Origin of the sequence: Luteococcus sanguinis (genome assembly GCF_039527675.1) — a bacterium.
Taxonomy (GTDB): domain Bacteria; phylum Actinomycetota; class Actinomycetes; order Propionibacteriales; family Propionibacteriaceae; genus Luteococcus; species Luteococcus sanguinis.
Map to the genome: position 1 here is coordinate 69458 of NZ_BAAAKI010000024.1, position 50521 is coordinate 119978.

The following is a 50521-nucleotide window of genomic DNA, read 5'->3' on the forward strand; positions in this document are numbered from 1 at the left end:
CACTACGGCCACCTGCACCGCGACGCCTATCCGCGCTGGGCCGAGGGCAATGCCAACTCCACGGACGGGATCCGCAGCGACCTCACCCGGCTGTTCAACACGCTCGTCCCCGCCGCGGCGGTGCCCACCCAGCTGTACCGGCAGGCACGGACCGCCTTTGTGGACGCGCTCGACTACGGCCTCGCCTCCGACGTCGACGGGACGCTCGACCGCTTCTACGCCATGCACCGGAACCGGGCGCACTTCGGCATGGTCCGCTACGGCGTCGCAACGGGCAACACCATCCTGTGCCCGCTGGCCCAACCGGAGTTCCTCTGGGCCAACGGGTTGCTCTCCCGCGAGGACCAGGAGACCGGTCGGCTGCTGTTCGCCCTTCTGGAACAGGGCGATCCCGACCTCAATGCGCTGCCCTTCGAGGCGCATTCCTGGCCCGAAGAGTGGGTTGCCCGGTCGAAGGGCCGCGCCGAGGTCTGGACCGATGAGCTGCGCGAGAGCGGGCTGGCCTCGTGGCGGGAGAAGGACGCGCAGAACCGTGCCGTGCCGGCTGATCAGCGTCCAGCGGTGATCGGGACGGAGACCTTCGATGCGCTGGATGAGTCGCGGCGCGCCATCGCCGAGCGGATGGACGAACTGCTCACCCACCCTGCCACGACGGAGGCGGCCCGCCAGTTGGCGAGCACGATCGCCGCCACCCAGGAGAACTCACGTGCTTCAACCATCTCGATGGCCGCGCGCGTCGCCAGCCTCACCGACGCGTTGGGCACGGTTGAACATCCCGTCGTGCGCCGGTCGCTCGCCTTCGATTCTGCGGGGTTGCGCAAGGGCACCGTCCCGACCGCGCCGGTGGTGCGCGAGCGGATCGTCGTCCCCACGGCTGCCGAGGTCGTGGCCGCGCTGCCCCGGCCGGTGCAGAAGGTGGGCTACCTGGCCAACGTGCGCTCCGCTGACACCCGTCGCGCGGTCGCCCAGGCCCGGGATGCAAAGTCGCTGCGCAAGGCGCTGGTGGGGGATCGTCCGCTGCCCAGGCATGCCGCCGAGACCGACGAACAGCCCGACTACGCCGAGATCCATCGCCGTTCCACCGTCGGCGACCTGAACCTTGAGGTGCGCGTCGAGGACGGACGCCTGCACGCCCTCGCGAGCACCGACGGCCCGGTGGAGTACGCCTACTACGTCTTCCATGGCGATGAACGGGTCGAGACCCGGTGGTACGAGACGGACGCCGAACTCGTCTACCCGGCGGAGGGGGCCCTCGAACCGGGGACGTGGAAGGTCCGGGTGCACGCACGCCGGCCGGGGATCACCACCGGGGGCAAGGTGATGAACTCCGAGCCCCTGATCGTCGACTGACCAGTGCGGGTGGTCGACTGACTAGTGCTCGATGGCCCCGGCGATCCGGTCGCGGAGCTCGATGAACTCGGGCAGGGACCGCATCTCGGGGCCGAGCTGGTGCCCAGCGTGCGCCGAGAGCTCGATCGGCTGGTCCAGGACGACGTGCCCGGGCCGCGCGCCCATCACCACCACCCGGTCGCCGAGGAAGACCGCCTCCTCCACCGAGTGCGTGATGAAGAAGATCGTCTTGGCGGTGCGGCGCTGCAGCTGCAAGAGGTCGGCCTGCAGGCGCTCCCGGGTCAGCGCGTCCAGGGCGCCGAAGGGCTCGTCCATCAGGATCACCTCGGGGTCGGTGGTCAGCACGCGGGCGATCTGCGCCCGCTGCTGCATGCCTCCCGAGAGCTCGTAGGGCTTGGAGTTCGCGAACTCACCCAGCCCCACCTGCTCCAGCTGATGCTGGGCCTGGTCGAGGCGTTCGCGCTTGCCGACGCCCTGGAGCCGCAGCCCGAAGGCGGCGTTCTCGGCCACGGTGAACCAGGGGTACAGGTTCGGGTGCTGGAAGACGACGCCGCGGTGCGCCGAGGGTCCGGTGACGTGTTCGCCGGCGACCCGTACCTCGCCGGAGGTGGGCTTGATGAAACCGGCGATCTGCTTCAACAGCGTCGTCTTGCCGCAGCCCGAGGGTCCGACGACACACACGAACTGGCCGCGCGGGATGTCGAGACTGGTCTCGGCGAGCGCGTGGACGACGTCCCCCGAGTCGGTGATGTAGCGGTGCTCGACGCGGTCGATCTCGATCAGGGGATGGTCAACAGCGTGCTGATCGGCACCGACGGCAGTGCTCACGGTGCTCACGACAGCTCCTTGATGTAGGTGGAGTTGGGGACGTCCGCGTAGTGCGCCTCCGTGCCGACGGCCGTGATCGTCCCCTGGTTCTTGAGGAAGGTCGCGGTGTCCAGCAGGACGTCCGGGAGCTTGCCCCCGTAGTACTCTGCGCCGAGCTGGTCGCTAGCCGTCAGGTAGGTGTAGCCCGGGAACTGGGCCTCGGCCTCCTCGGCCGTGATGCCCAGCTGGACGGCGAGGGCCGCGGCCGCCTCGTCAGGCTCGTCGTTCATGATCTTGGCCGCCTGGGCTTGGAGCTTGGTCCACATCGTCATGAAGGCGGCGTTCCCGGTGGCGAACTCGCGCGTCGCGGCCTCGAGGTCGAAGGTGGGCGCACCGGCCTCGGCCGTGTCGGCGCTGGACATGATGACGTGGCCACCATCTCCCAGCAGCGAGGTGAGGGTCGGGTCCCAGACCCAGGCCGCGTCGATCTCGTCGCGCTGCCAGGCACCGAGCATCGCGTCGGGTGCGAGGTTCACCAGCTTGACCTTGCTGGTCAGCTCCGCCTGGCGCAACGCTTCCATCAGGGAGAAGTGCGCGGTGGAGCCGAACGGTGTCGCGACGGTCTTGCCGCTCAGACCGGCCAGGTCGGTGACCGAGCTCTCACGGACCACCAGCGACTCGGCCTTGCCGATCACGTCGTGCAACCAGACGATCTGCAGGTCGAGGTCCAGCGGCGCCGAGACCCCCTTCACGGTGGGGGACGACCCGACCTGGGCGATGTCGATGGACCGGGCGCCGAAGGCCTGCAGCACGTCGCCGCCGGAGCTCATCTTCGCCCAGTGAATCGTGGCATTCGGCAGGCAGGAGGCCAGCCAGTTCTTGTCCTTGACGACCAGGTCACCATTGGCCACCGGCTGCCAGGCGATCCGGGCGGTGGTGGTGACCGAGGTGTCAGGCTCGACGGGGCAGCCCGACGCACTGGCTGCGTCCGGGTGCACGGTGCGGTCGGGGTCGATCAGGCCGCCGGCGACGACGAGCGCGACGGCGAGCAGCAGGCCGAGGACGGCGACGATGGGCCGCAGCGGGCGTCGGGTGGAGGTGACCATGTCAGGCCTTCCCGCTCCATGGCACGAGCACCTCGCCCAGGCGCGTGATCCCCGCGTCCAGGGCGACGGCGACCAGGCCGATCGTGATGACGCAGGCGACGGTGAGCGCCGTCTGCAGCTGCGTGCCGGAGATGTAGGCAAGACCACCGATGCCGGGAATGCCGTTGTTCAGCTCGGCGGCCACGACCGTGGTCCAGGCGAAACCGATCGCCAGCCGGACACCCTGCACGATGGACGCCAGTGAGCTGGGCAGGATCACGTATCGCAGCACCTGCATAGGGGTTGCGCCCATCGACTGGGCAGCCTGGATCCGGTCGGTGCCTGCCGAGGCCACGCCCTGCATCGTGGCGATCACGATCGGCGGGAAGGCGGCGAGGAAGAGCAGCCAGATCTTCGCGGCGCCGCCGATGCCCACCCAGACGATGATCAGGCCGACGTAGCCGAGCGGGGGGAGCGCGCGCAGGAAGTTGAGATAGGGCGCGAGGGCGGTGCGGACCGGCTCGACCATGCCCATCAGGAAGCCGACGGCCAACCCGGCGACCAACGCCAGGGCGACGCCGACGCCGATCCGGTTCAGGGAGACCAGCAGGTGTTCCCACAGGTAGTAGTTCTGCTCGCCGCACTGGGTGCGTCCACTGCCGATGTCGGTGCAGCTGTTGGCGTCCACGAAGGCTCGCCAGACGGCGGGTGGGGAGGGCAGGTACTGGGCGCTGACCGCGCCGCTGACCGAGACCGCCCACCACAGGGCGATCAGGGCGACGAAGGTGGCGAACTGGATGCCCAGGTCGCGCACGTGCTTCTGCCGACGGGCGCTGCGGCGGGTGGCCAGCAGTTCGTCAGTGCGGGCCTCGGCCTGCCCGCCCGGGTCTCGCTCTGCGACGGCGGTGTTCGTTATGGGTTCGCTCACGCGGTGTCCTTGGGAGTGGGAACGGCGTCCTGAGGCATCCATGCCTAGCACTTCCGATGGGTTTGGGTCGAGTGTCTCAATTGGCTCGGAAGAGGTCCGGGGCGACGCTCTGGACGTCGTCGTCGAGCACCACCTGGGCCAGATGGTCGTAGGACGTCTCGCCCTGGTTGACGATGATTCCGAGCGCGCCATGGCCGATGGCGAGGGGGAACAGCCCGGCCACGGGCTGAACGGCCAGGGTCGTCCCCAGGGCCACCACGGCATCGCAGTTCTCGGCCGCGTCCAGCGCGGCCTCGATCACGCTGCCGACCAGCGACTCACCGAAGAGGATGGAGTCGGCACGCACGATGCCGCCGTCGTCGGGGCAGCGCGGGTCGGCGACGCCAGCGCGCAGCTGATCGAGTGCCATGCCGATCGGCCAGTGCTTCCAGCAGGTCTCGCAGTGGCAGGTGCGCGCAGAGCCGTGCACCTCGAGGACGTTCGTGCTGCCCGCCAGCTGGTGCAGGCCGTCGGTGTTCTGGGTGACGATTCCAGCGACCCGCCCGGCCTGCTCGAAGGCGGCGATGGCATGGTGCGCTGCGGTCGGCTGCGCGTTCCAGACGCCGGAGTTGAGGCGCCGCTGCCAGGCCTTCTGCCGGATCTCGGGGTAGTCAAGGAAGTACTCGAGGGTGGAGCCCAGTTCGGCCTGCGGGTCGCGCGTCCACAACCCGTCCGGGCCGCGGAAGTCGGAGATGCCGGCCGCGGTGGAGATGCCGGCGCCACTGAGCACCAGCACGCGGTCGCGGCCGCGCAGCAGTTCGGACAGGTTGGCTGGGTTCGCGTTCATCAGCTCTCCAGGAAGGCCTTGACCAGGGGTGCGGCGGTCTTGGACCCCGACTCGCCCTCGTTCACCATCACGGCGATGGCGTAGCTGTCGTTCCACGCGATCATCCACGCGTGGGTCTTGGGCGGGGATGCGGTGCCGAACTCGGCCGTGCCCGTCTTGGCGCCCGTCACCAGGCCGGACAGCACCCGTCCCGACCCGTCGGTCACCACGGAGTGCATCAGCGAGCGCAGCTGCTTGCCCTCCTCGGCGGTCAGCTTGGCCGTCGCCGTCGGCTTCTTGGTGCTGACCAGCCACGGGATGGTGGTCGTCCCCCGGGCCACCGAGGCGGCCACCCCGGCCATCGCCATTGGGGAAGCCTCTACCTCGCCCTGGCCGATCATGTTCGCCGCTCGGGTGGTCTTGGCGGTGCTCGCGGGCACGGAGCCGAAGAAGGAGGGGTAGCCGGCGTCCTGGTCGACGCCCAACCCGAGGCTGGCAGCTGCGGACGCGAGGTCGCCGGTGCCGAGCTTGGCCCATTGCGAGATGAAGGCGGTGTTGCAGGATTTCGCCAGCGCGGTGCGCAGCGGGACATTCCCCGTCGCCGAGGAGGGGAAGTCGGCGTAGTTCTTGAAGGTGCGCCCGTCGACGGTGACGGTGGTCGTGCACGGCACGGTCGATTCCGGCGTGAGGCCCTTGCGCAAGAGCGCCAGGCTGGTGACCACCTTGAAGGTGGAACCCGGTGCGAAACGGCCGTAGGTGGCGTAGGGGTTCGCACCGGCTGCGGACGAGTTCGCCGCCGCCACCAGGGCGCCGGTCTTAACGTCCACCACCGCCATGGAGGCGATGCCGGCGGCTTTGGCGAGCGCCCGCTCGGCCTTGGTCTGCAGGGTGAGGTCGAGGCTGGTCTGCAGGTCGGTTCCCGGCTTCGCGGCCGATTGGTAGACGGTCTTCACCGTGCTGCCGGGGGCCGCCGTGGTGCTGGGGCTCGCGTCCCCTGCTCCGGACGGCGACGCGCTGGCACCAGCCGGGGTCGCCGTTGCCTGGGTGCCCGTGGAACGAACCACCACGTCGACCGTGTGCCCGGGCGTGCCGCGCAACTGGGCCTCGTAGCGCTGCTGCAAGCCGGAGGTGCCGACGTAGTCCTCGGCCGCCAGGTCACCCTTGGCGGCGGTCAGTTGTTCGGTGGTCGGTTGGCCGCTCGTGCCCAGCACCCCCAGGGCAAAGGTGGAACTGGGCGCCAGTGGCATCTCGACCTCCTGCACCCGCCCGCCCGCGCTGGTGGCCGCCGCCGGTACGGCTCCCTGCCGCAGCGTGATCGCCGACACGAAGGCCTTCGCGCCAGCGGCCAGCACCTTCTTGACATAGGCATTCGCGTCCACGCCGACGGCCTTCGCCACCCCGCGCGCCGTCGACTCCCACTTCGCCTGCGCCAGGTTGGCCTTGTCGACGCCGACCCGGTAGGCGGTGCGCACCTCCACCAGCGCCTTGCCGTTCGCGCCAAGGATGGACGCCCGCCGCGGGGCCTCGCGGGTGTGGCGCAGCCTGGTCGTCCCGTCGAGGTCGGACTCGACGATCGCCGGCGCCCACTCCACCTTCCACGCCCCGTCGACGTGGCGCAGGTTCGCGGTCGTCGTCCACGTCCACGTGCCCGACCCGAGCGCCATCGACTGTTCCAGCGGGACGCTCGCCTGCTCGTCGGAGTAGCTCACCTGCCCCGCCGTGACGGTGGGCAGCAGTCCGTCCATCCCAGACATCAGCAGCGTCAGCTCGGTGTCGGCGACGGCCGCGTCGGTGGTCATTGGGACGCTGCGCACGTCCCCTTTCTGGAGGCCCGCGACGAGTTGGGTGACCACGGAGTCGGCGGCGGGCAGGTTCTTCGGCGGCTCGCTGGTGCCCTGGCTGGTGCATCCTGTTGTCAGCAACAGGACGCAGAGCAGGGCCACTACAGCGGGACGAGTTGGGCGCCGCACGTCGGACTCCTTTGGTCGTGGTGCATCCGAGCCTAGTCACCCGGTCTGACAGAAATTGGTCCCGGAACAGATGAGGCGTTCGGTGCGTTGGGGTGTTTGAATGTTCAACCACATACCGGCCCGGAATCGGCCAGGAGGACGACCATGCAGATCGGCATCTTCACCGTCGGCGACGTGACGCTCGACCCCACGGCTGGTCGGGCGCCCAGCGAGCACCAGCGCATCAGGGACACCGTCGCGATCGCCCAGAAGGCCGAGGAGGTCGGTCTGGATGTCTTCGCCACCGGTGAGCACCACAACCCGCCCTTCGTGGCGCCGGCCAACCCGCCGATCCTGATGGCCAGCATCGCCGCACAGACCGAGCGGATCATCCTGTCGACGTCCACCACCTTGATCACCACCAATGACCCGGTGCGCCTGGCCGAGGACTATGCCTACGTCCAGCACCTGGCCGACGGCCGTGTCGACCTGATGCTCGGCCGCGGCAACACCGGCCCCGTCTACCCCTGGTTCGGCAAGGACATCCGCCAGGGGATCTCGCTCGCGCTGGAGAACTATGCGCTGCTGCGCCGGCTGTGGCGTGAGACCGATGTCGACTGGCAGGGCAAGTTCCGCACTCCGCTGCAGGGTTTCACCTCCACGCCGCGTCCGATGGACGAGGTGCCGCCGTTCGTGTGGCACGGCTCCATCCGCTCGCCCGAGATCGCGGAGCAGGCGGCCTACTACGGCGACGGCTTCTTCCACAACAACATCTTCTGGACCATGGACCACACCAAGCAGATGGTGGAGCTCTACCGCAACCGCTTCGAGCACTACGGCCACGGCCGCGCCGACCAGGCGATCGTCGGGCTCGGTGGGCAGTTCTTCATGCGCAAGAACTCCCAGGACGCGGTGGAGGAGTTCCGCCCCTACTTCGACAATGCGCCGGTCTACGGCCACGGGCCCTCGCTGGAGGAGTTCACCTCGGCGACGCCGCTCACCGTCGGCTCGCCGCAGCAGGTGCTCGAGCGGACGCTGTCGTTCACCGCCGAGGTGGGGCACTACCAGCGCCAGCTCTTCCTGCTCGACCACGCCGGGCTGCCGACCAAGACCGTGCTGGAGCAGTTGGACCTGTTGGGTGAGATCCTTCCGGACCTGCGCAAGGGCTTCGCTGAAGGACGACCGGACGACATCCCCGAGGCACCCACCCACGCCTCCTTGGTCGCGGCGCGCGGCGAGGCGGCGGTGGTGGCTGACCAGCACGAGCTGGTGCCGGACACGATGACGGGTACCAGCGACCGCTCCTGAGGGCTCAGGCGCCCAGCCGCTGCCAGGCGTCGGTGCGGGCGCGGACGACCAGGGTCAACGCCCGCGCCACCAGGTAACCGCCGTAGGCGACCCACAGCCATACGACTCCGTGGCGTCCGGCGTCGACGGCCCAGGCCATCGGCAGCAACGCGGCCGTGGCGACGAACCCGGCCGCGGCAAGGTACTTCGCGTCCCCGGCGCCGATCAGTACCCCGTCCAGGACGAAGACGATGCCGCCGATCGGGGTGATCAGGGCCAGGGCGAGCAAGAGCTGGTGCAACAGGTGCTGCACTGCCGGGTCGGGGGTGAAGACCGGTGCGATCAGCGTGCGCAGGGCCACCAGCAGCAGGGCCAGCACGATGCCGCCTCCGGCACCCCACCAACACAGGGTGAGGGTGATCCGGCGCGCGCGGGCGTCCCGTCCGGCGCCAAGCTCGTGCCCCACCAGCGCCTGCGCGGCAATGGCGAGCGCGTCCAGGGCGAGGCAGATGAAGGCCCACAAGGAGTTGGTGACCTGGTGGCCGGCCAGCCCGATGGCGCCGGTGCGGGCGGCGACGGTCATCGTCGCAAACAGACCGAGCTGCAGCCACAGGGATCGCAGCACCAGCCACCCACCCTGCCGGGCAGCGGACAGCACGCCGCCCGGGTTGAAGCCGAGCGGCGCACCGGCCGCTCGCGCGCCACGCAGCACGACCGTCGACAAGGCCACCGCACCGCCTGCCTGCGAGACCAGCGTGCCGATCGCCGAGCCGGTCAGGCCCAGACCCATCGGGTAGATGAGCACCCAGTTGAGGGCGACGTTGACGAGGTTGACGGCGATCGCGACCACCAGTGGGGTCCGGGTGTCCTGCAGGCCACGCAGGACGCCGGTCGAGGCCAGGCTGACCAGCAGGAAGGGCAGCCCGAGGCAGGCGATCCGCAGGTAGCCGACGGCCATCTCGTGCACCAGTGGGCTTGCGCCATAGAGGCCAACGAGGGGCGGTGCGACCAGTTCGATCGCCACGACGAGAATGAGCCCGAGCCCCAGGCCCAGCACCATCCCGTCGATGCCACCAGCCAGCGCGCGCTCCCGGTGGCCAGAGCCGAGCAGGCGGGCGACCACGCTTGTCGTCCCGTAGGCCAGGAAGACGCACAGCCCCAGCACGATGGTGACGACCTGGCCGGCGATGCCGAGCGCTCCGAGTTCGGCAGTGCCCAGGTGTCCGACGAAGGCCGAGTCGGCCATCAACAGCAGGGGTTCGCTGACCAAGGTCGCGAAGGCGGGGATGGCGAGTGCGGCAATCTGACGCCCAAGCCCCGTGCCTGCAACGGTCCCCGAAGCTGTCGAGGGGCTCAGGTCGGCACTCACCCGCCCAACGCTAGGACCCAGTGGTGGAATAGCGAACAGTAGTTAAAGGTTCAACCAAGTATGAAGATCGTTGGCCTGTCTGCCGGACTCTCGCAGCCCTCCTCGTCCCGACTCCTGCTGGACCGTCTGGTCGCCGCCACCGGCGCCGAGGAGGTGCAGGTGGTCGAGCTGCGCGAGCTGGGGCACGATCTGGTGAACCATCTGGTGACACGAGTCGCGAGCCCTGCGCTGCAGCAGGCGATGGAGGCCGTGGCGGAGGCCGACGCACTGGTGGTCGTGACTCCGGTGTTCAACGGCTCCTACGCGGGGCTGTTCAAGATGTTCTTCGAGGTGCTGGACGAGGGCACCCTGCGCGGCAAGCCGTTGCTGATGGCGGCGACGGGCGGCACCGCCCGGCACTCGCTGGCCATCGACCAGACGATGCTGCCGCTGTTCTTCTACTTGAAGGCGGCCATCGTGCCGACCGCGGTGTTCGCGGCGACCGACGACTGGGGCGACGACTCCGGGCTGGCGCGCCGCGTCGAGCAGGCCGCCAGTGAGCTCGTCCAGATGGTCTCGGGCGAGGGACGGGTGCAGCGCCCGGCCCGCAAGCCCGCCGACGACTTCACCCTCGAGCACGACTTCGAGACCATGATGAGCCGCCTGTGAATCAGGAGTTCTCGGCCACGTAGCTGGAGGCGGCCATGGCGATGACGATGGCGACGGCGAGGGTGACGAGCAGGACGCTGAGCATGTTGGTGATCATGTCTGCAAGGGTGCCCGGGGGCACTGACAGTTCTCGTCCGCCTGCGGTGTTCTGTTCATCTCCACCCACGGTGTGAGGTGGCTGGCGCCGATCATCCTGTGGGCGCTGATCAGCGGCTGGTATTGGCCAGTTCGACGACGTGTGCCGGGGTGATGCCGCGGAAGTCCGGGATGCGGGGGGCCCGGTCGTCGAAGTGGTCCATGGGCCCGACGACCACGACGCGTGCGCCGGCCGCCAGCCCCGAGCGAACCCCGGCCGGGGAGTCCTCCAGCACGATGCAGGTGGTGGGATCGACGCCCACACCTTCGGCGGCCCGTCGGTAGGGCTCGGGGTCCGGCTTGCCGTGGGAGACGTCCTCACCGAAGACGCACACCTGGGGCGCCTGGATGCCGGCCAGTTCCAGCCGGATCCTGGCCAGGGTCCCGGTCGCCGAAGTCACCAGCGCCCACTGTCCTGGGTTCAGCGCCGCCACGAAGGCCGCCGCTCCGGGGATCTCGACGATGCCCTGGCGGGCCCCCTCCTCCTGGTCGAGGATGTAGCGGAACTCCTGCTGGGCCAGGGGTTCGTCGTCCAGGTAGTGACGCAGGGTCTCGATGGCGGGGACTCCGATGCAGCGCTCGAGCACCTCGGCACGGTCCAGCCCGTGGCGCTCGGCGAACTCACCCCAGACCCACTCGACCACGCGATGCGAGTCGACGAGCGTGCTGTCCATGTCGATCAGGAAATGGGTGGCCTCGAGTGCATCCTGCGTCATGCCCACGAGGCTAGTGCCCCCGGACGGGGTGGATTTCCAGCCGTAGTCGGCAGTTTCGCCACCCAGTCCGAGCGGGATCTTGCCCCAGGGCGTGCTTCCGCAACCATTCGTCACAAGATCCAGCTCGCGTGTCCGTCGGCCTGGTAGCGCGGTTCCCCGTCCAGGGCGACGACGAAGGCGCCCTTGCGCAACGAGCGCTCGAAGCCCACTTTGGCCGCGACTCGCTTCCGCACGCCCGGAACCACCGACTGGCCCTCGTTGCTGATCCAGTGGCACTGGCCGTCGGCTACGCGGGCCAGCATCGCGGCCTCGAAGCCGGCCCGGTCGTCGGCTTCGAGGTAGGCGAGCACGGCGGTGTGGTGGACAACGGGCAGCATCCCATCCGGCACCTTGGCCAGCAGCGCGTCGAGGGTCTGGGGGTCGCGCAGGTCTCCTTGGACAACCTCGACGGGGAAGGGTCCGGCGTTGTCGCGCTGGGCGATCGCGATGGCGTGGTCGAGGCGTTCCAGGCGGTGGTGCTGGCCGGGCCAGACGAGCGTCCGCAGCCAGTCCGCGTCGGCGGTGGGGTCGAGCGGGGAGAGGTCGCAGCCGGTCCGGAAACCGAACTCGGGCAGCGCATCGGGCACGGGCAGGGACGACTTGACCACCACCTCCAGTTCCGCGCCATCACCGAAGGCGGACAGCTCACGCCCCTCCCGGTCGACATAGCGGTAGCGCCAGGCAGCAGGGTGCAGGCACAGGCCCGCAGACGCGCCCACCTCGATCACGGCGAGCGGGCGGCGGCGGCTTTTCCACAGCTCAGCCCACAGGGGCATCAGGACGGCGCAGCGCGCGGCCTCGTTGGTCTGGGTGGAGCGGACGAGTGCCTCCGCGCGCACGTCATCCCAGTGCTGGACGAGGTGTTCCCGGGCCGGTTGCCACGGCCCGACCGGGGCGCCCATCAGTCGGGCGCTGGCGAAGATGATGTTGGGTTGCCGCTTGTCAGGAGGCAGTTCGGAGATGAGTTGGACGAGTTCTGCGTCGCTGGCGACGCCCTCGGCCCAGCGCTGGTAGACCTCGGAGTGGTTCTTGGCCTCGACCGCGGCGAAGCGAGCGTATCGTTCGGCGACGTCGTCGGTGCTGGCCTGCTCCATGGCGCGAGGCTAGGTGGTCGGGGGTCGGTGGACAACCACGTGGAGCGTCACATCCAATGCAGGCGGGACGCACAGGAAACTCACTGGTTCGGCCGATTCAGTTGGGACATGACCAAGAACACGAATCGCAGCAACGCTCTCCGTCGTACCGTCGCCGGCCTGGCCGCCGCGACCACCATCGCGTTCGGAGGCATCGGGACCCTGTCGGCCGCGGATGCCCAGGCGGCCGGGGTGAAGGCCTCGTCCACCTACGTCGTGCAGAGCTCGTCCAGCACGGACACCACCGAAACGGCGGCCAATCCGCGCCGGGGACGCGTCTGAGTTCTCCACAACCACGCGTTGTCCACAGTTTTCCACAGCGTCTGTGGAAAGGTGGACAACACCGAAACGGACCACCATCGCAATTGGACTGGCAACGTTCAAAGTGTCTTTGACTACTGCGTTGACGGTTTACTACGGCTCGTCGTAGGAGCTCCTCGGTGTTGGCTCGTTCACGTGGGGACGGGCTTTCCACAGGCAGTTGTCCACAATTAAGTCCCGACACGCCGACGATGTGTGGACGCCGAACCCCGGAGCGCTGTTCATATCCCGTCCACCCACCCGTACACCGACACGCCACCTGACTAGGTAGTTGTGCACAGAAGGCGGGGTTTTCCACAGGAAGGCTGTGGACGGGCGGAAGGTGCGCCCGCAAGATCATGCTGCTGGCTGCCAGAAGTGGGGCGCGCGCCACGACCATGAAGTCGAGACAGTGACCCAAGCAACCAGTGGTTGTGGACGACCCTCCAAAGACGACGCTGAATATCCCGGGATCCACGTGAGGGCAACGATTGAGCGAAATGGGCAAGTGATGCCCCCGAAGCCTGGGATCCGGGCGTTGTCCACAGGCTGGAAAAGGTCACTGGGAAGTGACCCTCTGGCTGCTTATCGTTCCCCGCATGCCTGCACCAACGGTGGCACAGCCCACCATCGCGACCCTTCGACCCCGCCGCAGCCCCCGGCTCGTGGCGGCCGGGGTGCTGCTCGCGGCCCTGGGCGGGCTCGGCGGCGTGATGGCCTATCAGCAGGCCAGCCACTCCAATCAGGTGGTCGTCGTGGCCCACAGCGTGCCGCGGGGAGAGGTCGTTCAGTCCACCGACCTGTCCGTGGTCACCATCGGGCCAGCACCGGGCGTGCGCACCATCCCCGGCGATCAGTTGACCCAGCTCGTGGGCAAGCAGGCGCTCGTCGACCTGCCTGCTGGGTCCCTGGTGGGCACCGGTGCGATAGGTACAGCCACCTTGGAGGCAGGGCAGGTGCAGCTGGGTCTCAAGTTGCAGGCAGGACGCGTGCCCGTGCAGTCGCTGCCCGCGGGTACCGCCGTCCAACTGGTGCAGGTCTCCACTGACAAGCAGAACACCAAGGGTTTGGTCGTCGACGCGGTGGTCGTGACCGCGCCGCGCACCTCCACCGACGGCTCCAGCAGCCTGCTCGACGTCGCAGTGCCCGAGAGCGTGTCGGCCGAAGTGGCAGACCTCGCCGCTCGTGACCTGATCGTCCTGGTCCGGAAGGCATCCTGATGGCACTGGTCACCTGCTGCTCCGCGTCTGGATCCCCCGGGGTCACCACCGGCACGCTTGGTCTTGCGTTGAACTGGCCCCGGGACGTGCTCCTGGTCGACGCCGACCGGGACCCGGCACAGGCGATCGCCGCCGGATTCCTCAGCGGAGTTGAGCTCGGCGGGCGCGGTCTGGCCCATGTCGCCCTGGCGCACCGGGACCGGCGTCCCCTCGTGGACGAGGTGTGGCACCAGACCTTGCCCCTGTCGGAGGGCACTCCGAGCCGCCGTTTCCTGCCCGGGTTCGCGAGCGCCGGCGCTGCACACTCCTTCGATGCCTCCTGGGGAAGCGCCGCCAGTGCGCTGCGTGACCTCGGACGGGCGGGTACGGACGTGATCGTCGACGCTGGCCGTATCGGGCGTGGGCTACCCGCGGGGCTCGTGGGGGAGTCGGATGTCGCCCTGGTCTTCGTCCGCAGTGACCTGCGCGCGCTGGCCGCGTTGCGGATCGCGCTCCCGGTCGTCTCCGCGCAAGCCACCTCGGCCCAGCTCGGCCTGGTGCTCGTCGGTCCTGGTCGTCCCTACTCGGCGCGCGAGGTGGAGGCCCAGTTCGGGGTGTCGGTGTGGGGTGAGCTCCCCTTCGAGCCGCGCCAGGCAGCCGTCCTCAGCGACGGGCAGGCGACGCCGCGCGGATTCGCGGGTGGTGCCCTCGTCCGCGGGCTGCGGCGCACTGCCGGACGGATCGACGAGCAGATCCGCAACCGCATCGAGACGATCGACGGTGCACGGGACGCGTCGTGGTGGCAGCCGGCGGGGGTCGGACGATGAGCCAGGTGTCCCTCGACGAGGTGCTGGCCCGCCTCAAGGCCTCAGACCCGGACCCGGGGCCGGCCGCGGCTGCTCAAGCGGCGGATCGCACCATGCTCAAGCGCGCCGACGCCACACAGGAGGTCGACTGGGGCCTGGTGGTGCGGCTGCGGCAGGTGGCCTCCGAACAGATCACGTCCACGTCCCAGCGCTGGTTCGCGGAGCACGGCCTGCCGATGCCTGCGCAGGACAAGCGGATGATGGGCCGCGCGACGATCCGTGCCGTCGTCCGCAACCACGCCGAGGACAGCGTGCGGCAGGGGCAGAGCGTCTGGCCGCTGGCCCGCGAGCACGCGGTGGCGGCGGCAGTGGAGAACGCCATCTTCGGCTATGGACGGCTCCAGCCGCTGTTCGAGATCCCCACCGCAGAGAACATCGAGGTGCACGGCCACGACGGCGTCTTCGTGCAGTACGGCGACGGGCGCCGCGAAACCCACTCGCCCGTGGCCGACTCCGACGAAGAACTGGTGGAGGCCATCCGATTCCTCGGCGAGAGCGCCAACCCACCCCGACGCTTCGACGACGCCCACCCGATGATGACGCTGGGGCGTTCTCGAAACTCACTTCACAATAGGCGTCATCACTCACGCGCTATGTGGTTCCCCCCGCCCCTCCTGGAGTTTCCCCCGTCGGTGCGTCGACTAGGGATCACAGTCCGCAAGCATGCTGGCGGCCCAGGCACGACGATGGCGTACTCGGTGGCTGGCACTCCTTCCCGATTGGGGCGTTCACCAAGCAGGGCGTCACCATTGACGGGCTGGTCGGATTCGGCGTTGACGGACCCGACGCCAGCTTCGACGTCTGGAACCACACATGGGCGCAGAACGACACCTTCGCCGTGTCGGATGCCGTCGTGGACGCACTGCACGTCGCGCCGAGGCGACTGAATTGCGGGCCGGTCACTTGCGCTGATCCTGCCGAGAGGTGGTTAGTGAGAATGGTGTGCCGCACCGTCGCGAGAGTTGGGGTCCTGCTCCTCAGCGGCTGGGGCGTTCGGTCGGCCTGCTGACCGAAGGGGTGGCGAAGCAGAAGCCGTCCGGCGCTCATGACTCCGCGGCACTCAGTCCCGCGATGCAGGCTTGGCGTGCTGTCTCGACGCACGGGAGGAGGCGAGCCACAACATCGGCAAGCGCCTCGGGCTCGACAAGGTTCAGCTTCAACCCGACGTAGGAGTCGGTGTAGCCAACTGCGTAGTGTCCAGGGAGTTTCCAGTGCTTCGCCAAGGCCACCTTCATGTTGGAGCGGTCGGAACCGCCTCTGCCCGCCGTCGTAGAGACCTGGAGACCTGCGCCGAGAGCGGCACGTTCTAGCTCGGCGCAGAAGACTCTGACCAAGCTGATCCACTCAGGTTCGCGTTCTGCTGCGAGCTGGGCAGCGTCGAAGTCATGCTCTCGGACGTTGACGCCGACATTGATTACGAAGAGGTTCGAGCCCTGCTTACGGTCGGAAGCCACCTGCACCGTGATCCAACGGCTCTGCGTGAGGGGCGCTCCGAAGTAGAACGAGGGCATGCCGCTGCCTGATGCCTGGTCAGGGTGCGGCGGGTCCCATTCGTCATTTGGCATCAGTGACGCGATATTCACGGCGGCCAAGGCGCGTCTGGCGCGACGCTTGCGGTCATCCATCGCTGCAACGTCGGCTATGGTGATCCGGCTATCTGGGAGTCCGCCCAACAGCGTTCTCCAGGTCATCACAGTCACGTCCGTGCGAGCGGAGAACTCGGCGGCGTCTTCCTGGTCAACGACCAGCAGAATCAGGTGGTCAACCTTTCCCACCAGACGGATGATTTGGCTGTGCGTGATGGCATGGTCGAACTTGGCCTCGATGCCGATGGTCGACTGCTCGAAGCGGAGCAGCACATCAGCCTTTTCGTCTTGGTCACGTTCCACACGTACCTCGCAGAGGTTGCCTACGGGACGGCTCACTACGCGCTCGGCTAGGTCCTGTGCCCGTTTGGGGTGATAACGAAGTTCGGCAGCGAGGGCTCGCGTAGCGAGCGGTTCAGTCGTGAAGATTTGTCCCAACTCGAAGGGGGTCGTCATAGCCCGATCGTATTAGGCGGAGGGCTGTCCGGTTGACACGAAGGTGGAGAGCTACTTCTGGCTGGTCGGGAAGGCAAGGCCCCGCAGTGTAGACGGCATACGCGCCGCCCTTACGAGTGCAACGAACTGCGATGGAGTCAGGACTTTGGTGTGACTGCCAAGGGCTCCCTTTCGCGCATGCACGATGAATGTCTTATGGTCGTTGGTGACGCAGTAGCAGGTGATGGTCGGGTCTCGGCGAGTGACTTCACGGCAGATGCCGAACACCTTGCCGTCCTCGTGGTCGAGCGGGGGCGCGGCCTCGGCAGACGGGTCCCCCACGTGGGTTCCACCCGTTAGTCGCATCCGGTGAAGCATGATGTCTTCCACGAAGGCGGTCGCGTCCGCTTGCCTCCATCCCAAGCCGTAGCGCCCGAGGCTGTCTGGTTTTGTGCTCATCTGAAGGATGTGGTCCACCGTGTCGACAATGTGGTGGCCTATCCAGATTTCCAAAGGCTCACCTGGGCGGAACCAACCAGAGGTGGTGATGGCCAGTGCTTTGAGAGAGTCGACTTGGCGGAGCGGAAGCCGGGGCTTGAACTCCGGCTTGGCATGGTGGACCACCGCGTCCGCGATGCTAGCCCATGACACAGGGGGTGGAAAGGATCGAGCGGCGTCCACGTAGACGTTGCAATCAAACACCACGACGTGGCGTTGGGGCTCCGGCATCCTTACCGCCGGTCAGGCAGTCGCGCGCTGCGAGAAGCTCAGGAAATCAGCGGGTGGCTCATAGCGCTCGCTGTCGTCCCACGGCATCTGCTCTGGGAACGCCCCCGCGTCCAGCGTTTCCAGGAAGGCGTCGACGTCGAACGCTTCCTCTGACGCCTCTTGGATCACGAATCCGCCTACAGCAATGTCAGCGGCAGTTTGGCCCGCGAGCAGATTGTGCGTGCGGTAGAAACGAGCCATCGTTTCGACACTCACTTCATCCGAGCAGGGTTCACTGGCGGGGCGTCCACCTCGCGCCTCAGCCCATGGCAGCTCGTCATGGGTCAGCTGACTGAGCTGCTTGCCGGTCATGTGGCCATACGTAGCCAGCACAGCGTCGATCACTGAGGAGAGAGTGTGACTGACCTCCAAGGTGGAGAGGTTCTGGTTCTCTGGCCTGCGGGTCTCATGGTCCTTGAAGGCGTGCCACACCTGCGGCACGACAGGGCCTTCCACCCATGCCTTCGTCTTTTCGGGGTAGGCGCATTCGTCCGTGATGGCCAGGTGCCAAGCCTGCACGTAGTAGAGGAGCTTCAAGAGCTTCATCCGGTCAACCGCACCCGGGCTGCGAGCAACGATGATGGAGGCAACATCCTCGGCATGCAACATCGTGACCCCCCTCACTCACTCAACACCGGTCAACACTCACAGACAACGAGGTCAATCTCACTATTGCACACCTCCATAGGGCGAGAAGCAAATCTTGCTGGGCGAGCCTTACTCTGAGGCGTGCACGGTCAGGACCCTCTCAGCCACGTGATGGGGTCCTCTGGCTAGTGAGCGGGGAGACCTTTGACTGGCCCGTCGTCGGAAGCAACCTGTTCGATCCGGTAACCCCGCCGAGCGTTCCTTGGGCGCGCTGGGGGTGAAACCTCCTCCTGTCGCAGGAGGTACTGCGCGAGTGTCTCCTGCGAATCGGCGTCCAGCGAGGTGAATCCCTGCGTGAGGGCCAGGTCGATACTCCTGCGTAGCTCCGGGGTCATCTCCTCCTCTTCTTCGACATCGACGTGGGCCAGCGCGTGCCGAACTTCCGCTGCGTAGGCCTCAGCGGCTGCCGCTTGCGCGAGGAGTCTGCGGAACTCGGCGGCGGAGATGCGCGGCTGGGCAGTGGTCAGGGCCGGGGCGGTTTGGTCGGCGAGCCGGTCGGTCTTCTTCTGCCGCTTCTTGGAGCGCCGCTCCTGCCGCCATGCGCGGAGGTCTCGGGCCTTGTCCCTGACCGCGAAGTAGGCCCACGCGGTCAGCTCGTCGCCGTACGCGTCCCAGACTTGATCGAAGGCGTACAGCGCAAGCTCGGCTGCGAAGGCCTTACCTCCCCCGTCTGTGTTCGGGTCGTCTGCCGGGGACAGGTCGGACAGGCTCGCAGGGCGCGACTCGGTAGGGCCCAAGAGTTTCTTCGTGGTGTTGTCCCTGAGGAGGTCGCGGTCCGCGCCAGGGGTTTGTGACGACCGTGAAAGGTGCTGCCCCTCGGGTATGTGCACCCACCGCAGTTCCCAATTGCGATCCATGACCGACAACATAGGTGCAAGTAGGACGCCCTGTGACGAGCGAGGCGTGGGAATCACGAAGCCCTCAGGCGGCAAATCCGTCCCGGTTGACTTGGCGACGTAACCGAGACTGTCAGCCTTGGGCCGTAGCCTGCCGCCATGCTTGAACTCGATGACATCCGGAACTTGCCCCTGCCCGACCTGGCGTTGAAGTTGCTGGCGATCCAGCCTCGCGAGCAGGCCAACTTCAACAACTTGGTTCGGGGCTTTGAGCATCAACACGGGAGCTTGGGTCAGTCGCAGCCAGCCGACATGACCCAAATGCTGGCTCGACTCTCAGATGCTTGGGCCTGGCTGGAATCCCATGCCCTGATCGGACCATCCTCTCTGAATCCGGGTGGGAAGAGTTGGCAACGTCGCACAGCGCTTGGTGAAGAGGTGGTAGCTGATGCCGCAGCACTCACCAAGGTCTGGGCGAGCGAGCGCCTAGCAGGCGACCTCCATCCAGCGCTGAAATCCGCTCGCGCGAACTTCGCCCTAGGCGACTACGAGACTGCCTGCTTCGCAGCCATGAAGGCCGTCGAGGTCGAAGTGCGCCGCGTCGCCGGGCAGCCCAACGAACTCCTTGGGGTCCCGCTCATGAGGAAGGCGTTCAGCCCGAAAGGTGGTGTGCTCGCCGATGGTGCTGCCGAGGGGGGCGAACAGCAGGCGACAGCGGACCTGTTCGCGGGGGCCATTGGTGCGTACAAGAACCCCGCCAGCCACCGAACTGTTCAGTTCGAGGACCCAACCGAGGCTGCCGAAGTGATCCAACTGGCCGACCTTCTGCTGCGGATCGTGGACAGGGCTGAGAGGCGTCTAGGGACGAGTGGGTAGACCCCCGCCGTCTGGTGTCAGCGGGCTCGGCTGAGGCCGAGCCTGGCTCGATGCGACACCTCGCGCATGTTTCCTCGATGCGTCTCTTGGAGGGTTTGCTGTTCGGTTTCACCTCCGAGGTAGTCGGTCCAAGGCCAGCGGTGGTCATGTGTCTGTCGGTCGAGGAAGCGGGTCTCGCAAGCGGGGATTCCCTGACTTCGGGGACCCCATTGCAGCTCCCCTGCTGAGTCGCCGTAGAAGACGAAGTAGCCGGATTCCTTGGTCTGGACCAGGCCCAGCCGGTACTCCCAGTCGTGCGTGAGCCGCAGGTACTGCTCGTCGTCGGGGATGAGCGAGTCGAAGGCTGCACGGCTGTCTTCACGGAGCAGGCGGCTGGCCGGGAACATCCAGGGTTGGCCGTTCCAACGGGGAAGGACGTCGAGCTTCGGCAGCCGTAGGGGATCGAGCAGCTGGTGCGCGGCGAAACGTTGGTCGTGGATTCCGATCATGACCCCCTGAACTTCTCGAAGCACTCGCAGCAGCAGGCCCTCTCGATGGCGGGCGACAGCGGCGACACCGACGACAAAATTGGCGAGAACTGCCGGGTAGAGACGCAGGTTTCCCAAGTCTGCCACGTACTGCTGGCCGGAGGGGGCTTGCGTTGCGCTCAGGTCCACGAGCCGCTGGAGCGCTTCCACCCACAAGTCGCTGTGCTCATCCTGGGTGTCGTGCCACACGCCCGTTGCCAGTAGGTGCAGTAGTGGCATCACCGCGTCGCGGTGAGACTGGTACAGCTCATCCCAGCCCTGCTCGTCCAAGTCGGGGATGTCGAGCGGTTGGGCTCGTGCGGCCTCTCCGGCGCGGTCGACCGCTGCCATCACCAGATCGTGCAGGTCGATGCGATGGACGGGGTTGGGCAAGTACCGCTTCAACCGGCCCACGGCCATGGCGGTCGTGAGCGGCGGCTCCGCGAGCTTGTCCAAGGTGGTCAAGTTGGAGGCCAGCTCGGTGAACAGCTCATCGGCCCCGGCTGCTGGCACCATTGTCCCTGCGCGGGCGGCCAGGAGGCGCTGTACGGTGTCACCCCGGCTACTGCGCTGATCCCAGAACAGCGGGTAGCGCCGGTTCGGGGCGGCCTCCATCAAGGCCACCAGCGCCGTGTCCCAATCAGCCGACCAGCCGGAAATCACCAAGCCGTACTCGTCCAGCACCTGGGAGACCAAAGTCTTCCACTCGTCCGGGTAGGACTCCAGCTCGCTGGGGGTGTTCCGGGTCCCGAGGTCCAGGTAGTCGCCGTGGAGCTTGATCACCGTGGCCGGGGCGTGAGCGAGCGGCTTCATGCCCTGGACTGCTTCGGGCCTGTAGATCACCTGCGGGGCCACGCCCACAGTCTCCAGTGCTTGCTCCATGAGTCGGTCGAAGTTGGTCGTGAGGATCACCTTCACAGCACCGCGCTTCACCAGCTCGGCGATGGCCAGATGCGCCCTGCTGGGCGTCTTGATGCCTTCCTCGCGTTCCTGGTCGGTCGGCTCGAAGAAATCTGCGAGGAGCGCCTGCCGGGCCGAGGGGGTGGGGGCGAGTGCCTCCAACAGGGTCGAGTACCCCAACGGTTCGCCGTGGTGGGCAGTCCACCAGGTCTCAGGGTCCGCCTCCGCCTCAGAGAGCGTGTCAGGGTCCTCCAGCGCAGCGACGCGGCGAACGAGGTCCTTCACGACGCCCCACCCTGTCGGAACACCAGCTCCGGTGGAGACGCCGGACCCGAGCAGCAGGGCGTAGACGCCCGGCTGTGCCTGCATCGACGTGGCCAGCATGATGCTGGGTGACAGGGGGTTGGGCATTGGCTCTCCTAGGATCATGGTGACGCCTTGTCACCACCCATTCAGACACATCGCGCCGACAGTCTTGACGAGAGCCGCGCCAGAGAGCGTGCCCAAGGCAGTCCCAAGCAAATCCTGTGAATCGCCCGGAATTGGCCAATGTGGACTGGACCGCGCGCTAGCCTGTACTCAACAGTCCCCCCGTAGCCTCTCAACGATGCGCAACCGGGGGTCCTTACTTTTCCGGGGTCTATGCTGTCCGGCATGGCCGAAGAGGTACCCTTCCTGAACCTTGATGGCAGGGTCGGCTACCTCTACGAGCGTGGCTACTTCCCACGGGGCTCGGTCACCGACGAGCACCGTGAGCGTCTCGGCTCGATGAACTTCCACTACTTCCTGGGCTACGCACGCAACTACCGAATGCTCACGGCTCAGGGGCTGCCGTGCATCCAGCAGCCGATACCCGATGACGTCTTCAGGGTGATTGACCGGGACCACGAGGTCGCGAAGCTCCTATACCAAGGACTGCGACAGGCCGAGTGGAACCTCCGCTCCCTGGCCGTGGAGCACTACTGCGGGGCCCACGATCCTTGTGGCAGCTTCCTCCGTGAGCAGCAGTACGTGTGCACCTCATCCGGTAGCGAGACCGAGATGGTACGGGGGATCATCAACAGCGTCCTCCGCCACGGTGAGCCGTTCGTGGAGGACCACATCGCCGCCCAAGCGTCCCAGCGGGGAGCTGAACGTCCGAAGAAGTACGACCAACTACGGCACGATGAGCTGGTTGGCTACATCGAGGACCTTCCTCTCTGGAGCGTGATCGACTCTTTCTCGCTGGGGCTGCTTTCCCGCTTCATCACCCAGTGCGACAAGCCATCGGACCCCGATGACGCTGTGTGGAAGAAGGTGGCTGACGGTCTGGCTATTCGACACCCCGTCTTCTTGACCAACATCGAGTCCTTGACCGTCCTGCGCAACTTGGTCTCTCACCACGCCCGAATGTGGATGCGGCCCACGACCGTGACCCCCAAGAAGCCGAAGGTCTTCACGAAGGCTCTCCGCGACGCTGACGCCAAGTCGATGGAGGTAGCGTTCGCCAACGTCGCGCTGTTCCAAGGGCCGCGCTTAGCGCGCAGCTATCTCGATGAGGTGCTCGCTCTGGTGGCCTGCGATCCGCTCTATGAACACGGCGTCAGCAAAGTCCGCCCCACGAAGGTGTGAACCGCCTACGCGTCGCCACCACGCGCCGGGGCTCGCCCACTGGCTGGTCTGTGACGGAAGATGGCTTGCGGAGACTAGCCGCTCCAGCTGTCGGAGAACCACGCCCCGTCTGGGGACACGAGGACCACGTGGATGCCCACAGCGTGAACACTTCGTGCCGTCTCAGCCACCAACTCGCGGTAGCGGGGGCAGTCAGGCAGCACGATGAGGGACTCCCAGTCGGGTTCGGCGTCCCGCAGGATGATGGCGGCATGGAGCGCTTTGCCGTACCAGAGTTTTGCCTGGTGGTTGGGCTTGGCTCGCTTCTTCTGTCCGGCCTTTGCAGGGTCGGCGTACCCGATGGATGGGAAGCCTTTCACTTCCGCGCCGAGGTGGCGTAAACCCTTGTGAGCGAGGACGTCGATGCCATGCTCGCGGGCCTTCGTGTTTGCGAGGTGGTCGATGACCCAACCTTCATTTTCGAGCACACCCGCGAAGACGTTCTGCACCGTAGCTTCGTCCGGCCATCCCTCCATGCGCCGAACTCTATGCGCGGCGGGTGAGCCGCCTCAGGAGGTGGTGCCCCCGTTCAGCGATTCGAGCGCGCCGGGAGGGGGCTTCCGGGTTGGCGAGCAACCCCGCGTGCGCAGCTTTCCAGTCTTCAAGCCGCTTGGTCAGTTCGGCTACTTCCTGCGCCTTGCCGGGAGTCCCATCGCTCAACAACTGTTGCGCCCAGAGCTGTCTCTTGATCATGTCTCCCTCTCGGATGACAGCCTCTCGCTCGCTCCTGGCGTCATACTCGTCGCGGGTCTCATTGACTGCCGCGACGTCCAGCTCCCCATGCTTGCCCAACACCGATGACCCCTTGAAGACGTCGAGCATGGCGTCGAGGGTCTTGCCGATGGTGTGCACCGACTCGATCCTGGTGAAGAGCGCTCCACGGCGGGCCTCCAGGTCGATGACTGAGGTCTCCTCGTACCGGTGCCCAGACGAGTCTTCGTAGGTGACCAGCACGTTGTGGAAGTTAGGCAGGTCGTCTCGGCCTCTGCGCTCGATGTGGTTGTCCCAGAATGTCCTCATCTCCTGCCCCGGGGCCACCATCGCGATGGGTTCGGTCAGCATCTTGATCTTGGACAGGACGTACTCGTCGCCAGTCTCGCGCGCCCTCACGGGCGGCGGGTCCATGGTGACACGCACTTTGAGGGCTGGCCGCTGGCCGATGTTGCGGATCGACAGATCGAAGAGCTGCTGGCTTGCGCGAGACTCCTCGGCTGTCACCAAGACGTAGGGGCGGCGCGCCTCCAGCTCTGCCTTCCGGGCGTCAGCAAGTTGGGCCTTGGCAGCTTTCCACTGACCGAGGGCCACGAGAGCTGCGGTTACAGCAACTACGAGAAGCCCCAACGTGAGCAACGTGTAGATGGCCGTCCAGCCGGTGCTGGTGAGACCCCAGAACTTGTCCATGATGCCGAGGTGTCCTCAGTCCACGAAGGGTGGCTCGTCGCCGAGCATCGCGGAGGGGATGGCATTGATCCTCGCGGTGGGTATGCGAGGCGTTGCGATGCTGGGGCTGCTGATGGTGGCGCTATCCGTCGCCCGGTAGACGATGCGGTTGCCGACGAGTGTGCCCGCGTACCGTCCGCTGGGGTCGTAGACCCTCTCGTTGCGGAGTCGTCCGAGGTAGGCGCCCGATTGAGCGAAGAGCTGGTCGCCGGACAGCTGAAGTGGCCTGCCGTTCTTGGTGTAAAGGTTCATGCTGTCCATTGAGCCATGGGGGTCTGACAGTTTTGGACACCCCCACTGTCAGTAGTCATTGCCGTGGACCCCCTCGTAGAGGCTCTTGGCATCGGTGGCGTTGAGGACCGCTTCGCGCGTGGTCCGCTCCGTCATGTCGAGCACGCGGAAGGTGTCCCGGATCTTCGTGATGGCGTCGATGCGAGCAAAGTGCTGGCCATGCTTCTCCGCGTAGGTGGCCAAGCCCTTCAACTTGGGCAGCGCATCGCTCAGGTGATGTCCGTGAGGGTCCACGATGCTTGCCGTGATCTCACCGCTCGGCGTCCGGGAAAAAACGAGGAAATCGGGCCGCAGGGCCTTCCAGGACTGGCCATCCTCGTAGGAGATCGCGAGGGAGCCGGTGGCTGAACGCGCTGGGTTGCGGTACCAGGCGACGAAGCCTGTCTGCTGCGTCTCCCGGTCCAGGACTGCGACCTCCCAGTCGTTGAGGTTGGCGGGGAAGTTACCCGACTCGTCAGCCATGAGGTGGTCGCGCCTCAGTGGGAGGGGATGCTCCTGGCCGTTCGCCTCGCGAACCTTGGTGGGCTCCGTGCGCTTCTCGGGCTTTTCAAGGTCCTCCGGCTGCGGCTCGCGCGACATCTGGCGAATCCTGTGGTACTCCGCCTTCCGTTCATGGGAAAGGTTCTTGATCGCGGCCCGGTACGTGGTGAACCATGCGGAGGTCAGCCGTTCAGCCTCGGACTCCAGATAGGTCTTGATCTCAGGGACGAGCCCCATAGCCGCGATGGTCTCGTGGGCTTCCAGAAGGGCGTCTTCACGGCTCACGCTGACGTTCTGCGTCGCCAGATGCTCCGCGTAGGTGCGCGCGAGATCGGGACTGAAGACGCGCCCTGCGGCGCGATAGGCCGCTTCGATGGCCACGATGTCAGCCTCTTCCACGTACTGAGAGAAGGACTTGGCCTTGCCACGCATGTCCGCCACGAGGGTGGCGCCCTCCATCGTGGCGACGTCATCCGCAGCGACCGCGAGTTCGGCAGAGAAGCGCTCGCGGGCCGCGTTGAGCACCTTGTGGAGTTCAGCGTGGGCGACCTTGCCCGCATCGGGGAGAAGGTCGTCAGTGGCCAGTTCGTGGGCCAGCAGCGTCAGCCGCTTGACTGGCTTGGCCCCCTTGGGCGGGATGGACTGGGCAGGAAGTTGCACGAACTTATCCCAGACAGCCTGCGCGGTCGGGGACTCGCCCTTGCCGGGGTGGTCAGCGTCCCAGCCGAGGGCGAGGTTCGGCACGTAGTCCTTGGCGTCAAAGAGAACGCGCCGCCCGGGAACGGTCTCTTCGTCGCTCGCACCGCCGCCGTGCATCATCTTCTCTGCGATGGCCGTCACGGCCTTCGCGTCGAAGTGGGGCAGGATGCACTCGACCGCGTTCAGCCGGTCGTTCCCAGGGATGCGGCGAGCAAGTGGGGTGCGGACCATGCGCCCGAGCAACTGGGTGATCATCGTCGGGTCCTTGGCCGTGCGGAAGGAAACCATCACCTCGGCGCGCGGACAGTCCCATCCGGTCGAGATGGCGTCCTTCGCGACCAGCACGCGCACCGATGACGACTCCTGGACGCGCTCGGGCTTGATGTAGGGGACCTCCCATTGACCGAAGGTTTTGGTGCGGTGTTCTCCGAAGACGTTGGCAATCGCTGCGGGAGTGATCTCCGGCCAGCGGTCGAAGATGACGTCGAGTGCCTCACCGATCTCCGCGTGGTTTGGGTTGTTCTCTACCTGGAGGATCAGCAGTGGGTACACGATCTTTGAGTCCGGCTGGCTGTCGGCGTACTCAGCCCACTCGCGGGTCATCGCTCGCACCTTGTCAGCGGCACGGCGGACGAGCGTCGTGCGGTACGGCCCCGACTCAGCGGGGATGTCGAGAACGATGGTGTCCTTCAGGAGCCCTGACTCCTGCACTCGCGCTGCATCAACGTGAAGTTTGGCCAAGATCGTGCGGTTCTGAGCGCGCTCCATGGCCTTGTCAAAGCGGTCCACGGTGGCCGAGATACCCCAGACCACTGGGACCGCAGGGATGCCAGCGTGGCCGTTGATGAGTCGGGAAACGATGGTGGCCTTCTCCTCCTCGTCTGCCTTCGTCTCCTTCATCCCCCGGTGCGCCTCATCCAAGACGAGGTACAGCGTGAGGTTGGGGTCCTCGATGGTGTTCTGGATGGTCTGCCAGATCGTCCAGGTGCGCCCGTCCGGGGGCAAGAGCGCCTCGCCGTAGCGCTCTCGATCACGCTCAGGGTCGTGCCCCTGAACCAACTTCGCCCCGTCTCGCATCTTCTGGGTGTTGAGGAAGTACACCTTGTGTGCCTTGAACTTCTCTTGGTTGAAGGTGTTCGGCACGACGATCAGATCGGTGAAGTTGATGCGGTCATCACTAGCCTCAAGGATGCGCGAGCGGGTCTGCTCGTTGAGGCTTGGATCGTCGGAGAACCACAGGATTACAGCGCTCGGGTCGGCCTCGAAGTCGAAGGTGTCGTCTCCTCGGAACAGAGCCTCGATCACGGCAGTAGCCATGACGGTCTTACCAGCACCCGTAGTGGCTGAGAGCGAGACGGCAGACCTGCGGCCCCTACGGTGCCAGAAGTCCCGGGCGTCGCTCAGGTTGGTCAGCACGTCCGCGACGGCATCGACCTGGTAGTCGTTCAGCGTGAACTCCATCTTGGCTCCTCACTCACCCAAGTCGACGGAGAAGTTGGTCAGATACGACTCGTAGAGACGCACCGCTTCGACCCCCTCTGGGAGCCGTTGCGCGACGCGCTGGAAGCGCCCGTCGTCGTTGGTCACGATGTAGGCCACCCGGATTCCTGGGTTCTCCGCCACCGCGTGCGTGAACGCGGCGGCGTGGTCCAGGTCAGTGAGGAGTCCATAGGTGTCGGCCAACTCCCAGCCGCTTTCTGGCTCCACAGTGATCTGCCTGCCTGCCGCGCCTGCCTTCAACCACAGAAGCGGAGCGATGCGTTCGAAGGCCAAGCCGTGAGTGACAGCCAGGGGTGATTCGTACGTCAGCGTGAAGAACCGCGCGTTCGCCTCAAACCCATCGGCCATGGGGAACATGTCGGTGAACTTGTAGTCACCCTTGACCGGCTGGCCCTCAGGCGTCTTGCCTGTGATGGCGGCTGTGACACGCGGCTTCGTGATGTAGTCACAGATGCCCCACCGCTCCCAGTCGGCGTCACCAGGCCGGAGACCGTCCTTGCGCAGGACCTTCTGCTCGTCTGCCCCCACCTCGTTGTTGGTCACCGAGAGGCACTGGCGTCGTCCATCGTCCTGCTTGTTCAGGCGCATGACGGCGTGGGCGGTGGTGCCGGAGCCGGAAAAGAAGTCGAGAATGGTGGCATCCGGCTTGTCCTTCACGAAGAAACGCAGGGCGTCCTCGACCGCATAGAGGGACTTGGGAAAGGGGAACTTTCGCTCCGGCAGGAATCGTGTCAGCAGTGCTGTTCCGTGAGCGCTCGCATCGTGGGACGGCATGACCCACATGGACTTAGCTTTGCGGGTGGCAAGCGCAGCAGGCAAAACATTGATCTTTCCTTCTGCATCTCGCCCATCAACCGCGAACGCGCCAGAGCGAACGGCGGTGAGGTCCCCGCCCTTCAAGTAGACAACCGTCGCAGAGCCGGTTCTTTGGTCGCCTCTCCGCAGCGCCGCAGTACCTTCGGCAAGTTGTTCCCTCAGTCGTTCGGGAGATACCTGCCATCTTCCCTCGGCCCCCTTGGGGTCCAGTGGCCAGGCGGCCCAAGTTCCGGCGGGTGGAACGACGGAGCGGCGATCCTGCGCCAGTGGGATGGGTTCACCCACCGATTGAACTGAGCCATCCGTGCAGGAGATGAATAGTGGATAGAACCCGTTGGGTCGATGCGACCGCTTCCAGTCGGTGCTGCCCCGTCGACGTAACCCTTGCCAAGTCACCGAAGACGCTGTAAGTCCTTTTTCCGTGTCGCGCAGCATGTCGGTGGTGCTTGTGCGCGGGTGAGCGTCTCCAAGCATCGCGAAAAATATGAACTCTTCCACACGAGAGAACTCGTTGCCTCGTTGCGAGCCAGAGGGTTTGATGGATGAGGTGACCATCTGGATGTTGGCTTCGGGGAAGGTCTGCTCCAAGAGCAGGCCAAGCCGCAAGTACTCCTTCTCGTCAATCGTGACGATCAGAACGGAGTCGTCCGGGTTCAGAAGTTCGCGGGCGATCTCCAGGCGGCGCTCCATGAAGGCCAGCCACTTGCTGTGCCTGTATTGGTCGTCGGACGCCACGTAGTCGTTGTTGTACTTCCAGTCTCGGGCCCCGGTGTTGTAGGGCGGGTCGATGTAGATGGCGTCGACCTTGCCCCGGTGGGTGTAAGTCAGCGCTTTGAGAACATGGAAGTTCTCGCCGTTGATGACGGTGTGCGCCGGAGTTGTTTCCGCTGCGCGGTCCACACGTCCCGTCTCCGCGAGCCCTGGGAAGATGCGGTCCCTGAACCGGGCAACGACAACGAGCTTCTCGCAGTCCACAGCGCATCGCTGGGGTTCTTCGGAGGTGGGATCGTCCTCCTCCAGATGGGCTACCGCACGGCCATCCTCGTTGCTGACTCTCTTCACGACCCAGAGGGTCTGGGCACCCCTCTCCAACACGCCGCGCGGCGGGAGGACGCGCACACGGTCTCCACGCGTGATCACTTTGCCCGGCAACTCGACTGCCTCGGGACGGTGGCGCTCGAAGTTCAGCCCGAAGGCGCGGCGGCTAGTGAGGTGGCGGTACTCCTCTTCGAGGGCTGCTCCGAACGCGGGGTCCTTGGCCTTCGCTTCCGCAAGCAGGTCAGTCAGACGTGACACGGGCAATGAGTCCTTTCGGGGGAGTCGCGAGCAGCTCTGACCCGCGTGACAATCGTAGGTCTGTCGCCTACTGGCGAGGTGCTTTGTGGGCGGGTCGGAGTGGCGGTATCGCGTGGGGAGCCCCACGCCGAGCTTCATGGGTCACGCCCAAGGGTTCTGCCCCTTGGGCTTGCGCTGCCAGCGCTCGGCGGCAAGCTGCGTTCTGGCTTCGCGCACATCCGCAGCGGAGGGTCCCATGTTCCGTCGTGCCCTGGTGACAGCGAAGCGCTGCTGCCCCTCGCGCAGGAGATCGTCAACGCCTGTAGATAGCGGGGGACCGCCTGCCAGTACTGCCATCTGACAACGCTCACCTATCTGGCTTGGATACATCTCACCCTCAGCGATCCAGAAGCCGAGCCCCATCATGACGGCGCGCGGCGCGTACCCGGCGTTGCCCGCTTGGCGGATGCCCTGGAGAACCTTGCCAGTGTTGACAACTGGCGCGCCTGCACTCTTCATGGCATCGAAGAAGGAGGAGGCGACACCCTCCGCTGAAGCATTGGGATCGAGCGACAGGGCGTGGGCGTCCGGGACCGCTCGCAGCGCAGCCACAGCCGCACGCGGACCCTCCCCGTCTGCACTCCTCGTCACCTTCTCCTCGTATTCCCTCCCCGTTCTAGTCGCGACTCCCGCTACCGCAGAGGTCGCATCACTCACGACGGTAGAGGTAGCAGAAGTCGCGACGTCGGGGGTAGCGGAAGTCGCGACGTTAGAGGTAGTGACTTCCGCGACCTCAGAGGTAGTGGAACTCGCGACGGTAGGGGTGGTGGCTTGTGTGCGGGGCCCGGGGTCCCTCCCCGAGTCCTGCTCATGCCGTTCCCAGTCCTCGGGGACGACGAGAGTCACCACCGTGAGCCGCCGCCCTACCCCGGGGGAGTGGTTGACGAAGCCCGACATCTCCAGCACATCGAGGCACGCGGCCAAGTTGTTGCCGTGGACGTCGGCCAGCAATGCCATGCGTGACCGCGAGATGGGCACCGAGAGCCGTTGGTAGCGCACTGTCTGGTTCAGGACGGCGTGCAATACGCGCATCTGAACAGCCGATAGGCGTGCGCGGTTTGCCTGGAACTCAACCGCGCTCCATACAGACAGAGCGTCGAACGCGGACATCACCCGCCCGTCCCGTGCATCGGCGGGAACGCGCGGCGGAGATGTCGACGGTTGGACGACTCGCGCATCCCTCGGACCTGTCTTGTCATGGCTCTTACTTGCTACACTCATCTCGTCCTCCTATCGGACTCCTGCGAAGCGCCCCGCATCCGCCAAAGATCACGGGGCGCTTCGCTGCTTCTAACTACTGGGCGTTCGCCTTCCCTCGGGCACTCTGGTCTCGGCGGTCGAGGCTCTCCTCGATAAAGCATTCGATCTGAGCGCTGATGGACCGACGTTCCTGCTCGGCCACGGCGAGGAGGCGAGCGTAGACAGTGGGATTCATCGCGACGGTGCGCTTTTCCTTGTCTACGAACCGGATGCGTTCGGGACGCTGGGCGAGCGTGGCGCGTGAAGTCCTGGGCATGAGTGCTCCTCTCGACTATGAGCACAACAATAGGGCCCCACTGCGGGGGCATTTGCCCTAGTGAAGCACCCTTTGCGAGAGCAACGCAACGTGCTACACACTCTCTGACAAGCCACAAAGGGCGCATTTCCAAGTGAGGAAATGCGCCCAAGGTTTTTGCTTGGTAGGTGTGTCGCAGTGCTATGCCAGCCCGGTGTGTGTAGCACCGCTCTCCGCCCATCCCGGGAAGGTCCGGATAACCTCTCGCGGTGGCTCAGGCAGGCCCGCCCTGATGCGTCGGAACTCGCGGCGGCTGTCGGTCTCATCCTCGCTGGCGATCTGCCGATCCAGAGCGGCCAGCCGAGCCCTCTCCTCGGGCGTGATGCGTGCCCGCAGGAGTGCACGCGCCTTCAGGGCTCTGTTCTTGGTGGGCGGGGTGCTCACGCGCACGATCCCTTCTGGATGTAGAGCCGCCACTCCTTGCCATCGACGGTCTCGTTGCGCCCGAACAGACTTTGCAGCACGCCGTTGTTCCAGGTGGGGCCCGACTTCCCATCCGCGACGAACGTGTACGACTTGCCATCTGGGTCAAACACCATCACGTCCGCAGGCCCGAAGCCTTCCTCGACGGAGGAGACCTCTGCCACCCAGCCTTCCGTGGTCCTCAGGATGGCGCTAGGCGCAGCGCTCGTTCCACTGCACGTCATCTGGACCTCTTGGGCATAGAACGTGTCGAGCCCGATCTTCATGCTGTCCGCCCCGCTGATGATCCCTGCCCAAGTCGCCTGCTCGGCAGGGGCGGTGCCCCCGTCTGTGCTGGCCGAGGTCGGGCCCTGGCTGGAGCACGAGGCCACGGAACATCCGACCACTGCGAGAGCGATCAGGCGCTGGATACTCTGCGAACGCGTTGTCATGCTGTGGCTCCTTCGAACAGGCTGGCGTCGTCGTAGGTGGCGATCTCAAACGAGTCCAGGAAGCGCCTCACCGCGTCGGGGTCTGCCCCGTGCGCGAGGTCGACGCGCGCCTGCTCCCGGGCCGCCCAGTAGCGGCGGTACTGCTGGAGCACCACGTTGGTGGAGCGGCGCGCGTTTTCCCGGCTGCCGAAGACGAACCACAGCAGCAAGCCGGGGAACCATCCAGCGAAGATGGCGAAGCCGACACCCATACCGATGGAACCGACCAGAGCACCAGCGGGGGTCGTGCTCTTGTCGAGGTGCGTGACGGAGACCAGGAAGAACAGCGCCGCCACGAGCACCAGCGTGAGCGCCGCGCCCCCGGCCCAGCACGTCAGCAGAATCTTCGGCTTGCTCGCGACCATCCCGCCGTGGAGCGGGAGCACGGGGGCGACCTCTGGCAAGCGCCCCGTGGCTCCGATGGCGTCGTAGTCGAGCGCGATCTGGGCATTCATGATCTCGGCTGCCCGGAGGAAAGCCCGTCCCTCGACGGCCTGGTTGGCTGCCCAGGCCACCCCACCGACTCCGGCCCACGCAGCGCTCGTGGCAACTCTCCCCATGGCTTCCCCTCGCGTGAAGTTGACGGTCCCTATTGGTGACCGACTCCATCTACCGAAGCATCTTCCAAGTTATAGTACAAGGACTTGGGCTGTGTACCCTAGGCCGAAACCCTTTGGCTTGGAGGGTGAGTGAGCCACGCGAGCCCGACATGACGCGAGTACGCGATGTGTTCGTGGCAGCGAAGGCCGAGTCCGGCATGTCCTACGACGCTCTGGCAGCCAGCACGGGCCTAGCGCGCCAGACGCTGGTGAACATTGCCGCTGGACGCTACCGGGGTGACCTGCGGACGTGGCTGGTGCTGTCCAAGGTCTTCGGGTCCACACTCGATGACCTCATGGCCCCTGTCTGGGTCCACGACCCAGCCTTGCCGAGCCGAGACGGCGGGGGCGAATTGTAAGGCGGTCGGCGGGACGGCAGCGGGCAACCAACAGCCCCCGCCTCCGTAATGATGGCAGGGGCTGTCGTGGCGCTTCAAGGCGCGTTGCTAGGGGCGGGGGAAGATGGCCTCGATCCTGGGGCCTTGGTCCGTGTCACGCCAGAAGACCTTCAAGGGGTGCTGCCGAGGAACGGCGATCACCAAGAGGGTGTACCCCTCCTCAGTTCTTATGCCCTGGGAGCGGAGCCGGGCCAGCGACGGGTTGGCGAAGATGTCCTCGATCACGTCCAGGACAGCGTTGTAGCGATCAACGTCCGGACTCTCTTCCAGGGCATCCAGTTGCTGGTCTGCTACTGCGGAGTACGCGCCGTCCACAGAGGTCGCCTCACTGCCCGGCTAGTGCCTGCGCTGCCGCGACCGATGGACGGTCTCGGAAGCCGTGGCATCGCGGAGCAGGGTGCGCAGCTCTGCGTCGGCGTTGTACTCCGCCTGGGCCTTGGACATGACGACGGCTGGCTGGAGGATCAGCACGCCGTCCTCCAACTCTTCGAGGAGGTAGGGGGTGTCGGGCCGCCCAGGGAGGACGACCCGGGATCGCGAGTCGGTCTTGACGAGTGTGGGTGAAGTCATGGTGGGCATCCCTTCCCAGGTGTCGTGCACCTTAGAGTAGCACCCACTGGGGGAAGGTGGGCACGTGGGCAAATGGGCGACGCTTTGAGACGTTGCCGAGCGGGAACGGGATGCACCAGCAGATTGTTGCCCCCGGGAACGCACCCAACTCGTACCCTGATTCAACGTTCCCACTAGTGATTTCGCTTTAGGGCTGGACAATCACCGGCGGCTTCCGGTAAAGTCAAATAACCAGTCGCGCACTGGATAGGCCGCACCTGAGGGTCCGACGGCCTCAGCTCTATGGATACTCAGTTGCGCGCGCTCATGCGACGAAGCCATGAGCCTCATCCCATTGTCGGGTCCGGCCACGAGCCGGTCATTGCGAGCGCCCCGGTTGCCCCGGTGGTGCCCCTGCGGCGACGCCCCCGGACCTCACCCAACCTTTCCTCCCCTTCCCGCGCTGCGTCGCGCCGACCTGTGGTTGACAAGCGGGAGCAGGTGCAGGCCGCTCCTCTGACCCCCGGCTACCTGCTCGGTAGGCCACCGACGCCGTGGCCCGTCAACCACAACGCTTGGTTCTCTGCTGGCATGAACCAGGACAAGACCATCCCCGACGCGGGACTTGAGGACGTCACGCACGTCGTCATGAACTACGTGCCGCGCTACGTGGACCTGCACGACTGGCTGGTGGTGCGCGAGTTCGTCCAGCGGGCCGTGCTGGACTCCCAGCCCATCTCCGGCGACGAGGCCCGTCGCCGCATCACCATCGTCGGGATGATGGTGGCCTGGGCCCATCGCCTCGCGGGCTACGACCTCGACCGGACGGCCATCTTCACCCTCGACGTGATCGGGGAGTGGATCGACCAGGAGTGCGGCCACTACAGCCTGAAGGTGCGCAAGATGTACCGCGCCCGGCTGAAGTCGATCAGCAAGACGATCAACCCCGAGTTCCCTGACGTTCCCAACGAGACGGCCTACCAGAGCGCCTGGAACCCCGACCCCTACTCGGCAGAGGAACTGGCCGAGGTGGTCGGCTGGGCCAACGGGCAGTCGACGGCGATGCGTCGCCACAAGGCCCTGGTGCTCCTGGCCCTGACGGTCGGTGCTGGGCTCTACACCCAGGAGGTCGCCGCCCTCAAGGTCAGCGACATCGAGGTGGACGACGACGGCGTGCTGCTCCACGTCCGGGGCGAGCACCCGCGCGAGGTTCCGGTGCTGGCCGAGTGGGAAGGCGTGCTGCGGGAACTGGTCGCCAACGTGCGCCCGGTGGACCCGGAAGCCTTCGCGTTCGCCTCGGGCCGGACCAACAAGAAGCCCAACGTCGTGACCCGCTTCGTCCAGAGCAGCAACAAGGGCGGCAAGGTCGAGCCGATGACGCGGCGGATGCGCGCCACCTGGGTGGTGGAGCACATCAAGGCGGGTGTCCCGCCCCAGGTGATTGCCGAGGCGGCAGGCATGGTCACGCTGCGCAGTTTCGACAAGTGGCTCTACCACTACCGCGAGTTCGAGACCGAGGAGTACCGCTGCCTGCTGCGTGACGAGATGCGCGAGCAGAAGCGTCTCTCGGTGGCGAACAAGCGGGCCCGCAAGGCACAGCGCGAGTCCCTGCGCGTCGTGGACGAGGAGCGCTGAGGCTCCATGACCACCACGGGCGCGTCGATGGGCGGGGAGGGCAACCTCTCCCGCCTGTTCGACGTGCCCGGAGTGCACTCGGGCGACCGGCGCTTCGTGCCCGTGCACGCCCCGCAGGTGGAGAGGGCCGCCCTGTGGGTGCGCGCGAGTGGCGTGCTGGAGAAGTTGGCCCAGTGGCGCACCGAGGATGGCTACGACCCCACCAAGGGCGGGCGGCCCTCGCAGTTCACCGACGAGCACGCCCTGGTGTTGTTGGCCGTGCTGGCGCTGGAGGGACAGGAACTCACCGCCGTGCGCGCCCGGGACCTGGTGCTGACCCGCTTGACCGATGCGGGCCTCGAAGCGCTGAACGTCAACTTGAACGACCACAGGTGGGTGAAGGGCGAGCGCGGCGTCTACCTGCGCCTGTGGAGGACCGTGCGCCGAGTGCTGGACGTCATTGACCCCCACCCGGACGAGCAGCACCACTCGCGCTACACCTACCGCGAGTACGCCACCCTGCTGTCGAAGCGGGACACCGACCTGGAGGAGCGCCGCCGCCAGCGCCTCGCGGAGTTCACCAACGCCCTCATCTGGACCACGGTCGAGGCCCTGCCCGAGCGCCTGTTGAAGAACTGGGACGGCACGATTGCCGTGGACGGCACCCACGTGCCCCTAGTGAAGAAGGGCATCACGGGTTTCGGGCCCGACAACCGCCAGGCGACGATTGAGGCCGCCCGTGTCGAGCACGCCCGCAAGAACCGCAAGAAGGTGCCGACCGGCAGTGACTGGAAGCCCTTGGCCGAGCGCTGGCAGGAAGGACCCAGGAGCGAGCGCAAGGTGTCCTCGGAGCCCTACGGCGGCTGGTACACGCGCACCCACGAGGAGATCGACAAGCCGGACGGCCACCGCGACACGAAGTGGGCACTCGACGCCCAACTGGCGTTCATGGCGCACCCGGGACCGGACCCGCAGTTCCCCCACCTCGTGCTGGGCATGGGCCTCGACAAGCCCGCTCGCCAGCCTCGCCAGAGCGCCATGACGGCCCTGGCCAACGTCATGAGCCACGACCTGCCTCGCGGCTACGTCGTCGGCGACCGTGACTACTATCCGCACGCCCAGGCCGAGGACTGGGCCATCCCGCTGCGCTCGGCGGGCTACAAGATCGTCGGCGACCTGCGCCGCGACACCCACGGCGTGATGGGCCACTTCGCTGGTGCCGAGCTGGTGGACGGCAACTGGTACTGCCCGGCCATGCCGATCCTTCACAAGAACGCCACGGTGGACTACCACGCCGCCCAGGGCAAGGTCGCCAAGGCGATCACCAACCGGCAGCGGCTGACCCGGGCCATCAAGGACCTCCAGCCCGCCTCCGGCGCGAGCGAGGAGAAGCAGGCCGCCTATCGTGGGGCCCAGGTCAACCTGAGGCGTGCCGAGCGCGAGGAGGCCAAGGCCAAGGAGGAGTTCGCCCGCGTCGAGGCCCGGTGGAAGGAGCTGCTGGAGTACCGGCAGCGCTTCCTTCTGCGTCCCCGGGAGGCTCCGCGTGAGAACGGTTCGCAGGCGTTCAAGTGCCCGGCCTCCGGGTCAGGTGCGACCGTCTCGTGCCCCCTGAAGAAGGAACCTCCCCGCACGTCCAAGGGGACCCGCACCCCGATCCAGAAGGGCAACCTGCCCAAGCATCCCGGCAAGGTCTGCACAAACTCGTCCGGCATCACCATCCCGGTCGAGGAGAGCGCCAAGTACGCGCAGGCCCTGGTGTGGCAGTCCGACGAGTGGAAGCGCGCCTACGCCTACCCCCGCTCGATGAACGAGGCCCGCAACGGCTGGCTGAAGAACGTGCAGGGCGGCTCCATTGCCGACCATGCCCGCCGTCCCATGCGCGGGCTCGCCGCCCAGTCACTGCTGCTGGCCCTCATGCTCGGTGCGGAGAACATCCGGGCCATCGAGGTCTACCTCCGCGACGAGGACAAGCCCAAGAAGCCCCGACCTCCCAAGGTGGTGACTCCTGTGGCCACGTGGGACTCGGAAGAGGACGACTACGACTGGGCCGACGCGCCCAACGCCCCACCGGTCGCCGCGTAGTCGGCTGACCCAGGACGGCGAGCACTTCCCGTCCCAGCTCCACGGCAATTCCACACTCACGACCAGGCTGTCCCTGACAAGGGCGGCCTGGTCGTCGTGCTTCCGGGCAGGTGGCGGGAGCGTTGGGGTGGGCCGGAAGGCCGTTGCGAGCCTCCGACAGCCCGGCTACTGGAGCTGCGAGCACCCTCCGGGGGGCCCGAAATCGGGCTGTGAGACGGCCCGGAGGAGTTTCGAGAATCGCGGAGAGAGGTTTTGCGAATCCCCCACGCTGGCGATCGGTGACCGCTTCCGCCTGCACGCCATCGGCTTCGGTCTGAGCTACCGCCCGTCCGTGGTGATCCGGCAGCACATCCTCACCGACGTCACCCTGCGCCAGCTCGCCGACGGCGGGATGATGCCGCTCGAGATCGCCCGCATTCTCCACGACAGCGTGCTCGCGCGTCGGTCCATGGTGATCTCGGGTGACCAGGGCGCTGGGAAGACCACACTGTTGCGCGCCCTGATCGACGCGATCCCTGCCACTGAACGGTTCGGCACCATCGAGACCGACTACGAGCTGCTCACGCACCTGCGTCAGGGCAGGCGGAACATGGTCGCCCTGCAGGCGCGTGTTGGTCTGGGTGAGGTGGGCGCGGATGGTCGTCCGATGGGTCAGTACACGGTGGCCGACCTGATCCCCGAGGCCCTCCGGCAGAACCTCTCCCGCGTGGTCGTGGGTGAGGTGCGCGGCAATGAGGCGGGGGCCATGTTCGAGGCGATGCAGTCCGGCGCGGGCAGCCTCAGCACGACGCACTCGCATTCCGCGTCGTCGACGATCGACCGCTTGGCATCGCGGGTCGCGCAGGGCGGCGTTCTCAGCGTCGACGAGGCCTACCGCCAGATCGCGCACAACATCCACCTGCTGGTGCACGTGAAGCTGATCGACGAGACCTGGCGCGGCGGCACTCGTCGGCGCCTGGTCTCCGAGGTGCGGACGCTCACGGGCGCAATCGAGGGCGGACGTCCGGTGACCCACCTGGTCTTTCGCGCTCCCGAAGGCAATGACCCCGGCGTCTACCATCCCGATCCGCGGCTGGCTGCGGAGCTGGAACCCTTCGCCGGCGTGTGGGAGGGCAGGCCATGACCGAACTCGTGGCTGGGGCCAGCGCAGCGCTGCTCGTGGCCGGCCTGCTCCTGCTGTTGGCCGGCGCGGTCAAGGTCGAACGCCGCGACGACCTGGCCGGACCATCCAGCCTGGACAGGTCGCGCCGCTGGTGGTCGAGACTGTCACCTCGCACCCGCTTGCACTGGGCACTCTCGCTCGTCGCTGGCCTTGTCGTGTGGGTGCTGACGGGCTGGGTCGTCGCACTCGCCGTGGCGCCGGTCCTGTTGCTGGGCCTGCCCGCCCTGCTCAGTGAACCTCCCAACCGTGACCTGGAACTGCTGGAATCACTCGACCGATGGGTTCGTGGCCTGTCCGGATCACTGCCCACCGGAAAGTCGATCCCGGACGCCATCCGCGCCACCGCCTCGTCCGCTCCGGCGCCCATTGCCCAGGATGTCCAGCTGCTCGTCGCCCGGATGGACGACCGATGGACCACAGATGGCGCCCTGCGAGCCTTCGCCGATCGTCTGGACAGCCCCGAGGTGGACGCGATCGTCGGGGCCCTGATCCTGTGCACCCGCCGCGGCGGGACGGGGGCCGCGGCCACCCTGCACGAGCTGGCTGCGAGCATGCACGACCGGCTCCGTGCGCTGCGGGAGATCCAGGCCGAACGTGCCAAGCCACGCGTCGTCGTGCGTCAGGTCACGGTTATCAGCGTGCTCATGCTCACCGGCGCGATGGTGCTCAGCCCCAACTACTTCGCCCCCTTCGCGACGCCCCTGGGGCAGGTGCTGTTCGGCTGCCTGCTCGCGATGTTCGTGCTGCCGATGGTCGCTTTGCGCCGCATGACCCTGCCGAGGCGCAGGGAGCGCATCCTGCGGCGCTTCGAGAACGCCGAGCAGCCCGAGACGGACTCTGTTCGAGCCGTCCCGGTCAGCGAGGTGGCCCATGCGTGATCCCATCTTCGGGCTGGTCGTGCTGTCCGGCATGGCCTGTGCGCTGGGTCTGTTCGTGATCGGGCTGTCGTTCACCCGACGCCCACCGCGTCTGGCCGATGCCCTCGCGGCCCTGGACGACTCACGTCCGACACGGACGGTGGTCGAGGTGGCCACCGGCGACCAGGACTGGGCGACACGCTTCGGTTCGGCCTTGGAGCGGCGCCTGCGGGTGCCGGTGTCGGACCGGGTGCGGTCATCCTTGGCGCTGCAGGGACGCACGGTGGGGGACTGGCTGACGCAGAAGGCCATCCTTGGCCTGCTGGGGTTGGCGGCGCCACCGCTGGCGGTGGCACTCATGGTCGGCGCGGGCGGGCTTGCCCAGCCGGTCCCCCTGGTCGTCTCACTGGCGCTGGGAGCCGTCGGCTGGTTCTACCCCGACCTTGCCATTCGGGGTGCTCGTCGTGCGACCCATGCCGATGCCGCGGAGTCGCTGCACACCCTGTTCGACCTGGTGACCTTGGAGCGGCTGGCGAACCAGTCGTCCACCCAGGCCCTCGCCTCGGCGGCCGCCATGTCCGATGCGCCGATCTTCCAGCGGATCCGAACCTGCATCGAGCGGGCGCGACTGGAGCAGCGTCCCCCGTGGACGCACCTCAAGGCACTCGCCGACGAACTGGAGCTCCCCGAGATCGCGGACATGGCCGACGTGATGCGCCTTGATGACCAAGGGGCGCCGCTGGCCGACGTGATGCGGGCCCGGGTGCGCGAACTCCGCGACGCGCACCTGACCCGGGAGAAGCAGGCGGCCCACGAGGTTTCAGAACGCATGACGGTGTGGATGGTGATCCCCTCGCTCGTCTTCGGCCTCCTCTTCCTCACCCCACCCCTGCTCCGGCTCTCCGGGCTGGGCTGACCACCACGTCACTCCCCAACTCCAACCCACTCGAATCACATCAACGAAAGGTCCTGATCATGTCGAACACGCCAACCACCCAGCTGTTCCACCAGTTCGTCGGCACCATGCTGACGGTGCTCAACCCGGCACCCGTCCGTCGCGATGAGCGCGGACTGTCCCAATCCACGGAGAACGCGGTGCTGCTCGCTGGCGCGGTCACCATCGCCCTCATCGTGGTTGCGGCAATCACCACCTACGTCAAGAACCACCTGCCCAAGTGATCCATCGCCCCGTCGACGAGCGGGGCATGTCCGAATCCCTCCAGTGGTCGGTCCTGCTGCCCCTCGTCATGCTGATGATCCTCGGTCTCATCCAGGCCGGGGTGGTGCTGCACGGGCGCAATGTGGTGGCCTCGGCCGCCCTGGCGGCCGCCGAGGCCCAGGCGGTGGCCGGGGACGGGGAGCAGGCGGCGCTCAGGGTGGCGCACGCGATGGTCGACCCGGATGGCGTGACACTCGAACGGGTCGAGGTGGGCGGGGACGCGGACACGGTCAACGTCCGTGTCGTCGCCAGGATCCCGGTCTGGTTTGACCTGGGCCTGTCGAGGGTCGAGTCCACTGCGAGCCAGCCGAGGGAACGATGATGCGACGGCGGCCACACGCGGACGACCGAGGTGCGGCCTCGGTCGAGGTGGTGCTGCTCGTGCCGATGATCTTGCTGGTCATCGGGCTGATGGTCGCGGGCTGGCGACTATGGGCTGCACGCAGCGCGACCCAACAGGCAGCGCAGGCGGCCGCTCGTGCCGCATCCATCGCGCGGTCGGGAGCCGACGCCAGCGGACGGGCAGACCAGGTGGCCCGCTCCAATCTCGCCGCCTTGGGGGCGCCGTGCGATACCTCGTCCGTCGCGACCGACGTCAGCGCCTTCTCGCTCGCGCCGGGCGTGGAGGGATGGATCAACGTCAGCGTCACCTGCCAGCTCGGCTTCGCCGACCTGGTGCTTCCCGGGATGCCGGGGCACCTGCAAGTCACCGGGGAGGCGGCGGAACGACTCGACACCTTCAGGGAGAGACGACCATGAAACGTGCAATCCGCGCGATCGCGGCGTGGGTGATGATCGCGACGATGGTGATCGGGGCGCCCGTGGCGCTGCTGGTTCTGGGACGTCTCTCGGGGCTGGCGGAGGTGGACTGGGCTCACCTGCTCACCACCCAGGACACCGGCGCCCTGCTGCTCGGCGTGCTCACGCTCGCTGGCTGGGTGGCGTGGGCGCTGTTCACGCTCACGGTGGTCGCCGAGCTTGCGGCACAGCTCAGCCGCGGTCGCATCCGATTGCGCATCCCACTCAGCGGATGGGCTCGGCCCATCGCCGGCGCCCTGGTCGTCGCCGCTCTGGGCGTCGCCGCACCGGTGGCCGGGCACGCGCATGCGCCGGTCGCGGTGGCCGCCCCTGCCGTTTCCTCCTCGACGTCTGCGCCCAGCTCGTCCGCCAGCAACCCGGAAGTGCACTCCACAGCCGAGACGACTGCTCCCGCGAGTTCCGCGGAGCCATCAGCGGCCAAGCTCGCGACCCACATGGTCGTTGCGGGGGATGACCTGTGGTCGATCGCCGAGCACTACTACGGTGACGGAACCAGGTGGCGTGACCTGTCCCGGGAGAACCGGCTGGACCCGATGGCCGTCCTTCCGGTGGGAGCGGTTCTGCAGCTTCCTGGCCTCACAGCCGAGACCTTGGCGGAGACGGTCGAGGGATCAAGCGTCACGGTGACCCCGGGCGACACACTGTCTGGCATCGCGGACGAGGAACTCGGCGACGCGGACCGTTGGCCGGAGATCTTCGACAAGAACAGCGACGTGATCAGCGACCCGGACGTGATCGAGCCCGGCTGGGTGCTGGACCTGCCCGATGACTCGTCGACGCCCACGACGGCCGAGGAACAGACCGGACCTGGACCGGTGGTGGCGCCGACGGTATCTGCGCCTGCCACCGCGCCCACGGCATCTGCGCCTGCCACTGCGCCCACGGCATCTGCGCAGGCCTCCACCCCCGCGCCCCCTGTCTCGCCGGCCCAGCCGCCCGCGGAAGTCGCGGAGGCTGTGCCGTCCCCAGCAGCGGCCCAAGCACCCGAACCGGTGGAACCGGAGGTCTTGGCGGCGTCCGACGTGGCTCCCGATGGGGACCAGGTGGCGGAGGTCGCCGGGATCACCGGGGTATTGGCGCTCTCCCTGCTTGCCGCCGTCGCGCTCCGACGCCGCGCGCAACTGTTCCACCGTCCGCTCGGGCAGCGGATCCCTCATGCCGGAGAGGACGCCCAGCGACTGGAGGCAGCGCTGGCACGACGCGCGACGCTGGTCACCGCTGAACCAGAGACCTGGCCTCCCGCCGCAGTCGTCGTCGGGGTCGCGGACGATGAACCGGTCGTCCATGACCTGGAAGAGGCGCGGACCACCGTCATCACCGGCCCTGACGCGAACGAGGTGCGGGGTGCTCTGGCCGCAGCCCTCACCGGACTGGTGAGCGCGAGCTGGTCGGCCGAGACCTCTGTCTTCCTGAGTGGTGAAGAGCTCGGCTGGGTCGCTGATCTTGACCAGCCATTGCTGCACGGCATCGGAAGCGTCGAAGACGGCGTTGCCGAGCTGGAACGCCAGGCCGCCGCTCGTCGGTTGGCTCTGGGACGAGCCAACGGCACGACCTTGGCCGAGCTGCGCGCCGACGCCGAGACAGCGGAGGCCTGGCAGCCGCAGGTGCACCTGTTCACCGAGACACCGTCCCCTGAGCAGTGGCGGCGCATCCGGGTCGCGCTGCGCAGCGATTCGCTGGCGCCCGAGGGGGTGGGGGCTTGCTTGCTCACCGTCGCAGAACTGGCTCGGCTGCCCGAGTGTGGTGAGGCGCTGCTGCTGGACGGCGACACGGCGCGCCTGACGGGCCGGGGCGTCACCTTCGTCCCGCAGGTGATCCGCGAACCTGCCCGCCACGCCTTGATGGACCTGTTCCACACCACGGCCAAGAGCTCGACCGTCCCTGCCCCTTGGTGGTCGTCCTCGGACGAGTTGCCAGCCAACCTTCGACTGCTCGAGCCCGCCACCATGCGCTGCGACGAGGAGGACCTCGTGACAGAAACCGATTACGACCAACCAACCGTGCTGGTGCTCGGCCCCATCCAGCTGGCGGCTGCGCGCGGCACCGAGCCCTCGCGGGCCCGGCAACAGTGCCTCGAGTACGCGGCATGGGTGCACCAGAACCCGGGGCGCACCGCGGCGATGATGAACCGCTCCCTGATGGTCGCCGACAGCACACGTCGCTCCAACCTGAGCCGACTGCGCACCTGGTTGGGCTCATCCGAGGATGGGGAGCCCTACCTGCCCGACGCCTACACCGGACGCATCGCGCTGCACCCGGCCGTGGGCACCGACTGGGAGCACTTGCAGTTGCTGGTCGGCCCTGGGGTCGATCGCGCGTCCACGGATGCACTGGTCGACGCGTTGCGGCTGGTTCGGGGCGCCCCCTTGGCCGACGCGGCGCCGGGGTGCTGGCACTGGGCGGAGGAATGGCGGACGGACATGATGTCGACGATCCGTGACATCGGTGTCGTGCTGACCCAGCGCGCGCTTGCCTCGGGCAACATCGACGTGGCCCGGTGGGCTGCTGCGCGGGCGTTGAAAGCCGCGCCGGAGGACGAGCTGCTCATGGTCGAGCGGGTCCGCACCGAGCACGCGGCAGGCAACCACCGCGAGGTGGAGCGCCTGGTGTTGCACCTCAACCGCGTCGCGCGGATCCTCGACGTCGACCTGTCCGAGCAGACCGTCGCCGCGCTGCAGGAAGTGATGGAGGGACGCACCCGCGCGCGGTTCGCCTGAACCAGGCTGTCGGCTTCCTCAGGTGAGGTGGTCGTCCACGTACTGACGCACGACGTCGTCGAAGGTGGAGTCCCGGGTGAATCCCAGTGACTCGAGTCGCTGCACGTCGAAGTCGCCGGGCCAGGAACAAACGATCGCCATCACCGACCCGTCCAGCTCGTCGCGCACCAGCGCCCGGGCGTCGGCACCTTCCACACGCTCCAGTGCGTCGAGCATCTCGCCGACAGTGACACTGATCCCCGGAATGTTCATGGCCCGCCAGCGTCCGAGTCGCTCGGCGTCGAGCTCCATCGCCCGCACCAGGTTCGCTACGGCCTGACGCGGGGATGACAGCCACATCCGGGTCTCGTGCGGCACCGGGCAGACGGACTCCACGCCGTTCAATGGCTCGCGGATGATGCCGCTCGCAAACGAACTCGCTGCCGAGTTGGGCGCGCCCGGGCGAACCGAGATCGTGGGGAGGCGGCAGATACGAGAGTCCACGAATCCCTTGCGGCCGTATTCGTTGACCAGCAGCTCGGCCATCGCCTTCGTGGCGCCATAGGTGGAGTCAGGCTGCTCGGCCCAGGTCTCGGGGACGACATCGGGCACCTGGCCGCCGAAGACGGCCAGCGAACTCGTGAAGACGAATCGGGCGGCAGCCTCGCGCCCGTACGAGACCGCCCGGACGCGCTCCAGCAGGGCGCGGGTGCCGTCGACGTTGACGCGGACGGCCAGGTCGAAGTCCGCCTCCGAACCGCCCGACAGGATCGATGCCAAGTGGTAGACGCCAGCCGTATCACCAGTGATCGCTTCCGCGAGCCGCCCGGGGTCGGTGAGGTCACCGACGAACGAGCTCACCCGCGCGTCGTCGACGGGGGATGGGACCAGGTCGACCGAGATGATGCGATCGGCCCCCAGCACCGGGGTACCCGCATCCATCCGCTCCAGTAGTTGCCTGGTGAGCATCGAGCCCAGGAAGCCAGCCCCACCCGTGATCACGAGATCCATCAGTACGTCCCCTTCCAGCGGCCGCAGCCGCGCCAGTCATCGATGTGGAATCCTCGGCTCACACCAGACTGATCGTCCGGGTCGCCTCTGAGGTCTGCGCCATGTGCCCAGTCATCGCCGCGCCGGCCGCGTCCTCGTCATGTGCCTGCAGCGCAGCCAGGATCTTCTCGTGCCAAGCCACCGCGTCCGCGCGCACGGAGCGGGTCGACGAGGTCTCCAGTCTCACCCTGAGCAACATCTGGCTCAGGGGCGCGAAGGCGCCAGCCAGATAGGCATTGCGGGCGGCCTCCTGGATGACCTCGTGGAATCGGATGTCCGCTGACGCGGAGCGCTCAACCATGGAATCGTCCTCGATGCACGCGCGCATGAGTTCCACCTGCTCGGCCAGTGCCGTCAGCTGTTCGTCGTCCACGCGTCGGGCGGCCAGCCGGGCGATGCCGACCTCCAGCACGCGGCGTGCCTCCATCAACTCCGCCACCAACTCTGCGGTGCTGCCCTGCAGTCGGGCGCGGGTCTCGACGATCGCAGGGTCCAGAACGCTCCACCGCGCCATGTCGGCGATACGGTTGCGGCGCCCCTGCTGCACCTCCAGCACGCCGGCCGAGGCAAGCACCCCAGTGGCCTCCCGGATGGTCAGACGTGACACGGAGTAGCGCTCCGCCAGCGCCGACTCGGCAGGCAACTCCTCGCCGATGGGGAACTCGCCGGACGCGATCGCCTCGAGGATCGCCGCGACGACCCGCTCCGATGCCTTCATCGTCCGCTCCGTTCCTATGGGTCTTGACGTGGTTGCCAGGGCCAGCATAACTTGTCAGTTATCTGACAAGTTGCTCACCAGCTATTCATCCCTCAATGACGAAGGAAATACATGTCGTCCACCATGCTCCTGCTGCTCGGCCTCGCTGCCGTGCTGGCCATCCTGGCCCTGATCATGAAGGCCAAGGCCCACCCCTTCATCGCGATGATCGTCGTGTCCATCGCCCTCGCGCTGGTCGCCGGCATGCCGATGGCCGAGGTCATCCCCACGCTCCAGGCCGGCATGGGCAAGACCCTCGGGTCGGTGGCCCTGATCGTCACCCTGGGCGCGATGCTCGGACGCATCGTCGAGGTGTCCGGGGGTGCGGAGGTACTGGCCGCCGCGCTGTTGCGCAAGTTCGGCGAGAAGCGCGCTGCCTGGGCGCTGGGTGCAGCGTCCTTCATCTTCGGCATCCCCGTCTTCGTCGACGTCGCCACGATCGTGCTCGTCCCCATCGTGATGGCCGTCGCCCGTCGCATGCCGGGACGGGTGAACATGCTCACCTACGCCCTGCCCACCGTCATCGCCCTGCTGACCGTCCACGTCGTCCTGCCCCCTCACCCCGGCATCGTGGGTGGTTCGGAGCTGATGGGCGCCGATGTCGGCATGGTGCTGCTGCTCGGGTTCATCCCCGCCATCGTGATGTGGATCTTCGGCCAGGCGCTCAGCGGCGTGATCACCAAGCGCGTGTTCTCGGCCGTACCGGAGATCGGCAGCACGGCGGCCGGTGTGCACGAGGAAGCCGGCACTGACCGCAGCGGCGAACAGCTGCCCAGTGTTGGCCTGGTGCTTGCCATGATCGTCGTGCCGCTGGCGCTGATCATGTCCCAGACGGTCAGCGCCCTGACGTTGCCCAAGGGAAATTCGATCCGTTCCTTCCTGTCGCTCGTCGGTGCCTCCCCGGCTGCCCTGCTGATCGGCGTGCTGCTGGCAATCTTCTTCCTCGGCATCCGTCGCGGCTGGAATGCTGGCCGGATCGAGGACGTGGTGAGTTCCGCGCTCCCGGCCACTGCCGCCGTGATCCTGATCACGGGCGCCGGCGGAACCTTCGGCTACGTCCTCACCCAGACCGGAGTCGCGAAGGCCGTGGCCGATGCGCTGGCCGGATCGGGTCTGCCGATCCTGCTGCTCGCCTACCTGATGTCGGCCCTGATCCGCGCCGCCCAGGGCTCGGCGACGGTGGCCACGATCACCACTGCTCCCCTGCTCGCTCCGCTGGCCGCCTCGACGGACCTCTCGGTGATGCAGCTGGCGCTGGTCACGCTGGCGATCGGCGCCGGTTCCATGGCCCTCTCCCACGTCAACGACTCGCTGTTCTGGGTGTGGAGCCGCTACTACCGCGTCAGCACTACGGACGCGCTGAAGTCGTACACGGTGTGCTCCACCGCTACCTCGATCGTCGGCTTCCTCGTCATCTGTCTCCTGTGGCCCGTCGTCGGCCTGGTCTCGTAGTTCCGGAGGAGAAGAGTTCCCGTGAACGAGTTCACCAACCAGCGTCGCGTCCTCGTACTGGACGACGACCCAACTGGCTCCCAGTGCGTCGCCGACGTGGACATCGCCTTTGTTGAGGACCCAGCCATTGCGGCCCGCGCCCTCGCCGAGCCGGGCAGCGCCTGCTTCGTCCTCCAGAACACCAGGGCCTTGCCCGAGGACGAGGCCGTTGCCAAGAACCGCCGCATCCTCGAGGGCTTCCTCGCCACCGGTGTTGAGACCGCAGGTCTTCACGTCGTGTCGCGATCTGACTCCACGCTTCGCGGGCACGTGATCGCAGAGCCCAATGCCCTGGCGGACGTGCTGGAAGAACACGGCATCGCCGTTGATGGCTTCCTGTTCTGCCCCGCGATGATCGAGGCCGGACGCTTCACCACCGGCGACACGCACTTCGCGATGGTGAACGGCGTCGCCAAGCACGCCGCCGACACCGACTTCGCCCAGGACGCGACCTTCGGCTACCAGAACTCGGACCTGAAGGCCTTCCTTGAGGAGCGCTCGGGTGGTTCCGTGACGGCGGCCGATGTCGCCAGCCTGTCCTTGGACGACATCCGTGAGGGCGGCGTCGATCGGGTCGAAGAGATCCTCGCCGGGGTGACCGCGCGCCAGTGGGTGGTGGTCAACGCCACGGAGTACTCCGACATGGAGGTGGTGGCCGAGGCCTTGGGTCGCCGTGAGGCGCAGGGGCGCTGCTTCATCTCCCGATGCGGCCCCAGCTTCGTCCGGCCGTTGGCCGGGCAGCGCGATGCACGGGTGCTCGGCGACGACGAACTCGCCACCGATCCCTCCCGGCTGTCCCACGGCCTCGTCGTGGTGGGTTCACACGTCGGCCTGACCACCGCCCAGCTGCGCGCCGTCCAGGCTCGCGGAACCCTGACGGAGTTCGAGCTGCACGTGCCCACCCTGCTGGATCCGGGCACGCGTGAGCAGCACGTGCACGAGGTCGCCGAGGCGATCCGTGCGGCATTGCCCACGCAGGACTGCGTCATCTTCACCAGCCGAGAACTCGTTCGCACCGATGACAAGGACGGGTCGCTGGAGATCGCGCGCAGCGTCTCCGAGGCCGTGGTCCAGGTCGTCCAGCTCGTGTTGCCGGCCCGGCCCGCCTGGGTGGTCGCCAAGGGCGGCATCACCTCCCACGAGGTCGCTGCCGAAGGTCTCGGGATGACCCACGCCAAGGTCCGCGGCCAGTTCTACCCAGGGCAGATCTCGATGTTCACCGCCGTGGAGGCACCCCAGGACAGCCAGGGAATGCCCTATGTGGTCTTCCCCGGAAATGTCGGCGGCGAGCAGGCTCTCGCCGAGGTGGTCGAACGCCTGACCACCGCCACCATCGCAAGCCAGTCAACGAACGACAGGAGCCAGTCATGAGCAACATCATCAAGGTCGGTTGGATCGGGCTGGGCGCCATGGGCGGGCCCATGGCCGAGGTGCTGGCCGCGGACGGGTTCGAGGTGACGGCCTACGACGTGAGCGCCGACATCCTGCAGAAGCATGCCGAGCACCTGAAGCCCGCAGCGTCCGCTGCCGAGGCCGCCAAGGGACGCGATGTGGTCGGCTTGATGGTCGCCACCGGCGCGCAGCTGGACGACGTGCTGTTCGGCGAGCAGGGAATCGTCGGTGAGCTGGGACCCGACACGGTCGTCATGGTGATGGCGACCGTCGGCCCGGCTGCGATCGAGCAGGCGTTGGCGAAGCTCCCCTCCGGTCACCTGGTCGACGCCCCCGTCAGCGGCGGTGTGGTCCGCGCCGGTACCGGCGACCTGTTGATGATGGTCTCCGGCACCCCGCAGGACGTCGAGAGCGTCCGTCCTCTTCTGGACTCGATGGCGGGCACCGCCGCCATCGTCGGTGACAAGCCCGGCGACGGTCAGCGTTTCAAGGTGGTCAACCAGCTGCTGTGCGGCGTCCACATCGCAGTTGCGGGGGAGGCCATGGCGCTGGCCGACTCGATGGGCTTGGACATCGCGCAGATCTACGAGGTGCTCGGTGCCGGAGCAGCAGCGTCGTTCATGTTCGGCGACCGCGGCCGCCGGATGGTGGACGGTGACCACGACGAGGCCCGCTCGGCTCTCGACATCTTCGTGAAGGACATGGGTCTGGTCACCCAAGCCGCCCGTGAGGTGGCCCAGGAGGTTCCCCTGGCATCGACTGCCGAGCAGCTCTACCTGCGGGGACGACGTGAGGGTCTGGGTCGCAAGGACGACTCGATCGTCTACCGGATCCTGCTGGGCGAGTGATCGAACCTTGGGGTTGGCGAGCCGTTGGTCCACTTGGCGCGAGTCGGTTCAGTGGACCAGCGGTGGTTCCTTGAAGTCATCGGCGCTGATAGATCCCGCGCCTGTGGTCAACCGCGACCATCAGCACGAGCAATCAGTTTTTGGGCAAACGCACTCTCGCCGAGCAACTCGGCCCACGTGGTGCGTGAGGTCGCGTCGGGGGTCCAGCGGTCGTCCTCATAGCCAGTCGGGGCGGGGAGGGGGACCCCTCGACAAGCTCGGGGATCGTTGGTTTGGGCTCGGGGAACGTTGCTCTGGGCTCGGGGATCGTTCCTTTGGACTCGGGGATCGTTGGTCTGGGCCCGGGGCTCGCTGGTTTGGGCTCCGGGATTGGCTCCGCCGCAGACTTCCGCGGTGACCCGGTTGAGCGCCCGAACCCGACCGGTCAGGGACGACGAGAGGGGCCAGCCCACCAGCGGGGCAGCGCCCAGGTCAGGCACCTGTGCCACCACCACACACCCCACCCGGCGCAGGATCTGAAGCGTCGCCGCCAGCTCCGTGCGCCACTCGTCCAAACCCGTCCTGGCCAGCACGTCGTGGGCGCCCACCACCAGCACCACCGCGTCGGTGCGGGCGGGCACCCGGTTCAGCGTCCCGTAGTGCACGTCCCGGATCGTCGCCATCGATTCGGCGACCGACTGGAACACCACCCGCGCACCCCGAGCCTCTGCCAACCGCGAAGCGATCGTCTCGGCGAAACCCGCCGCGGCCGCCAACTCGTCCCCAAGTACCACCAGCGACAACTGCTCGTCACCCGCACCGACCTGGCCGAAGCTGTCGGTCACCACCGGTTCGGGCAACCGTCCGATCGTCCGCTCGCCCTGCCACCTGGCCACGGGAAACCACATGTCAGCCATTACAGCACCGGTTGAGCCCAGCCCGAGATCGGCACCGCGCGGCGACCGTCCGCGTCGAGCACCCGTTCAGGGGTTCGCCAAGGCCATCAGGTGCAGCACCGTGGACGAGGTGCGCAAGGGCAGCAGGTGATGGCAGACCGGGCGGATCGACAGCCCGGTGGGACGGCAGATCTCGCCCAGCGACAGCACGCCCAAACCTAGGTGTTGGTGGCAGGGACGTTCATGACAGTTTGCGGGTTGACGTGAAGGGAGGACCCCCGTT

49 protein-coding genes and 1 pseudogene (1 of these 50 only partly in view) are annotated in these 50521 nt (G+C 67.0%); 22 read left to right on the forward strand and 28 right to left on the reverse strand.

Translation table 11 applies throughout. The features are described 5' to 3' along the window. Positions 1 to 1350, forward strand: partial view of an asparagine synthetase B family protein gene (locus tag ABD089_RS12690; RefSeq protein WP_343886804.1) — the 3' portion only. Its footprint begins 1065 nt before the window's first position; the window shows 1350 of its 2415 coding nt (coding positions 1066-2415); the start codon falls outside the window, past its left edge; the stop codon is at positions 1348 to 1350. Positions 1351 to 1371: 21 nt separating this feature from the next. Here the strand turns inward: ABD089_RS12690 and ABD089_RS12695 are convergent, their stop codons facing one another. The 5 genes from ABD089_RS12695 to ABD089_RS12715 all read right to left on the reverse strand — a co-directional run bounded on the left by ABD089_RS12695 (position 1372) and on the right by ABD089_RS12715 (position 6945). Then, positions 1372 to 2187 (reverse strand): ABC transporter ATP-binding protein, encoded by an 816-nt coding sequence (locus tag ABD089_RS12695; protein ID WP_343886806.1) that lies wholly within the window; start codon positions 2185 to 2187, stop codon positions 1372 to 1374. After that, positions 2184 to 3263 carry a taurine ABC transporter substrate-binding protein gene (locus ABD089_RS12700; RefSeq protein WP_343886807.1) on the reverse strand — a complete coding sequence of 360 codons (1080 nt, stop codon included), beginning with the start codon at positions 3261 to 3263 and terminating at the stop codon, positions 2184 to 2186. The genes ABD089_RS12695 and ABD089_RS12700 overlap by 4 nt, the downstream gene beginning before the upstream one ends. Before the next feature lies 1 nt (position 3264). After that, complete coding sequence (locus ABD089_RS12705) at positions 3265 to 4170, reverse strand: ABC transporter permease (protein WP_343886808.1); 906 nt, start codon at positions 4168 to 4170, stop codon at positions 3265 to 3267. A gap of 76 nt (positions 4171 to 4246) precedes the next feature. Then, positions 4247 to 4996 (reverse strand): SIR2 family NAD-dependent protein deacylase, encoded by a 750-nt coding sequence (locus ABD089_RS12710; RefSeq protein ID WP_343886809.1) that lies wholly within the window; start codon positions 4994 to 4996, stop codon positions 4247 to 4249. Beyond that, positions 4996 to 6945 (reverse strand): penicillin-binding transpeptidase domain-containing protein, encoded by a 1950-nt coding sequence (locus ABD089_RS12715; RefSeq protein WP_343886810.1) that lies wholly within the window; start codon positions 6943 to 6945, stop codon positions 4996 to 4998. The genes ABD089_RS12710 and ABD089_RS12715 overlap by 1 nt, the downstream gene beginning before the upstream one ends. A 144-nt stretch (positions 6946 to 7089) precedes the next feature. On the opposite strand from ABD089_RS12715, the gene ABD089_RS12720 reads away from it, so the two are divergent. Then, a complete protein-coding gene (locus ABD089_RS12720; protein ID WP_343886811.1) occupies positions 7090 to 8232 on the forward strand; it encodes an LLM class flavin-dependent oxidoreductase in 1143 nt (380 codons plus the stop codon). 4 nt (positions 8233 to 8236) lie between these two features. On the opposite strand, the gene ABD089_RS12725 is transcribed toward ABD089_RS12720, so the two are convergent. Then, positions 8237 to 9580, reverse strand: coding sequence for an MATE family efflux transporter (locus tag ABD089_RS12725; RefSeq protein ID WP_343886814.1), 1344 nt, complete (start codon positions 9578 to 9580; stop codon positions 8237 to 8239). Positions 9581 to 9640: 60 nt separating this feature from the next. Here ABD089_RS12725 and ABD089_RS12730 point away from each other — a divergent pair, with 60 nt between their 5' ends. Next, positions 9641 to 10228 carry a CE1759 family FMN reductase gene (locus ABD089_RS12730; RefSeq protein WP_343886816.1) on the forward strand — a complete coding sequence of 196 codons (588 nt, stop codon included), beginning with the start codon at positions 9641 to 9643 and terminating at the stop codon, positions 10226 to 10228. Between the two features lie 206 nt (positions 10229 to 10434). On the opposite strand, the gene ABD089_RS12735 is transcribed toward ABD089_RS12730, so the two are convergent. Together ABD089_RS12735 and ABD089_RS12740 are read right to left on the reverse strand one after the other, a co-directional pair. Further along, complete coding sequence (locus ABD089_RS12735) at positions 10435 to 11079, reverse strand: HAD-IA family hydrolase (RefSeq protein WP_343886818.1); 645 nt, start codon at positions 11077 to 11079, stop codon at positions 10435 to 10437. 110 nt (positions 11080 to 11189) lie between these two features. Continuing rightward, a complete protein-coding gene (locus ABD089_RS12740) occupies positions 11190 to 12212 on the reverse strand; it encodes a DUF2332 domain-containing protein (protein ID WP_343886819.1) in 1023 nt (340 codons plus the stop codon). Positions 12213 to 12320: 108 nt separating this feature from the next. Here ABD089_RS12740 and ABD089_RS12745 point away from each other — a divergent pair, with 108 nt between their 5' ends. From ABD089_RS12745 to ABD089_RS12760, 4 genes are all read left to right on the forward strand, one after another. After that, a complete protein-coding gene (locus tag ABD089_RS12745) occupies positions 12321 to 12533 on the forward strand; it encodes a hypothetical protein (protein ID WP_343886821.1) in 213 nt (70 codons plus the stop codon). 617 nt (positions 12534 to 13150) lie between these two features. Next, on the forward strand, positions 13151 to 13771 hold the full coding sequence (locus ABD089_RS12750) for an SAF domain-containing protein (RefSeq protein WP_343886822.1): 621 nt from the start codon (positions 13151 to 13153) through the stop codon (positions 13769 to 13771). Next, positions 13771 to 14577 carry a CpaE/TadZ family protein gene (locus ABD089_RS12755; RefSeq protein WP_343886823.1) on the forward strand — a complete coding sequence of 269 codons (807 nt, stop codon included), beginning with the start codon at positions 13771 to 13773 and terminating at the stop codon, positions 14575 to 14577. The genes ABD089_RS12750 and ABD089_RS12755 overlap by 1 nt, the downstream gene beginning before the upstream one ends. After that, complete coding sequence (locus ABD089_RS12760) at positions 14574 to 15503, forward strand: hypothetical protein (RefSeq protein ID WP_343886824.1); 930 nt, start codon at positions 14574 to 14576, stop codon at positions 15501 to 15503. The genes ABD089_RS12755 and ABD089_RS12760 overlap by 4 nt, the downstream gene beginning before the upstream one ends. Positions 15504 to 15659: 156 nt before the next feature. Here ABD089_RS12760 and ABD089_RS12765 read toward each other — a convergent pair whose 3' ends face one another. From ABD089_RS12765 to ABD089_RS12780, 4 genes are all read right to left on the reverse strand, one after another. Next, positions 15660 to 16658, reverse strand: a complete 999-nt coding sequence (locus ABD089_RS12765; protein WP_343886825.1) for a hypothetical protein — start codon at positions 16656 to 16658, stop codon at positions 15660 to 15662. Between the two features lie 51 nt (positions 16659 to 16709). After that, the gene (locus ABD089_RS12770; RefSeq protein WP_343886826.1) at positions 16710 to 17261 is read right to left on the reverse strand and encodes a hypothetical protein; all 552 of its coding nucleotides are present in this window, start codon (positions 17259 to 17261) and stop codon (positions 16710 to 16712) included. 117 nt (positions 17262 to 17378) lie between these two features. Continuing rightward, positions 17379 to 18014: a Panacea domain-containing protein gene (locus tag ABD089_RS12775; RefSeq protein ID WP_343886827.1), complete on the reverse strand. Its 636-nt coding sequence runs from the start codon at positions 18012 to 18014 to the stop codon at positions 17379 to 17381. A gap of 164 nt (positions 18015 to 18178) precedes the next feature. Continuing rightward, positions 18179 to 18790: a hypothetical protein gene (locus tag ABD089_RS12780; RefSeq protein WP_343886828.1), complete on the reverse strand. Its 612-nt coding sequence runs from the start codon at positions 18788 to 18790 to the stop codon at positions 18179 to 18181. Positions 18791 to 19048: 258 nt separating this feature from the next. Between ABD089_RS12780 and ABD089_RS12785 the strand changes: the two genes are divergently transcribed. Next, complete coding sequence (locus ABD089_RS12785; RefSeq protein ID WP_343886829.1) at positions 19049 to 19765, forward strand: TIGR02391 family protein; 717 nt, start codon at positions 19049 to 19051, stop codon at positions 19763 to 19765. 17 nt (positions 19766 to 19782) lie between these two features. Here ABD089_RS12785 and ABD089_RS12790 read toward each other — a convergent pair whose 3' ends face one another. Next, positions 19783 to 21582: an SIR2 family protein gene (locus ABD089_RS12790; protein WP_343886830.1), complete on the reverse strand. Its 1800-nt coding sequence runs from the start codon at positions 21580 to 21582 to the stop codon at positions 19783 to 19785. A gap of 243 nt (positions 21583 to 21825) precedes the next feature. Here ABD089_RS12790 and ABD089_RS12795 point away from each other — a divergent pair, with 243 nt between their 5' ends. Further along, positions 21826 to 22782: an Abi family protein gene (locus tag ABD089_RS12795; RefSeq protein WP_343886831.1), complete on the forward strand. Its 957-nt coding sequence runs from the start codon at positions 21826 to 21828 to the stop codon at positions 22780 to 22782. 74 nt (positions 22783 to 22856) lie between these two features. On the opposite strand, the gene ABD089_RS12800 is transcribed toward ABD089_RS12795, so the two are convergent. From ABD089_RS12800 to ABD089_RS12840, 9 genes are all read right to left on the reverse strand, one after another. Next, positions 22857 to 23297, reverse strand: coding sequence for a hypothetical protein (locus ABD089_RS12800; protein ID WP_343886832.1), 441 nt, complete (start codon positions 23295 to 23297; stop codon positions 22857 to 22859). Positions 23298 to 23307: 10 nt separating this feature from the next. Beyond that, on the reverse strand, positions 23308 to 24222 hold the full coding sequence (locus ABD089_RS12805; RefSeq protein ID WP_281446156.1) for a hypothetical protein: 915 nt from the start codon (positions 24220 to 24222) through the stop codon (positions 23308 to 23310). 15 nt (positions 24223 to 24237) lie between these two features. Further along, positions 24238 to 24513: a hypothetical protein gene (locus tag ABD089_RS12810; protein ID WP_343886833.1), complete on the reverse strand. Its 276-nt coding sequence runs from the start codon at positions 24511 to 24513 to the stop codon at positions 24238 to 24240. Between the two features lie 48 nt (positions 24514 to 24561). Beyond that, complete coding sequence (locus ABD089_RS12815; protein ID WP_343886834.1) at positions 24562 to 27192, reverse strand: DEAD/DEAH box helicase; 2631 nt, start codon at positions 27190 to 27192, stop codon at positions 24562 to 24564. 9 nt (positions 27193 to 27201) lie between these two features. Further along, on the reverse strand, positions 27202 to 29343 hold the full coding sequence (locus tag ABD089_RS12820) for a site-specific DNA-methyltransferase (RefSeq protein WP_343886835.1): 2142 nt from the start codon (positions 29341 to 29343) through the stop codon (positions 27202 to 27204). 141 nt (positions 29344 to 29484) lie between these two features. Then, positions 29485 to 30492, reverse strand: a complete 1008-nt coding sequence (locus ABD089_RS12825; RefSeq protein WP_343886836.1) for a hypothetical protein — start codon at positions 30490 to 30492, stop codon at positions 29485 to 29487. Positions 30493 to 30676: 184 nt separating this feature from the next. Continuing rightward, positions 30677 to 30898 (reverse strand): hypothetical protein, encoded by a 222-nt coding sequence (locus ABD089_RS12830; protein WP_343886837.1) that lies wholly within the window; start codon positions 30896 to 30898, stop codon positions 30677 to 30679. A 419-nt stretch (positions 30899 to 31317) separates the two neighbouring features. Further along, positions 31318 to 31791: a hypothetical protein gene (locus ABD089_RS12835; protein ID WP_343886838.1), complete on the reverse strand. Its 474-nt coding sequence runs from the start codon at positions 31789 to 31791 to the stop codon at positions 31318 to 31320. Then, entirely contained in the window at positions 31788 to 32390 is a 603-nt protein-coding gene (locus tag ABD089_RS12840) for a hypothetical protein (protein ID WP_343886839.1), read from the reverse strand. The genes ABD089_RS12835 and ABD089_RS12840 overlap by 4 nt, the downstream gene beginning before the upstream one ends. Before the next feature lie 125 nt (positions 32391 to 32515). On the opposite strand from ABD089_RS12840, the gene ABD089_RS12845 reads away from it, so the two are divergent. Further along, positions 32516 to 32788 carry a helix-turn-helix transcriptional regulator gene (locus ABD089_RS12845; protein WP_343886840.1) on the forward strand — a complete coding sequence of 91 codons (273 nt, stop codon included), beginning with the start codon at positions 32516 to 32518 and terminating at the stop codon, positions 32786 to 32788. An 87-nt stretch (positions 32789 to 32875) separates the two neighbouring features. Here the strand turns inward: ABD089_RS12845 and ABD089_RS12850 are convergent, their stop codons facing one another. Next, positions 32876 to 33142, reverse strand: a complete 267-nt coding sequence (locus ABD089_RS12850; protein ID WP_343886841.1) for a hypothetical protein — start codon at positions 33140 to 33142, stop codon at positions 32876 to 32878. Between the two features lie 21 nt (positions 33143 to 33163). Next, positions 33164 to 33397 (reverse strand): hypothetical protein, encoded by a 234-nt coding sequence (locus tag ABD089_RS12855; RefSeq protein WP_343886842.1) that lies wholly within the window; start codon positions 33395 to 33397, stop codon positions 33164 to 33166. A 570-nt stretch (positions 33398 to 33967) separates the two neighbouring features. Here ABD089_RS12855 and ABD089_RS12860 point away from each other — a divergent pair. The 9 genes and pseudogenes from ABD089_RS12860 (at position 33968) to ABD089_RS12900 (ending at position 43846) form a co-directional block, all read left to right on the forward strand. Beyond that, a complete protein-coding gene (locus ABD089_RS12860; RefSeq protein ID WP_343886843.1) occupies positions 33968 to 35011 on the forward strand; it encodes a site-specific integrase in 1044 nt (347 codons plus the stop codon). Between the two features lie 6 nt (positions 35012 to 35017). Then, positions 35018 to 37072, forward strand: coding sequence for a hypothetical protein (locus ABD089_RS12865; protein ID WP_343886844.1), 2055 nt, complete (start codon positions 35018 to 35020; stop codon positions 37070 to 37072). A 265-nt stretch (positions 37073 to 37337) separates the two neighbouring features. Next, positions 37338 to 38195 (forward strand): annotated as a pseudogene (locus ABD089_RS12870) (ATPase, T2SS/T4P/T4SS family); the annotation flags it as partial. Continuing rightward, positions 38192 to 39112 (forward strand): type II secretion system F family protein, encoded by a 921-nt coding sequence (locus ABD089_RS12875; RefSeq protein ID WP_343886845.1) that lies wholly within the window; start codon positions 38192 to 38194, stop codon positions 39110 to 39112. The pseudogene ABD089_RS12870 and the gene ABD089_RS12875, both read left to right, overlap by 4 nt. Beyond that, positions 39105 to 40007, forward strand: coding sequence for a type II secretion system F family protein (locus ABD089_RS12880; protein ID WP_343886846.1), 903 nt, complete (start codon positions 39105 to 39107; stop codon positions 40005 to 40007). Before ABD089_RS12875 ends, ABD089_RS12880 begins: the two co-directional genes overlap by 8 nt. A 59-nt stretch (positions 40008 to 40066) precedes the next feature. Continuing rightward, on the forward strand, positions 40067 to 40270 hold the full coding sequence (locus ABD089_RS12885; protein WP_343886861.1) for a hypothetical protein: 204 nt from the start codon (positions 40067 to 40069) through the stop codon (positions 40268 to 40270). A 26-nt stretch (positions 40271 to 40296) separates the two neighbouring features. After that, positions 40297 to 40632, forward strand: a complete 336-nt coding sequence (locus ABD089_RS12890) for a TadE/TadG family type IV pilus assembly protein (protein WP_343886847.1) — start codon at positions 40297 to 40299, stop codon at positions 40630 to 40632. Next, positions 40632 to 41069 carry a TadE/TadG family type IV pilus assembly protein gene (locus ABD089_RS12895; protein WP_343886848.1) on the forward strand — a complete coding sequence of 146 codons (438 nt, stop codon included), beginning with the start codon at positions 40632 to 40634 and terminating at the stop codon, positions 41067 to 41069. The genes ABD089_RS12890 and ABD089_RS12895 overlap by 1 nt, the downstream gene beginning before the upstream one ends. Continuing rightward, the gene (locus ABD089_RS12900) at positions 41066 to 43846 is read left to right on the forward strand and encodes a LysM peptidoglycan-binding domain-containing protein (RefSeq protein WP_343886849.1); all 2781 of its coding nucleotides are present in this window, start codon (positions 41066 to 41068) and stop codon (positions 43844 to 43846) included. Before ABD089_RS12895 ends, ABD089_RS12900 begins: the two co-directional genes overlap by 4 nt. An 18-nt stretch (positions 43847 to 43864) precedes the next feature. Here ABD089_RS12900 and denD read toward each other — a convergent pair whose 3' ends face one another. Both denD and ABD089_RS12910 read right to left on the reverse strand, forming a co-directional pair. Next, positions 43865 to 44836: a D-erythronate dehydrogenase gene (gene denD / locus ABD089_RS12905; RefSeq protein WP_343886850.1), complete on the reverse strand. Its 972-nt coding sequence runs from the start codon at positions 44834 to 44836 to the stop codon at positions 43865 to 43867. A gap of 58 nt (positions 44837 to 44894) precedes the next feature. Next, positions 44895 to 45593 carry a FadR/GntR family transcriptional regulator gene (locus ABD089_RS12910; protein ID WP_343886851.1) on the reverse strand — a complete coding sequence of 233 codons (699 nt, stop codon included), beginning with the start codon at positions 45591 to 45593 and terminating at the stop codon, positions 44895 to 44897. Between the two features lie 111 nt (positions 45594 to 45704). Here ABD089_RS12910 and ABD089_RS12915 point away from each other — a divergent pair, with 111 nt between their 5' ends. From ABD089_RS12915 to ABD089_RS12925, 3 genes are read left to right on the forward strand one after another with little or no spacing between them, the layout of a single operon-like run. Beyond that, positions 45705 to 47084, forward strand: coding sequence for a GntT/GntP/DsdX family permease (locus ABD089_RS12915; RefSeq protein WP_343886852.1), 1380 nt, complete (start codon positions 45705 to 45707; stop codon positions 47082 to 47084). A 21-nt stretch (positions 47085 to 47105) separates the two neighbouring features. Beyond that, positions 47106 to 48494: a four-carbon acid sugar kinase family protein gene (locus tag ABD089_RS12920; protein WP_343886853.1), complete on the forward strand. Its 1389-nt coding sequence runs from the start codon at positions 47106 to 47108 to the stop codon at positions 48492 to 48494. Beyond that, positions 48491 to 49363, forward strand: a complete 873-nt coding sequence (locus ABD089_RS12925; RefSeq protein ID WP_343886854.1) for an NAD(P)-dependent oxidoreductase — start codon at positions 48491 to 48493, stop codon at positions 49361 to 49363. Before ABD089_RS12920 ends, ABD089_RS12925 begins: the two co-directional genes overlap by 4 nt. A 107-nt stretch (positions 49364 to 49470) precedes the next feature. Here the strand turns inward: ABD089_RS12925 and ABD089_RS12930 are convergent, their stop codons facing one another. Together ABD089_RS12930 and ABD089_RS12935 are read right to left on the reverse strand one after the other, a co-directional pair. Further along, positions 49471 to 50250 (reverse strand): SGNH/GDSL hydrolase family protein, encoded by a 780-nt coding sequence (locus ABD089_RS12930; RefSeq protein WP_343886855.1) that lies wholly within the window; start codon positions 50248 to 50250, stop codon positions 49471 to 49473. A 75-nt stretch (positions 50251 to 50325) separates the two neighbouring features. After that, positions 50326 to 50448 carry a hypothetical protein gene (locus tag ABD089_RS12935; protein ID WP_343886856.1) on the reverse strand — a complete coding sequence of 41 codons (123 nt, stop codon included), beginning with the start codon at positions 50446 to 50448 and terminating at the stop codon, positions 50326 to 50328. Between the last annotated feature and the right edge of the window lie 73 nt (positions 50449 to 50521).

Excerpts from the sequence above, each read along its gene's own strand:
- ABD089_RS12745 (WP_343886821.1), top strand. The coding sequence starts at position 12,321 with ATGACCAAGAACACGAATCGCAGCAACGCTCTCCGTCGTACCGTCGCC.
- ABD089_RS12805 (WP_281446156.1), bottom strand. The coding sequence starts at position 24,222 with ATGGACAAGTTCTGGGGTCTCACCAGCACCGGCTGGACGGCCATCTAC.
- ABD089_RS12890 (WP_343886847.1), top strand. The coding sequence starts at position 40,297 with ATGTCCGAATCCCTCCAGTGGTCGGTCCTGCTGCCCCTCGTCATGCTG.
- ABD089_RS12930 (WP_343886855.1), bottom strand. The coding sequence starts at position 50,250 with ATGTGGTTTCCCGTGGCCAGGTGGCAGGGCGAGCGGACGATCGGACGG.
- ABD089_RS12750 (WP_343886822.1), top strand. The coding sequence starts at position 13,151 with ATGCCTGCACCAACGGTGGCACAGCCCACCATCGCGACCCTTCGACCC.
- ABD089_RS12865 (WP_343886844.1), top strand. The coding sequence starts at position 35,018 with ATGACCACCACGGGCGCGTCGATGGGCGGGGAGGGCAACCTCTCCCGC.
- ABD089_RS12810 (WP_343886833.1), bottom strand. The coding sequence starts at position 24,513 with ATGAACCTTTACACCAAGAACGGCAGGCCACTTCAGCTGTCCGGCGAC.
- ABD089_RS12775 (WP_343886827.1), bottom strand. The coding sequence starts at position 18,014 with ATGTTGCATGCCGAGGATGTTGCCTCCATCATCGTTGCTCGCAGCCCG.
- ABD089_RS12885 (WP_343886861.1), top strand. The coding sequence starts at position 40,067 with ATGTCGAACACGCCAACCACCCAGCTGTTCCACCAGTTCGTCGGCACC.
- ABD089_RS12760 (WP_343886824.1), top strand. The coding sequence starts at position 14,574 with ATGAGCCAGGTGTCCCTCGACGAGGTGCTGGCCCGCCTCAAGGCCTCA.
- ABD089_RS12710 (WP_343886809.1), bottom strand. The coding sequence starts at position 4,996 with ATGAACGCGAACCCAGCCAACCTGTCCGAACTGCTGCGCGGCCGCGAC.
- ABD089_RS12910 (WP_343886851.1), bottom strand. The coding sequence starts at position 45,593 with ATGAAGGCATCGGAGCGGGTCGTCGCGGCGATCCTCGAGGCGATCGCG.
- ABD089_RS12700 (WP_343886807.1), bottom strand. The coding sequence starts at position 3,263 with ATGGTCACCTCCACCCGACGCCCGCTGCGGCCCATCGTCGCCGTCCTC.
- ABD089_RS12815 (WP_343886834.1), bottom strand. The coding sequence starts at position 27,192 with ATGGAGTTCACGCTGAACGACTACCAGGTCGATGCCGTCGCGGACGTG.
- ABD089_RS12855 (WP_343886842.1), bottom strand. The coding sequence starts at position 33,397 with ATGACTTCACCCACACTCGTCAAGACCGACTCGCGATCCCGGGTCGTC.
- ABD089_RS12795 (WP_343886831.1), top strand. The coding sequence starts at position 21,826 with ATGGCCGAAGAGGTACCCTTCCTGAACCTTGATGGCAGGGTCGGCTAC.
- ABD089_RS12740 (WP_343886819.1), bottom strand. The coding sequence starts at position 12,212 with ATGGAGCAGGCCAGCACCGACGACGTCGCCGAACGATACGCTCGCTTC.
- ABD089_RS12875 (WP_343886845.1), top strand. The coding sequence starts at position 38,192 with ATGACCGAACTCGTGGCTGGGGCCAGCGCAGCGCTGCTCGTGGCCGGC.
- ABD089_RS12860 (WP_343886843.1), top strand. The coding sequence starts at position 33,968 with ATGAACCAGGACAAGACCATCCCCGACGCGGGACTTGAGGACGTCACG.
- ABD089_RS12915 (WP_343886852.1), top strand. The coding sequence starts at position 45,705 with ATGTCGTCCACCATGCTCCTGCTGCTCGGCCTCGCTGCCGTGCTGGCC.
- ABD089_RS12785 (WP_343886829.1), top strand. The coding sequence starts at position 19,049 with ATGCTTGAACTCGATGACATCCGGAACTTGCCCCTGCCCGACCTGGCG.
- ABD089_RS12900 (WP_343886849.1), top strand. The coding sequence starts at position 41,066 with ATGAAACGTGCAATCCGCGCGATCGCGGCGTGGGTGATGATCGCGACG.
- ABD089_RS12830 (WP_343886837.1), bottom strand. The coding sequence starts at position 30,898 with ATGCCCAGGACTTCACGCGCCACGCTCGCCCAGCGTCCCGAACGCATC.
- ABD089_RS12720 (WP_343886811.1), top strand. The coding sequence starts at position 7,090 with ATGCAGATCGGCATCTTCACCGTCGGCGACGTGACGCTCGACCCCACG.
- ABD089_RS12735 (WP_343886818.1), bottom strand. The coding sequence starts at position 11,079 with ATGACGCAGGATGCACTCGAGGCCACCCATTTCCTGATCGACATGGAC.
- ABD089_RS12925 (WP_343886854.1), top strand. The coding sequence starts at position 48,491 with ATGAGCAACATCATCAAGGTCGGTTGGATCGGGCTGGGCGCCATGGGC.
- ABD089_RS12835 (WP_343886838.1), bottom strand. The coding sequence starts at position 31,791 with ATGACAACGCGTTCGCAGAGTATCCAGCGCCTGATCGCTCTCGCAGTG.
- ABD089_RS12765 (WP_343886825.1), bottom strand. The coding sequence starts at position 16,658 with ATGACGACCCCCTTCGAGTTGGGACAAATCTTCACGACTGAACCGCTC.
- ABD089_RS12880 (WP_343886846.1), top strand. The coding sequence starts at position 39,105 with ATGCGTGATCCCATCTTCGGGCTGGTCGTGCTGTCCGGCATGGCCTGT.
- ABD089_RS12755 (WP_343886823.1), top strand. The coding sequence starts at position 13,771 with ATGGCACTGGTCACCTGCTGCTCCGCGTCTGGATCCCCCGGGGTCACC.
- denD (WP_343886850.1), bottom strand. The coding sequence starts at position 44,836 with ATGGATCTCGTGATCACGGGTGGGGCTGGCTTCCTGGGCTCGATGCTC.
- ABD089_RS12840 (WP_343886839.1), bottom strand. The coding sequence starts at position 32,390 with ATGGGGAGAGTTGCCACGAGCGCTGCGTGGGCCGGAGTCGGTGGGGTG.
- ABD089_RS12790 (WP_343886830.1), bottom strand. The coding sequence starts at position 21,582 with ATGCCCAACCCCCTGTCACCCAGCATCATGCTGGCCACGTCGATGCAG.
- ABD089_RS12825 (WP_343886836.1), bottom strand. The coding sequence starts at position 30,492 with ATGTCCGCGTTCGACGCTCTGTCTGTATGGAGCGCGGTTGAGTTCCAG.
- ABD089_RS12800 (WP_343886832.1), bottom strand. The coding sequence starts at position 23,297 with ATGGAGGGATGGCCGGACGAAGCTACGGTGCAGAACGTCTTCGCGGGT.
- ABD089_RS12895 (WP_343886848.1), top strand. The coding sequence starts at position 40,632 with ATGCGACGGCGGCCACACGCGGACGACCGAGGTGCGGCCTCGGTCGAG.
- ABD089_RS12730 (WP_343886816.1), top strand. The coding sequence starts at position 9,641 with ATGAAGATCGTTGGCCTGTCTGCCGGACTCTCGCAGCCCTCCTCGTCC.